Genomic DNA, 56,873 nt, shown 5'->3' on the forward strand with positions numbered 1-56,873 from the left:
GTTGTAATCGGCAGGCGTGAAACCGTAGTTTTCCGGTTCCAGCTCGTTATAGTCGTTCGGCTTTTCGGAGAGGCCGAGCGGATCGAGATTGGCGTGCAGATGGCCGCGCATCCGATAGGCGCGGATCATCATGATGGCGCGAACGCTGTCGCGTGCAGCCTGCGTGATCTCTTCGCTGGTCAGGGCAGCACCGGTGGCGCCCTTGGCTTCGCCCTTCGCAGCCTTGCCCTTCAGCTTGTCGGTGACATGCTTTTCGACTTCAGCCCAGTTGCCGTCGAGCGCGGAAATGAGTTCGCCATTGGCGGCGATCGGCCAGTTCTTCCTGGTCCAGGACGCGCCTTCGGCGTTTTTCTTCACATCGTCGGCATTGTCGCCCAGCTTGGCGAAGAAATCGCGCCACTGCGGATCGACCGAATTCGGATCGTCCTCATATTTGGCGTACAGCTCCTCGATATAGTCGGCATTGCCGCCATAGAGGAATGAGGTAAGGGCGAAAACGTCGTTGGCTTGTTCTTGCCTTGCCATAGCCTATCCGGAGCAGCGCTCCGTCTCCTTGTCAGTGGCTCATCTTGCGCGGGCCGGAAGCTTTTGACCTTCATCCCTCACGCCGCCGGGGAGGAACCGCTACAGACCCCGGCATAACTAAACTCTACGCGTCGGAACGGTCATATCCGTTCCCTTGTCGCCGGAATGGCCCGGCTATCATGCCAAACCCGGCAGCGGCTTTCGCCGCAGCCGGGATATTCAGATCGATGACCGATCTCAGCCCTTGAGGACTTCGACCAGCGTCTTGCCAAGCTGCGCCGGCGACGGCGACACGCGAATGCCAGCCGATTCCATGGCCGCAATCTTGTCTTCCGCGCCGCCCTTGCCGCCGGAGATCACGGCGCCAGCATGGCCCATGGTGCGTCCGGCAGGAGCCGTGCGGCCAGCGATGAAGCCGACCATCGGCTTCTTGCGGCCACGCTTGGCTTCGTCCTTGAGGAACTGCGCCGCATCTTCTTCAGCCGAGCCGCCAATTTCGCCGATCATGACGATCGACTTGGTTTCGTCGTCGGCCAGGAACATTTCCAAAACGTCGATGAACTCGGTGCCCTTGACCGGATCGCCGCCGATACCGACAGCGGTGGTCTGGCCGAGGCCTTCGTTCGAGGTCTGGAACACAGCTTCATAGGTAAGCGTGCCGGAGCGCGATACAACGCCCACCGAACCCTTCTTGAAGATATTGCCCGGCATGATGCCGATCTTGCATTCTTCAGGGGTCAGGATGCCGGGGCAGTTCGGTCCGAGCAGGCGCGACTTCGAGCGTTCCAGACGCTCCTTGACGCGAACCATGTCCATGACCGGAATGCCTTCGGTGATGCAGACGATGAACGGAATCTCAGCTTCGATGGCTTCGATGATCGCATCGGCTGCGCCTGCTGGCGGAACATAGATCACGGATGCGTCGGCGCCCGTGCGTTCCTTGGCTTCGGCAACGGTTGAGAAGATCGGGAGCTTTTCGCCCTTCGAGCCTTCCCAGGTTTCGCCGCCCTTCTTCGGGTGGATACCGCCGACCATCTGCGTGCCGTAATAGGCAAGCGCCTGTTCGGTGTGAAAGGTGCCGGTCTTGCCGGTCAGGCCCTGTACGAGAACCTTGGTGTCCTTGTTGACGAGAATGGACATGCCTTAATTCCCCTTCACTGCAGCGACGATCTTCTGCGCCGCATCGTCGAGATCGTCGGCCGAAATGACGTTCAGGCCGCTCTCGTTGATGATCTTCTTGCCGAGTTCGACATTGGTGCCTTCGAGACGGACAACCAGCGGAACCTTGAGGCCGACTTCCTTGACCGCGGCGATCACGCCTTCGGCGATGACGTCGCACTTCATGATGCCGCCGAAGATGTTGACCAGAATGCCCTGGACAGCCGGATCGGCGGTGATGATCTTGAACGCCGCCGTCACCTTCTCCTTGGAAGCGCCGCCGCCAACGTCGAGGAAGTTGGCAGGTTCTGCGCCGTAGAGCTTGATGATGTCCATCGTTGCCATGGCAAGGCCTGCGCCGTTGACCATGCAGCCGATATTGCCGTCGAGGGCGACATAAGCGAGGTCGTACTTGGACGCTTCGATCTCTTTTTCGTCTTCTTCCGACAGATCGCGCAGTTCCTGAATGTCAGGATGACGGAACAGCGCATTGCCGTCGAACGACACCTTGGCGTCGAGAACGCGCACGCGGCCATCGGTCATGACGATCAGCGGGTTGATCTCCAGAAGGCTCATGTCCTTCTCGGTGAATGCCTTGTAGAGGATCGGGAACAGCTTGAGGCCGTCTTCGCGCGCCTGACCTTCAAGCTTCAGCGCGTCGGCGAGCTTGTTGGCGTCTTCATCCGTCACGCCCTTGGCAGGGTCGATGGCGACGGTGACGATCTTTTCAGGGGTTTCTTCGGCAACGGCTTCGATGTCCATGCCGCCTTCGGTCGAAACGACGAAAGCCGGACGGCCAACAGTACGGTCGATCAGGATCGAGAGATAAAGCTCGCGATCAATGTCGGCGCCGTCTTCGATGTAGAGACGGTTAACCTGCTTGCCGGCAGGGCCGGTCTGCTTGGTGACCAGCGTGTTGCCCAGCATTTCCTTCGCATTGGCAACCACTTCCTCGACAGACTTGGCGAGGCGCACGCCGCCCTTTGCATCGGCTGGCAGTTCCTTGAACTTGCCCTTGCCGCGTCCGCCAGCATGGATCTGGCTCTTGACAACATAAAGCGGTCCGGGAAGCGTCTTTGCCCATTCTTCCGCCTGTTCGACGGAATAGACAGCCACACCATTGGCGATCGGCGCGCCGTAGGTGTGAAGCAGGCGCTTGGCCTGGTATTCGTGAATATTCATCTGGTTGTCCTCTGCGGATTCCCGGTCCGTTGCTTATTGGAATTGAACGGAACCGGTACGGATTGACAGCCGGAAAAGGCCGGAGCCGCAAGGAAGCGACAATCCGGCCTTGTCTGGAATTTTACTTCAGCGACGGAGCGATGGCGATGCAGGCTTCGCAAAGACCGGCGACGGAGGCCACCGACTTGTCGAACTGCGCCTTCTCGTCCTTGTCGAGATCGATTTCGATGATGCGCTCGACGCCATTGGCGCCGATCACGGTCGGCACGCCGACATACATATCCTTGACGCCGTACTGGCCCGAAAGCTGGGCAGCGACCGGCAGGACGCGCTTCTTGTCCTTGAGGTAGGATTCAGCCATCTGGATGGCCGACGAGGCCGGAGCGTAGAAAGCCGAACCGGTCTTGAGCAGGCCGACGATTTCCGCGCCGCCGTCACGGGTGCGCTGGATGATCTTGTCGAGCTTGTCCTGGCTGGTCCAGCCCATCTTGACGAGGTCCGGCAGCGGAATGCCCGCAACGGTCGAGTAGCGAGCCAACGGAACCATGCTGTCGCCGTGGCCGCCCAGCACGAATGCCGTGACGTCTTCAACCGAGACGTTGAATTCTTCCGAGAGGAAATAACGGAAGCGGGCGCTGTCGAGAACGCCAGCCATGCCGACAACCTTGTGCGCCGGAAGACCGGAGAACTTCTGCAGCGCCCACACCATGGCGTCGAGCGGGTTGGTAATGCAGATGACGAAAGCTTCAGGGGCATATTTCTTGATGCCCGCGCCAACTTGTTCCATCACCTTGAGGTTGATGCCCAGAAGGTCGTCGCGGCTCATGCCCGGCTTGCGCGGCACGCCTGCGGTCACGATGACAACGTCTGCGCTTTCGATTGCAGCGTAGTCGTTGGCGCCGGTGTACTTCGCATCAAAACCGTCAACGGGCGAAGATTCGGCAATGTCCAGTCCCTTACCCTGCGGGATGCCTTCCGCAATGTCGAAAAGGACGACGTCGCCGAGTTCCTTCAGACCGGCCAGATGAGCGAGCGTGCCGCCGATCATGCCGGAGCCGATGAGGGCAATCTTGTTGCGTGCCATGATTGTTTCTTTCCTCACTTTTGATCCAGAAACGCATCAAGCCCATCCGGAATCCTCCCCGGAAACGCTCAAGCGTTGGAACTGCGAGATAGGACTCTTTGACGAGAAACTCAACTCATTATTTTGCGACTAATGTTTTCAATCGGTTAGATTTATCGGTTCTTACGTAAACGTAAGATAATCTGTCCTTTTCAAGGCAAAAGCGGCCTTCCCGCCGTCGCAGACCATCCCCAGCGAAGCGGCAATGGAGCAACCGGCAAGCTGCCAATTCCAATAGCCTTGCGCACCCGCCCAAAACCGGTTCTGGAGTCAAACCGGGTGCCGCCTCGGAAATGCCGCGCAAACGCGCCCCGCCTTCCGCATGAATTGCATGAGCAACATAGCCCACCGGGCTTATAAGTCCAGTCTGTGGCAGTCTGATGATGGGACCGAGATGACCGTTATCCAGCCTTGCCGGGCGGCTCGGTCAGATATTCCGCGCTCTGCATTTCGAAGAGGCGGGAAGCGGTGCGGTCGAACTCGAAGGCTTCCGTGCCCTTGTTGGCAAGGTACAGCTTTTCTGGTTGCGCTTCGGCGGAAATGAACACACGCGCATGGTGATCGTAAAGCACGTCGACCAGCAGAATGAAGCGCTTGGCCTCGTTGCGTCGCGAATAATCCAGCACCGGCACGTCGTCAATGAACAGCGTGGGATAGCGGTTCACGATGGCAATATAGTCCGCAGCACCAAGCGGCTTCGAGCACAATGCATCGAAGGTGAAGCGTGCCGCGCCCGGAATGGCGCGCGGCACGTCGATATCGCGCCCCTTGATGCGGATGACGTCCGGCTTTTCCTGCGCGCCATCCTTTTGCGCTGCCCAGGCCGCATCCATGCGCTTGGTGGTTTCGGCACCGAGCGGCGACAGATAGACCGGCTGGCGATCGAGCTTTTCCAGGCGATAGTCGGTGCGCGAATCCAGATTGATCACATCGACATGGCTCTTGAGAATATCGACAAAGGGCAGGAAGAGCTGCCGGTTCAGACCATCGCGATAGAGATTGTCCGGCGCGACGTTGGATGTCGCCACCAGCACCACCCCACGGGTGAACAGTGCACTGAACAGGCGCGACAGGATCATCGCATCGGCAATGTCGGTCACGGTAAATTCGTCGAAGCACAACACCCAGGCCTGCTGGGCCAACGCTTCGGCCACCGGCGGGATCGGATCGTCCTGCTTGGTCTCGCCGCGCTTCAGCGCCTGGCGATGCGCGTAGATGCGCTCATGCACATCGGCCATGAAATCATTGAAATGCGCGCGGCGCTTGCGTTCGACCGGCAGAAGCGAAAAGAACATATCCATCAGCATGGTCTTGCCGCGCCCGACCTCGCCGTGCACGTAAAGCCCCTTGATGACGCTCGTTCCCTCCTTGCGCTTGCCGAACAGCCAGCCGAGCGCGCTCGACTTGCGTGACAGGCGCTTGGTGCAGATTTCCTCGATCAGCCGATCATAACGGCTCGTCAGTTCGAGTTGAGCGGGATCGGCTTCCACATCGCCCGCCGTGACCATTGCATCGTAATGTTCGCGGAGGGAGGGAAACGCCTTGAGATTACCGTCGAAAGACATGACAGGTTCCGGTGAAACCTTTATCCAACAATTGGCGGAGCCGCCCGAAGACGCTCCGCCTCATAGAATGCTGCCGCCGAGGGCGGAGCGTGAAAACAATCAGCGCGAAAGCGATACCGCCTGCCCGCCCGAGGTTTGCCCGTCGAAGCGGCTCTGTCCCGAAGAATAGAGCGAAGCGACAGTGCCGCCATTCGCATCATAGAGAACGAGCTGCTTGCCATTGACGGCCCAGGAAGCAAGATTGCCGAGTTCGCCGGGGCAACGCAGCGGACCAGCGCGGTAGCCCTGACCATATTTGGTCTGCGGCGTTGCGATCTTGCAGCTCTGGCCGCCGAGCGACGCGTTCCAGACACCGGCGACGGAGCCGGGTGTCAGATCGGGCGCGGAAGCCGGCGGCAGGCTTGCAACCTGCGTGCCGGGCTGCGCATTCGGGTTCGTGGTCGGGGCCGTCGGGAACTGCGAAGCATTGGGAGAAGAAAGATTGCCCTTTTGCACCGTGCCTGCCGGGGCGGCGGCAACTGGTGGAGGCGGGGGCGGGGGCGAAACCGTATCGAGATTGCCGAACCGGGAGCTCTGGCACCCGGCCAGGACAATGCCAGCCGCCGCGAGGCTGAGCAGACTTGCTTTCGAAATTCCCATCTGGTTCTCCATTTCCGCATTTCTCATCAGGGGTGGGGATGCCCCGGACTTCCCAGCGAAGCCCTGCAATGTGACAATATTGGACCGATAAAATGGCTATATGGTTAAAAAAGCAACACCAGCACCTGTCATTTTTTCCCTCCAAACCCTTCAACATCGCTTGAAAGGACCCAATAATCCTGAAACTGGGACAGGAAGGCCACAGTTTCTCCGATATTGAAAGCTGTTCTGGCGAAACGTACGGGCCGCAACTTTTCGCAATCGCATCCGGGTACTGGCAATTTGCGGGCTTTTCCGCCATATAGACCCTAATTGTCCCATAGGCTTCATGAGCATAAGCCGCAGGAAAACGGAACCACGATAGTTATGGCCACCAGGGCAGCCTTCGCCAAGATGAACGGGCTCGGCAATCAGATCATCGTTGCCGACATGCGCGGTCGCGCAGACCGGATCACGCCGGAAGCCGCGATCCGTCTTGCGGGCGACAGCGAAACCGCCTTCGATCAGATCATGGCGATCCACGATCCGCGCGTCGCGGGAACCGACAACTATATAGCGATCATCAATTGCGACGGCACGGAAGCACAGGCTTGCGGCAACGGCACGCGCTGCGTCGTGCAGGCGCTGGCCGCCGAAACCGGCAGGCAGCATTTCACCTTTGAGACCCGCGCCGGAATCCTGACCGCAACCGAACATGAAGACGGCCTGATTTCGGTCGACATGGGCAAGCCGAGCTTCGATTGGCAGGACATTCCGCTTGCCGAAGAATTTCGCGATACGCGCATGATCGAATTGCAGGTCGGTCCCATTGACGCGCCGGTGCTGCATTCGCCGTCGGTCGCCTCCATGGGCAACCCGCATGCCGTCTTCTGGGTCGACCGCGATATCTGGTCCTATGAGCTGGAAAAATTCGGGCCTCTTCTGGAACATCATCCGATATTCCCCGAACGCGCCAATATCTCCATTGCCCATGTCACCTCGCCAGAGACGATTGACCTGCGCACCTGGGAACGCGGTGCGGGCCTGACCCGCGCCTGCGGCTCCGCCGCCTGCGTCGCCGCCGTTTCGGCAGCGCGCACGCGCCGCACCGGGCGCACGGTCACCGTCAATGTTCCGGGCGGCCCTCTCCTGATCAAATGGCGCGACGACGATCATGTCATGATGACCGGCCCCGCCGAATGGGAATTTTCCGGCACGTTCGATCCCGCAACCGGCGAATGGAGCCGTGACGCCCAGACGGACAAGCCAATTGACAGGCCAACTGACAAGGGTGCAGCCTGATGTCGGTGGAAGTCGTAACTTTCGGATGCCGTCTCAACACCTATGAATCCGAGGTGATGAAGCGCGAGGCCGATGCCGCTGGACTGGGCGAATTGAAGGATGGCGCAATCATCTTTAATACCTGTGCCGTGACGGCGGAAGCCGTGCGCCAGGCACGTCAGGCGATCCGCAAGGCCCGCCGCGAAAATCCGGAAGCGCGCATCATCGTCACCGGCTGCGCCGCGCAGACCGAAGCCGACAATTTTGCCGCCATGGACGAAGTGGACCTCATTCTCGGCAATGAGGAAAAGCTGAAATCCAATTCCTACCGGATGCTGCCAGATTTCGGCGTCAACCAGTTCGAAAAGGTGCGCGTCAACGACATCATGGAAGTGCGCGAAACCGCGAGCCATATGGTCGACGCCATCGAGGGCCGCGCACGCGCTTTCGTGCAGGTGCAAAATGGCTGCGATCATCGCTGCACCTTCTGCATCATTCCCTATGGCCGCGGCAATTCGCGTTCCGTGCCGATGGGCGCGGTGGTGGATCAGGTCAAGCGTCTCGTCGGCAACGGCTATGCTGAAGTGGTGCTGACCGGCGTGGACATGACTTCCTACGGTCCCGACCTTCCCGGCAATCTTCGCCTCGGCAAGCTGGTGAAAACCGTGCTGGCACAAGTGCCGGATTTGCAGCGCCTGCGCCTGTCATCCATCGATTCCATCGAGGCCGATGACGATCTGATGGAGGCCATCGCCACTGAAAAGCGGCTGATGCCGCATCTGCACCTGTCGCTACAGGCGGGCGACGACATGATCCTGAAGCGCATGAAGCGCCGCCATCTGCGCGATGATTCGATCCGCTTCTGCGAAACGGTGCGTGGGCTTCGTCCCGATATCGTCTTCGGCGCGGATATCATCGCCGGTTTCCCGACCGAAACCGAGGAAATGTTCCAGAACTCGTTGAAGATCGTTGAGGAATGCGGGCTGTCCCACTTGCACGTCTTCCCCTACAGCGCACGCGAAGGCACGCCTGCCGCCCGCATGCCACAGGTGCGGCGCGAGATCGTCAAGGAACGCGCTGCCCGCCTGCGCGCTGAAGGCGACCGTGCTTATGAAAAGCACCTCGCTTCTCTCAATGGCACAGTTCAGCGCCTGCTGGTCGAGAAGGAAGGCATTGCACGCACGGAAGGCTTTACGCTGGCATCGGTGGACGGTGGCGCACCGGGCGAGATCATCGAACGTATCGTGACAGGGCATGACGGTGAGAAGCTTCTCACCCGCAAGGTCGAGCCACAGGCAGCATAAGAGAATCAGAAGCGACACAATGGCAATCGGTTTCATCAAGAAAATGTTCTCCTTCGGCAAGAAGGAGGTTGAGGAAAAGCCGGTCGAGCAACCAGCGACCGATGCCGTGGAAACGGCTTTGGAAACAAAGCTTCCTGAAGCTGCCGAAGCGCCCAAGGAAACCGAAAATTCTGTCGTTGAAGCGGTCGTTTCCGAACCGGAAGCGCCCGTGATCGCCAGTGAGCCTGAGCCGATTGAAGAGCCTGCCTCTGAAACGGTTGCGGAAGAAAAGGCAGAGCCGGAGCATCCGGTAGCCGAGATTGAAATCCCGATTGAACAGCCTCCAGTGATGGAGCCAATCGTGGTCGAGGCCCCTGCGCCAGAATCTATTGTCGAGCCTGTTGTCGGGCCCGAGCCGGAACCAGTTGCCGAGCCTGAACCGCCCGAAGTCGCAAAAGCTGCTGATGCACCCATTGTGGAGGAAGCGGTCGAACCCGCACGTCAGCCAGAGCCCGTGAAGCCGAAAAAGGTAAAAGTTACCAAGGCGGTCGAGGAAACGGCGGAGGAAGCGCCTGTCGAGATCGCACCGGAGCCAAAGCTTTCCTGGTTCGAGCGCCTGCGTCGCGGGCTTGCCCGCTCATCCAGTTCGCTCAGCGAATCCATCGGCGGCATTTTCACCAAGCGCAAGCTTGATGACGACACGTTGCAGGATCTCGAAGACGTGCTGATTCAGGCCGATCTCGGGCTTGAAACCGCCATGCGCGTTACCGACGCGCTTGCCTCGGGCCGCTACGGCAAGGACGTGACGGGTGAGGAAGTGCGCGCCATCATGGGCGCGGAAATCGAGAAAGTTCTGGGTCCGGTGGCCAAGCCGCTGGAGCTTGACCTGTCGCACAAGCCGCATGTGATCCTCGTCGTCGGCGTCAACGGCACCGGCAAGACCACGACAATCGGCAAGCTTGCCGCAAAGCTCACCGCGGGCGGCCTCAAGGTCATGCTGGCGGCTGGCGATACGTTCCGCGCTGCAGCCATCGAGCAGTTGCATATCTGGGGCGAGCGCACCGGCTCCCCGGTTGTCTCCTCCAAACTCGGCGCCGACGCGGCTGGCCTTGCCTATGATGCGTGGGAAAAGGCCAAGGAAGCGGGCAGCGACGTTCTCATCATCGATACGGCCGGACGCTTGCAGAACAAGGCCGAGCTGATGGACGAGCTCGCCAAGATCGTGCGCGTGCTGGGCAAGCACGACCCGGAAGCGCCGCATACGGTGCTGCAGACGCTTGACGCCACCACTGGCCAGAACGCGCTCAATCAGGTCGAGATTTTCAAGAATATCGCGGGCGTCAACGGCCTCGTCATGACCAAGCTTGACGGAACCGCGCGCGGCGGCATTCTGGTCGCGATTTCGGCCAAGCATAAATTGCCGATCTATTTCATCGGCGTCGGCGAAGGCGTCGACGATCTGGAACCCTTTGCGGCCAAGGATTTTGCCCGCGCCATCGCAGGAGTTGCCTGATGGAGCATCCCGTTTTCGAACGCGACCCGTCGCAGAAAAGCGAAGCCGAGCGCCGGGAAGTGCCGCCGCTCCTGAAGCTGGCGCTAGAGCTGGGACCGCTTCTGGTCTTCTTCTTCGCCAATGCGCGTGGAGAAAGCCTGATCGAGCACTTTCCGGTGCTGGCCTCCATCGGTGCGCCGATCTTTCTCGCCACCGCCCTGTTCATGGCCGCGACGGTGATTGCGCTTGCCATTTCATGGTCGATGACGCGCACACTGCCCATCATGCCGCTCGTTTCCGGCATCGTCGTGCTGGTGTTCGGCGCGCTGACGCTCTGGCTGCGCAACGACACTTTCATCAAGATGAAGCCCACCATCGTCAACACGCTGTTTGGCGTAATCCTGCTCGGCGGCCTCTTCTTCGGCAAATCCCTGCTCGGCTATGTGTTCGATTCGGCCTTCCGCCTCGATGCCGAGGGCTGGCGAAAGCTGACGCTGCGCTGGGGCCTGTTCTTCATCTTCCTCGCCGTGGTCAATGAAGTGGTCTGGCGAAATTTCTCGACCGATGCCTGGGTATCGTTCAAGGTCTGGGGCATTATGCCCATCACCATTGTCTTCACGCTTTTACAAATGCCGCTTATCCAGAAGCATTCACTGACGGAAGACAACAAGACTGCATAGCAACGGGAGGACAGGCACCATGAACGGGATCGCACCACGGCTTGAAATTGAACAGTTCATCTGCCGCAGCGATAATTACGGCGTCCTGATTCACGATCCCCAAAGTGCGCTGACCGCCACCATCGATGCGCCCGACGCGGCAGCAATCGAGGCCGCGCTGCAGCGGCGCGGCTGGACGCTCGATTTCGTCTTCACCACCCATCACCATCTCGACCATGTCGAGGGCAATGAAACGCTGAAGGCGAAATACGGTGTCAGCATCATCGGCCCAAAAGCCGAAGAAACGAAGATTCCCGGCATCGACCGGACCGTGCAGGACGGCGACGAGTTCACATTCGGCCTTTTCCGCGTGAAGGCCATTGCGACACCGGGCCATACCGCAGGCGAGGTTTCCTATTATCTGCCGGAAGCAAAGGCCGTCTTCACCGGCGACACGCTGTTCGCGCTTGGCTGCGGACGGCTGTTCGAGGGAACGCCGCTCACCATGTTCCAGTCGCTGCAGAAGCTAATTGCGCTTCCCGGCGACACGGCGGTCTATTGCGGCCATGAATATACCGAAAGCAATGCGCGTTTTGCGCTCACCATCGACCCGGCCAATTCCGCTCTCAAAGAGCGCGCCGCCGAGATTGCAAGGCTGCGTGCTGCCGATCGCATGACATTGCCGTCAAGCATCGCGCTGGAAATGGCGACTAACCCCTTCCTACGCTGGCATGATGCCGGCATTCGCAGCCGCCTCGGCTTGCAGGATGCGCCCGACGAGGCCGTTTTCGCCGAAATCCGCAAGCGCAAGGATATGTTCTGACATATGTTATTGCTATTTGAGAGCGCGAATCGTTCCATAGTTCGAGGATAGAAAAATGACGGTGTTTTCCCGTTTCAAGATTGCAGGCAGCGCCGTTTTCCTCGGCCTTTCACTTATCGCCCTGCCCGTTTCAACCGGCGTCGCGTTTGCCGACGACCTACTGCTCGACGTCGCACCGAAGCAGACGCCTGCCGAAATCAACAATTTCAAGCTCAGTGAAGATTTCCTGTCGCGCATGGAAAAGGTGCAGGAACAACTCGGCGGCATGGAACTCTCGGCGACGGAAGAGGAAGGACAGGATGCCACGCCGTCCTTCGACAAGATGGTGAAAAGCATCGAAACCCGCCCCCAGGTCGTGGAAGTGCTGAGAGCCCAGAACATCACGCCGTCCGACTATATTCTGGGTTATTTCGCCCTTATGAGCAGTCTTGCCGCGGCTGACGCCGAGAGCGAGCCGCAGCTGGTGGACGAATTAAAGGACATCAATCCCGAACATCTTGCCTTCGGCAAGCAATATAGCGAGCGCATCCGCGTCCTGATTGGAGAATGACATCAAAGTTCGGCGATGCGGACATATGGATTTTTTTTAAGCATATCTTATCGAGCCTCGCTTCACATCGGTCAGATCACAAACTCTTGCATATATTGACACAATATATTTTAGTTTATTACTATACTATTACAATTTTTGAAATGTATTTACCAATTTTTATTTGGAAATATCATAATTTCATTAATATAACGGATAAACTATCATAAAATAGACAAATTCTAAGCGATAATGCAAATTGCATTATTTATAAAAACTCTTAGTTTATAAATAATATATTAGTATACATTTACAAGGAAAATGCTATGTATTTTATTGATTATAATACGTATAGATCGATAAATAGTTTTAATTCCCGCGTTCGATTTCTTGTATTGCACTACACCGCTCAGAATTTTAAAGTTTCTATTGAGGAGTTAACAGGACAAGATGTTAGTTCTCACTATCTTGTTCCAGATCCAAAAGATCAAACATACATTGATGCAGGGTTTAAAGATATTAAAATATTCAATCTTGTCGATGAGGCACAGCGAGCGTGGCATGCCGGGTTAAGCGCTTGGAGCAATCGTGAAAATATCAATGACACTTCAATTGGTATTGAAATCGTCAACCTTGCCTCAGAAGAACATGGAAAGTTTACTTTCCCACCCTATGATTCGTCACAGATTAAAGCCGTGATACAGTTATGTGCTATTATCATACAGCGTTATCCAGAGATCACTCCAACGCATATTGTTGGACATTCTGATATTGCGATCGGACGGAAGAGCGATCCAGGTGCAGCTTTCCCTTGGGAAGACCTCTATAAAGCAGGCATCGGAGCATGGTATGACAATAGTATAAAGAAAAAATATATTGATAAATTTTCCAAACAAGGTCTTCCAAACCAGTCAGACATAGTTTCTAAATTGAAAACATACGGCTATAATGTCAAGGATGCATCAAGCCCGGATGGATATCAAAAGCTAATACGCGCTTTTCAACTTCATTTTCGTCAAAAAGACTATAGTGGAAAAGCTGACATTGAAACAGTAGCTATTCTTTATGCTTTGGTTGAGAAATATTTTGAAAAACAGAGCGCTATTGCATGATAATAGAGCATAAGCTTTGATAATACCAAAGCTCGATGCATTGCCCGCGTCGAGCTTTGGTACAAGTTACCTTCCGCAAGGCAGATTACTGTTTCAACAATCGCAATGCATTGATCGTCACGAGCACGGTTGCGCCTGTATCGGCCAGAATTGCAGGCCAGAGGCCGGTGATGCCCAGAACGGTGGTCACCAGAAAGACAGCCTTCAATCCAAGCGCAATGGCAATGTTCTGATGGATATTGCGCATGGTTCGCTTGGAAAGATCCACCATTTCCGCCACGTCGCCAACCCGTCCGTGCAGGACTGCTGCGTCAGCCGTCTCCAGCGCCACGTCGGTACCGCCGCCCATGGCGATGCCGATATCGGCGGCAGCCAGCGCTGGCGCATCGTTGATGCCATCGCCAATCTTGGCGACGATCAGCCCTTCCTTGCGCAATTCGCCGACGATACGCTGCTTGTCTTCCGGCAGAAGCTCGGCCCGCACCTCGATCCCGAGATCGCGTCCGACAGCTTCTGCGGTGCGGCGATTATCACCGGTCAGCATGACCGTGCGAATATTGGCGCTTTTCAGCTCCTGCAAACCGACAATGGCATCGGCGCGGGGTTCGTCACGCATGGCGATTGCACCGGCGATCTTGCCGTTGGCCACCAACACGGAAACCGTCTTCCCCTCGTCATTGCAGGCGGCAATGCGACCGGCCAATACATCGGGAATGGCGGCAATATCATTGGCCGCACGGCGCGACCCCAAAAAGAGGTCCTTCTCGCCGACCATACCCGATACACCCTTACCGCCATGGGCCTTGCCCTTGGTAACGGGGGAAGGTTTCAGGCCGCGCTGTTCGGCAGCACTGACGATCGCCAATGCCAGCGGATGGCTCGAGCCTGCATCCAGGGACGCGGCAAGGCGCAGCACCTCGTCCTCGGACAGATCGCCCGCAAGCACATCCGTCACCTTCGGCTTGCCTTCGGTCAGCGTCCCGGTCTTGTCGAAGCAGGCTGCTGTAATCTTGCCGATGGTTTCCAGCACCGCGCCGCCCTTCATGAGAAGGCCGCGCCGCGCACCCGACGAAAGAGCCGCTGCGATGGCGGCAGGCGTTGAGATGACCAGCGCGCAAGGGCAGCCGATCAGAAGGATCGCGAGACCCTTGTAGATCCATTCATTCCAGTCGGCACCCGCAACGAGCGGCGGCAGGATGGCGACGAGCGCCGCCACGACGACCACGCCCGGCGTGTAATAGGTGGAAAAACGATTGATAAAACGCTCGGTCGGGGCCTTGGCCTCTTGCGCTTCTTCCACCAGCCGCACGACCCGGGCGATGGTGTTGTCCTGCGCGGCGGCTGTGACCCGCACCCGCAGCACACCGTCGCCATTGATCGTGCCTGCAAAAACCATGTCGCCTTCAGCCTTGCCGACCGGCGCGCTTTCGCCGGTGACAGGCGCTTCATCGACAGCGCTTTCGCCCGTCAGGATTTCGCCATCGGCAGGCATACGGTCGCCCGGGCGGACTGAAATTACGTCGCCGACAGCCAGACTGTTGGCGGCAACTTCCGAAGTCGTCCCGTTTTTCTCAAGGAATGCGGTCTTCGGCACCAGTGCGGTGAGGGATTGAATGCTGGCGCGCGCCTTACCGGCGGCAACGCCTTCCAGAAGCTCACCGACGAGGAACAGGAACACAACGGCGGCGGCTTCCTCGGTCGCGCCGATGAACATCGCGCCGATGGCGGCAATCGTCATCAGCATCTCGATGGAAAACGGCGTGCCGTTGATGGCAGCCATATAGGCGCGCTTGGCAATCGGCAGGAGGCCGATCAGCATTGCCGCCGTAAACGCCCATAACTCAATCGCCGGATAGAGATGCCCGGCAATATAGGCCGCGACCAGCCCGCCGCCACAGGCCAGCATCATCTGGCCCTTTTTCGAGCGCCACCACGGCACAGGCTTTCTCGGCGCGCTCGCCTTCGGGGCGGAACCGGCGGCGGCGGCTTTTCCGGCAAGCGTGGTCTTGTAGCCGAGCGCCGTCACCTTGGCCGCGATTTCATCGCTCTTCGCTGTTCCGTCGTGATTGACGTTCATCGCACCGTTGGTCACCGAGACAGACACGTCCGTCACGCCCGGCAAGCGGCGCACGGCGGTATCGATCTTGGCCGCGCAGGAGGCGCAATCCATGCCGTCGACCTGAAAGCGGAAACTGTTGGCCGTCACGGCAATCTCTTTGCCGTGGGCTTCATGATCGTGATCACGGTGACCGTGGTCGCCGCCGTACGCACTATGGTCGTGGTCGTGGTCGTGGTCGTGGTCGTGGTGAGAATGATCGTGCGAATGCTCATGCTTCGTCAGTTTTTTTTCCTTTGCGGCCTTGTCCGGGGCGATGAGCTCCGCGCCATATCCGAGGCTGCGGACCTTGCCTGCGATCTTGTCGGGATCGCTTGTTCCATCGTGGCTGACGGTCATCATGCCTGTCGTAACCGACACCGACACATCCTCAATGCCGCCTACCCGCCGCACAGCCGTATCGATCTTGGCTGCGCAGGAGGCGCAATCCATGCCGTCGATGCGAAAGCGAATCTGGTTCTGTGTTTCACTCATGATCTGCTCTTTTCAGCACTGCTCTTGAATTATGTTGAGCAAGGTCTACATCCGCTAGTGACTAGAGGAGCAAGCGCAAAATGATCACAAATGTAGCAATCGGCGAAGCATCGAAGGCTAGCGGCGTGAAGGTGCCGACAATCCGCTATTATGAGCAGATCGGCCTTCTGCCGGTGCCGCCGCGCACGGAAGGCAATCGCCGCCTTTATGACCGCAACGATGTGCAGCGGCTCGTTTTCATCCGTCACGCCCGCGATCTCGGTTTCGAAGTGGATGCCATCCGCACGCTTCTCGATCTTCAGGACAATCCCGACCAGTCATGCGCGGCAGCCGATGCCATCGCACGCGCGCGCCTGAGCGATGTGGAGCACCGCATCGCAAAACTGCTCTCGCTCAAGACGGAATTGCAGCGCATGCTGGAATGCACGGCCCATGGCCGCATCGACCAGTGCCGCGTGATCGAAATCCTCGGCAACCACGAGGAATGCGCGCATCACACGCACTGAGCTGTGAACGGAGCCCAGACCGTCAGTTCACCTTGGAAAAGCGGGTAGCCTGGATCTTGAGCGTGCCGATCTGCGTGCCGATCCGCGCCACCACGGGCGCATAGATGCCGGAATTACCAAGCGAGGCGAAGGAAATCGTCATCCGGCTGCGATTGCTGAGGTAATCGATGGCCTTCTTGCCCTTCTGATAACCGGAAATCGGGATGAATTTCGCCGAGCAGATGACCGATTCGCCGGTAAAGCCATCGGTCGTGAACGATTCGGTACCGTTGAAGGAAAGCCTGATCTCCGCACGGGTCTGGCCGTCGAAGACGCTCAGCGAACGATCGCAGACTGCGCGGCCATTCTTTGCCGGTATCATGAGCGCGCTCAGCGGATCGCTGACATTCTGCAGGTCCTGCGGCGAGGTTTCCACCCAGGGGTCGCGCTTTTTCACTGGAGGCTGGTTTTCAGCCGAGACCACATTGCCATTGGCGAAGCGAATGGTAGTGCTCTTGTTCTTGCGGCCATGCTTATAGGCCAGATCGAAGCTCTTCGGCACGACCTTGCCGCTGACGGCGCTGCCGGTAACGTGAACGGTGCCGTCCGTATCATCGAACACCCGCGCCAGACCGGAAGTCAGAAACCGGCCATTGAGATTGTAATTCGCGCCATTGACCGTAGTTTCTATAGCGGATCGTGCAATGGAAAGCCCGAAAATGGAAATATCGTACTCGGTCCGGTAGAGATCGTCGGCTCTGGCTGGTCCACTCGCAATCGCCGACCCGGCAATCACGAGTCCCGCAAGGGTCGGGACGATGCAACGCGCCAGACGGTTTCGAGCAGTTTTCAACGCATGCGACGTTTCGATCATGTTCGACATTCCTTCCGCCAGCTTTTCCAATATCGGTTTTCAACCACATTGGAACGCCGAAAAGTTGCGTGGGATTCTTCGATACAGTATCTGTGCAACAGGCAAAACCGGCGAAGTTATGATTGCAAGCTTTCGTGAAGACCATGCGAAAGCCGGAAAACCGCGTCTTTGCGCGATGGATACGGAATCTCACTTGACTGCAACGGCTGCTGTCACTATAGAAACGCGACTTTCCCAATAGGCCGCCTGTCCGAGATCGCGCGCCAGCAGCATCAAACTGCGTTGATTGCTTGAATTCGGACATTCGGGTCGGGGCCTGAAAAGAACGTAATTGAAGGTGAGACCAAAATGTCCCGCGCTTGTGAATTGACCGGCAAGTCGGTCCAGTACGGCAACAATGTCAGCCACGCGAACAACAAGACGCGTCGCCGCTTTCTGCCGAACCTCTGCAATGTTACGCTGATCTCCGAAACGCTCGGCCAGAGCTATCGTCTGCGCGTCTCCGCCAACGCCCTGCGTTCGGTTGAGCATCGCGGCGGTCTCGATGCGTTCCTCGTCAAGTCTGACGACAAGGAACTCTCGCAGCGCGCTCGCCTGCTGAAGCGCCAGATCGCCAAGAAGCAGGCTGAAGCAGCTGCTGCCTAAGCTTTCGGCCAAATGATTTGACAAAAAAGGCCGGCTTCTGTCGGCCTTTTTTGCTGGTTCCATCACCCAGGATAAAAAAATGTCAATCGAGACACGTTCTTATTCCCGGCTTATGCCTGCGATACTGGCCATGTGCGTGGCGGTTGCCGCGTCGAACATACTTGTCCAATATCCGTTCCAGCATTTCGGCCTCGGGGAAGTGCTGACCTACGGTGCCTTCACCTATCCTGTCGCCTTTCTGGTCAATGACCTGACGAATCGCCGCTTCGGCCCTGCCGCGGCGCGTAAAGTGGTCTATGCCGGTTTCGTACTGGGCGTCGTGATGTCGATCTGGCTGGCAACCCCGCGCATCGCGATTGCCTCGGGCTCCGCTTTCCTCTTCGCACAGCTGATGGACATTACTGTCTTCGACCGCCTGCGCCGCAAGACCTGGTGGAAGGCTCCCTTTGCCGCCGCCATGTTCGGCTCGGTGCTCGATACGATTCTGTTCTTCTCGATTGCCTTCGCAGCCGGATTTGCGTGGATCGACACGCTCACGGGAATGCCCGATTCGTCGCTTGTCGAACCGGCGTCCTTCCTCGGCCTCGGCGTGCCGCTCTGGGCTTCGCTCGCCTTCGGCGACTTTTTCGTGAAGGTCATCATGGGAACGCTGATGCTCATTCCCTATGGAGCAATCCTCGCCGTCTTCGCCCCGGCGCTTTACGCCCCAAATCGGATTACAGCGGAGAAGCCATAAGAAATGGGCCCGCTGGCCCCTTCAGGCTGCTGACAAACCTCCCGGCAGGGTCAAAATGACCTCAGATTCACGGAACGTCACAGATTCAAAACGTGAACAAATTGGAATCAAGCCCCTCATTTTTGACTGCCGCCAAAATCGAGGGGTTTGTAATCAATCTGAAGGGGTCCGGCGGCCCCTTTTATTTTATCGCCGACCAGCGCGCCGTCTGCCCTCGCCCGAAGCCGCAGCACCCTGCTCCTCGAACAGCGAGGCAAGCTGCTCGGTCATGGCGCCCGCCAGTTCCTCCGCATCGACGATGGTGACGGCGCGCTGATAATAACGCGTGACGTCATGGCCGATGCCGATGGCGATCAGTTCCACCGGCGAACGCGTCTCGATTTCCTCGATCACAGCGCGCAGGTGCCGCTCCAGATAGTTGCCGGGATTAACGGAGAGCGTCGAGTCGTCGACCGGCGCACCATCCGAAATCATCATCAGAATTTTGCGCTGCTCAGGCCGGCCCAGCAACCGCTGATGCGCCCAGATCAGCGCCTCGCCATCGATGTTTTCCTTCAACAGCCCTTCGCGCATCATCAGGCCGAGATTGCGCCGCGAACGCCGCCACGGCGCATCGGCGCTCTTGTAGACGATATGGCGCAGATCGTTAAGGCGGCCCGGATTGGCGGGCTTGCCGCGTCCAAGCCACGCTTCGCGCGACTGGCCACCCTTCCATGCCTTGGTGGTGAAGCCCAGAATTTCTACCTTCACGCCGCAGCGTTCTAGCGTACGGGCGAGAATATCGGCACAGGTCGCGGCAACCGTGATCGGGCGGCCGCGCATGGAGCCGGAATTGTCCAGCACCAGCGTCACGACCGTATCGCGGAAATCCGTATCGCGCTCCTGCTTGTAGGAAAGGGGCTGCGTCGGATCAATGACAATGCGCACTAGACGCGCCGAATCGAGATAGCCCTCTTCCAGATCGAAATCCCACGAGCGGTTCTGCTGCGCCATCAGGCGGCGCTGCAAGCGGTTGGCGAGACGCCCCACCACGCCCTGCAGATTGGCCAGTTGCTTGTCGAGGAAGCCGCGCAGACGATCGAGTTCCGCCTCATCGCAAAGATCGGTGGCTTCGACCTCTTCATCGAACTCGCGCGTGAAGACCTTGTAGTCGACATGCTCGGCAAAATTGGCGAAAGGCTGGTTCGGACGGCGCGTATCGCCCGGCGTTTCCGCGTCAATATCCTCGCTGTCGTCCATGTCGTCAGCGGAAGCATCGGCGGCATCCATTTCGCCCTGCTCGCCTTCGTCGCTCGAATCGTCGGATTCCTCGCTTTCAGCAGAATCGGAACCTTCCTGGCTCTCGTCGCCGCCTTCCTCGTTCTCGTCGGAATCCGGCGTCTGCTCGTCGTTCTGTTCTTCCTCGTCGCTCGGTTCTTCCTGCGACAGCTCTTCCGCCATATCCATGGAGGCCAGCATGTCACGAACCGTGCGCGCAAAAGCCTGCTGATCTTCGAGATTATCGCCAAGCCGTGCAATGTCGGCGGCGGCCTTCTGCTCAATCCAGTCGCGCCACAGTTCCAGCACTTGGCCTGCTTCCGCAGGAGCGGCCCGACCGGTCAGCTTTTCCCGCAGCAGAAGCGACACGGCCTCCTCAAGCGGCGCGTCCTCCTTGGCGGTGACGGCAGAGAAATTGGCTTTCGAATATTTGTCGGCCAGCATGGTGGAGAGGTTATCCGCCATGCCTGCCATGGCGCGCGCGCCGATGGCTTCGACACGCGCCTGCTCAACCGCGTCGTAGATCGCACGCGCCTGCTTGCCTTCCGGGGCAAGGCTGGCGTGAATGCGCGGATTGTGGCGCGCCTGGCGCAGCGCCATGGAATCGCCAAGACCGCGCGTGACGGCGATATCATGCGCGGTCGGACGCTTCGGCAGGTCGGGAAGGCGGGCGCGATTGGCGCTCAAGGCCGGGCGATCATTGGTGAACGCCACTTCCAGCTCATGCTCGCCGGAAATGGCGCGGACGCAAGCCGTTAGAGCGCGCTTGAACGGTTCGGAATCCACCGGTCCCGGTTTCCGCTCGCGCGAATTATCGCCTATTGCTGATTTCTGGCCCGACATATGCCCATCCTGACTTCGCTTTCAGGCAAGGGCGAAACCTATCGCCCCCGCATCAGACAGTGCGCTGCCGCCGGACCTGATCAGGCGGCAGGCTTCTTCCGCATCAAGCGAGAACGATATTGGCTGCCGATTCCGGCAGTTCCACGCCGAAAGCGCGCTGATAGAATTCAGCCACCGTCGCGCGTTCCAGTTCGTCGCACTTGTTGAGGAAGGTCAGGCGGAAGGCAAAGCCGATATCATTGCCGAAAATGGCAGCATTTTCAGCCCAGGTAATGACGGTACGCGGGCTCATGACGGTCGAAAGATCGCCGTTGATGAAAGCCTGGCGGGTCATGTCGGCAACGCGCACCATCTTGTTCACGGTCTCGCGGCCTTCGGCATTCTGATAATGCTTGGCCTTGGCCAGAACGATGGCCACCTCGTTATCGTGCGGCAGATAGTTCAGCGTCGTCACGATGGACCAGCGGTCCATCTGGGCCTGGTTGATCTGCTGAGTGCCGTGATAGAGGCCGGTCGTATCGCCCAGACCGACGGTGTTGGCGGTCGCGAACAGGCGGAAGGCCGGATGCGGGCGGATAACACGGCTCTGGTCGAGGAGCGTCAGGCGGCCCGAGGATTCCAGAACGCGCTGAATGACGAACATCACGTCCGGGCGGCCGGCGTCGTATTCGTCGAACACCAGCGCCACATTGTGCTGATAGGCCCAGGGCAGGATGCCGTCCTTGAACTCGGTAACCTGCACGCCTTCCTTGACCACGATGGCGTCCTTGCCGACGAGATCGATACGGCTGACATGGCTGTCGAGGTTGACGCGCACGCAAGGCCAGTTGAGGCGGGCCGCGACCTGCTCGATATGGGTCGATTTGCCGGTGCCGTGATAGCCCGAAACCATCACGCGGCGGTTGTAGGCAAAGCCTGCGAGAATCGCGAGCGTCGTCTGACGGTCGAAAAGATAATCCGGATCAAGCTCCGGCACATAGGAATCGCCCGCCGCATAGGCCGGCACCGTCATGTCGGAGTCGATCCCGAACACTTCGCGTACCGAAACCGTCGTATCCGGCAAATTGGCTATATCCCGCTCAACCTTGTTCATCATGCCTCCAGAGCGGCAGGCAGCGACCGGCCGCGTATTGATACCGGCAAGCTGCCGACCGGCAACTTTCATCCGCGGGCATGTTTTTCCGGCGAGCCGGACGGTATGCCCCTTCCGTAATTCGTTGCGGGCATCCGTGCTTGCATCCACGCATCGGCGCGGCAGAAGAATGTCCGTCGGAGCCGTCGGCGACAACTCCATAGCCAGCCTTTCAGTCCCAAACAGGCTTTAGCAAAAACCTGCCTGCTTGAGCAATTGATAAGCCTGAATAACATCGCGAAATCTCTCTTCCGATCCGCGATCACCACCGTTCGCATCCGGGTGGTGCTGTTTTACCAGTTCTTTATAGCGCGCCTTGATCTTATCGCCAGTCGAATTTGGTTCAAGACCGAGTGTGGCGAGCGCCTTGATCTCCAGCGTGCGCGGTTTGCGCTGCGCCTTCTGGCCCGGCGCATGACCCTTGGCTTCCTTGAAAAGGTTGAAGGGGTCGCGAATGCGGTTGTGATAGGAGGCCGAACCGGAACGCATCTTCGCCATGTCGGGCGAGGTGCGTGCATTGGCCGTCGAATTTGCCGCCGTCGACCAGGTCGGGCGATGACCGGTTATCGCATCCTTCTGGAATTTCGCGATATCGCCATCGGAAAGTCCGGAGAAATAATTGAAATTCTTATTATATTCCCGCACATGGTCGATGCAGAAGCGGAAATATTCGCCTTCACGCATCCGCCCCACCGGCGCGCGATGCGTGCCCGGTTTGTCGCAACCGTCCCATTGGCAGCAGGGTGCCGAAGACTTCGCTTCAGCGGTCTTCTTGGGCTTGATGCGGATACTGTCGAAAAATTTTGAGTTCGTTGTCATCGAATCGAATTATGCGGATTATCAGTTGCTGAACAAGAATTGACATTTCGTCCGGTCGGGCTTTTGGCCATTTCAACTGGGCGAAATTTTGAAGCAGAGCGCTTTCCTGTGCGGATTTGCCCCACCTTTTGCCACCGAAGCAACGTTATATGAGGCACAGCGTCTATATGGGGAGAAGTGGCTCAAATGTCCATTCACAATAGCAAACAAAGCGCGATGGAAGCGAAACTGACCAAGGCTTTTGCTCCCGAACGGCTTGAAGTCATCAATGAAAGCCATCTCCACGCCGGGCATCACCATGAAGATCGCGGTCATCACGAAGTCTATGACGGCACCGGCGAAACGCATTTCCGCATCCGCATCGTTGCCGAGGCTTTTGCCGGAATGAGCCGCATCGAGCGTCACCGCTCCATCAATGCACTGCTGAAGGAAGAGCTGGAGAGCGGTGTCCACGCGCTGGCGATTGAGCCTTCGGCTCCCGGCGAAGCCACGCGTCGCTGAATTATCCTGTCAGCGGGGCAGCGCCGCAACAATCGGGGCCGGTTTCCCGTCGGCGTCGAGCGGCACGATGCGCAAGCGCGTCAGGCGGTTCTTTTCCTTCTTGAGCACGGAAAACCGTTTCCCGTAAAAGGTGAAAGCCTGCTTTACTTCTGGGATCGTCTGGGTCTCATGAATGACCAGACCGGCAATAGTGGTCGCTTCTTCATCCGGCAAATGCCAGTCGAGCGCGCGATTGATATCGCGAATCGGCAATGAACCGTCGACAATCACCGAGCCGTCCGGCTGCAGGCGAACGCCCTGCATGTCGATATCGTGCTCGTCGGCAATATCGCCGACGATCTCTTCGAGAATGTCCTCCAGCGTCACCAGTCCCTGCACGTCGCCATATTCATCGACGACGATGGCGATATGTGCCTTGCGACGGAGGAAGGCGTCGAGCTGATCCTGCAACGTCGTCGTGTCGGGCACGAACCACGGCTTGCGCGCGACCTTCATGATGTCGATGCGGGTGAAATCATTGTCGACATCGTAGAGCGCGCGCAGCAGGTCCTTGGTGTGGATGATCCCGACAATATTGTCGATATCGTCGCGCCAGAGCGGCATGCGCGTGTGCGGGCTCGCCAGGATATCGCGCACGATCTCTTCCGCCGCGGCATCGGCATTGACAGTGCCCATCGAGGTCCGGTGCACCATCACGTCGCTGACTTCCAGTTCCTTGAGGTCAAGGAGGCCGCCCAGCTGGTCGCGGTCTTCCTTGATGAGCGACTTGTCGCGATGCAGCACCTCCACCGCGCCGCGCAGTTCCTCCTGCGGGCTCAGCATGGAACGGCCTGCCGCCAGATTGACGCCGCAGAGCTTGAGAATCGCGCGCACGATCCAGTTCACGGCACTGGAAATCGGACCGAGGATCAGGACGACAAGCGATACGCCGCGCGCAACCGCCAGCGAAAAACGGTCGGGACCGGAAATCGCCCAGGATTTCGGCAGCACTTCAGCGAAGATGACCAGAATGATCGTCATCGCCAGTGTGGCATAGGCGACGCCCGCATCGCCGAATAGGTTCAAAAAGATGCTGGTGGCAATCGAGGAAGCCAGAATATTGGCGAGGTTGTTGCCGATCAGAAGCGCGCCGATCAGCCGGTCGCGGCGGCTGATAAGGCGTTGGACCAGCCCGGCCCGCTCGTCGCCATTATGTTCGAGCGTAAGCATGCGGGCCCGTGACGCGGCGGTCAGCGCCGTTTCGGAGCCTGAGAAAAACGCCGAGAGAATGACGCAGAGCAGGATGATGCCGCACATGACCCAGAGCCCAAAAGCCATTCGCCTTGTCCTCTTATTTGGTATCTAGTGGATTTTTCGAATTTGACATTTGAAACAGCATCTAATTCAGTCGGAATTCAAACGTCAATTCAATCCACTAGACGGTCTTTCAGAAATTCCAGCACGGCCGTCGGCGGTACGTCCTTTGCAATGAAGGACTGGCCAATGCCGCGCGTCAGGATGAAGGTCAGCGCGCCGCGCGCCACTTTCTTGTCCTGCGCAATATAATCCATCAGTTTTTCTGCCGGTGGCAATCCGCCCGGCACATCCGACAGCCGATGGGGCAGGCCGACAGCCTTCAGATGCGCTTCGACGCGCTCCGCCTCCTCGATGCCGCAGAGGTTCATCTTGACCGAGAAGCGATGCGCCAGCGCCATGCCGATGGCGACGCCCTCGCCATGCACGAGGCGGGTCGAATCGTAACCGGTTGCCGTTTCCAGCGCATGGCCGAACGTATGGCCGAGATTGAGAAGCGCACGGTCGCCGGTTTCGCGCTCGTCACGGGCCACGACCGCCGCCTTGCAACGGCAGGATTCAGCGATAGCTTCTATCCGCGCCGCGCCGCCTGAAAAAACTTCCTGCCAGTTCCTTTCCAGCCATCCGAAGAAGTCCGGGCGGTCGATCAGGCCATATTTCGCAACTTCGGCATAACCGGCGCGAAACTCACGTGGGCTCAGCGTATCGAGCACATCCGTATCGGCCAGCACAAGTTGCGGCTGATAGAAAACGCCGACGAGGTTCTTGCCGTGGGCGGTGTTGATGCCGGTCTTGCCCCCGACGGAGGAATCCACCTGCGACAGCAGCGAGGTCGGCATCTGTACGAAATTCATGCCGCGCCGCACGATCCCGGCAACGAAGCCGGAAAGATCGCCGACCACGCCGCCGCCAAATGCCACCACCGCATCGCCGCGTTCCAGTCGCGCCGCCAGGACGGCATTGGTTACGGTTTCCAGCGTGGAAAAGGATTTTGATTTCTCTCCCGCCGCAACGATCACCGGCGTCACATCGATACCGGCCCTGACGAAGCTTTCGGTCAGGCGCTCAAGATGGGCCTTGGCGACATTTTCGTCTGTCACCACAGCCACGCGCACGCCTCTGAGGCGCTTCGCTATTTCCTCGCCCGCACGGTCAACCAGTCCCTTGCCGATGAGGATATCATAGGAGCGGTCGCCAAGCGACACGGGAACGGTGGTGACACCGGCGATGGAAGGCGCGTTCATGCGTAGTCTCCAATACATGCGAGGACATTACCGGTTCTGTCGGTTTGACAGCCCTTAAGCCTCTGATCTTTCGAGATGTCCGGCCAGAACATCGAGCAGTTCGGCGGCGATCACTTCCTTCTTGTCGTCACGCGTCATTAGCTGGAGATCGGCCAGCGCATAGACGGGATAACGCTCATTCATCAGTCGCAGCATGACGCCGCGCGGATCGCTGTTTTTCAAAAGCGGGCGGTTCTGGCGGCGCGAGACCCGCTCCATCAGAATATCGATTTCCGCATTGAGCCAGATAGAAACGCCGGCACGCGCAATTGCGGCGCGCGTTTCGGCGTTCATATAGGCTCCGCCGCCGGTTGCCAGAACCATCGGCCCGTCTTCAAGCAGTCGCATGATGACGCGGCGTTCAAGATCACGGAACTCGACCTCGCCATAGGCTTCGAACAGTTCGGGAATGGTCATGCGCGAAACCGCTTCGATCTCCGTATCGGCATCGCGAAACGGCAATCCGAGAAGGCTTGCCGCCTTGCGCCCGACGGTGGATTTTCCCGCGCCCATCAGCCCCACAAGCACCACGACTTTTGAACCGAGCAGATCGCGGATCAGCGCCGCTTTCTCATGTAGATTGTTTTGTTTTGCCGTACTGCCCATTGTCCTCGTCCATTTGCTCTGGTTCCACATGAAAAACGGGACGACGTCAATTGCTTTGATCGTTTTGAAGGCGTGCAGAACCGGAAGTGCGGCTTTTTTTGCGGGATTGGACAGTTGTTCCCTCTTTCGTCGGCCTCCTTGCTTTCGTCCAAATGCCACAGCATAAGGGATGAATGCCAACGCTGACGCGCCTCGTCACCTTTCTCGCCCTTGCCATCGCCATCGTCTATGGCGCGATGTATGCGCTTGCCAATTTCGTGGAGCCCGCCACGCGCGAGATCACCGTCGAAATACCGGCTTCGAAGCTGAAACCGGTCACGATTGCGCCTCCATCAGCCCCCGCAGCCGAGCCTGCCGCGGCAGAAACCGCCGGTACGGACACTCAATCGTCACAGACATCACAGGAGTGACGATGCGCGCATCGCTGGCGATCGAGAATTTTCTGGAAATGATGAGCGCCGAACGCGGAGCGGCGGAAAACACGCTTGAATCCTACCGGCGCGATCTTGAAGCGGTGGCGGATGTGCTGGCAGCCCGCGGCGTCAATCTCACGGAGGCCGGGCCGGACCATATCCGCAGCGCCATCGATGCCATGGCGACGGAAGGCTTTGCCGCCACCTCGCAGGCCCGGCGCCTGTCGGCGCTGCGCCAGTTCTTCCGCTTTCTCTATTCGGAAGGCTATCGACAGGACGACCCCACCGGCACCGTCGACGCGCCCAAAAAGCAAAAGCCGCTGCCCAAGATCATGAGCGTCGAAAACGTTACCCGGCTCCTCGACCGGGCGGTGCTTGAAGCCGATAAGCCCGGCGAACCGGCTGATCGCATCAAGGCGCTGCGCCTTCATGCGCTTCTCGAAACACTTTATGCCACTGGGCTTCGCGTCTCGGAACTTGTGGGCCTGCCCGTCACCGTCGCGCGCACTGACCATCGTTTTCTGCTGGTGCGCGGCAAGGGTTCCAAGGAACGCATGGTTCCGCTTTCGCCCAAGGCGCGCGAAGCGCTGCAGCGCTTTCTGACTTTGCGGGATTCCTTGCCCGGCAGCGACGATAATCCATGGCTGTTTCCGGCTTTTTCGGAAAGCGGCCATCTGGCGCGCCAGGTTTTCGCCCGCGAGTTGAAAGGGCTTGCTGCGCGAGCAGGCTTGTCGGCAGCCGCCATCTCGCCGCACGTACTTCGTCATGCCTTTGCCAGCCACCTGCTGCAGAACGGCGCCGATCTGCGCACCGTGCAGCAATTGCTCGGCCATGCCGACATTTCCACCACCCAGATTTATACGCATGTGCTTGAGGAAAGACTGCATAAGCTTGTCAGCGAGCATCATCCGCTTGCCGATTAGCCATTGTGCGGCTATGAGAAAATCGAAAATTTGCAAGATGAGCCCGCAGTGAATATGTAAGGCGCCGTAAATCAGCCTTTTTGAGGCTGCCTTTAAAGCGGCACATCCCTTTGTAAAACGCACGAACAGTCAGGCCCGATGTACAACTATCTCGACTTTGAAAAACCCGTCGCCGACCTTGAAGGCCAGATTCTTGAGCTGAAAAAGCTCGCGCAGGAACAGGGCAGCGTCGAGATGAGCGACGAGATTCGTCGCCTCGAGAAGCGTTCAGCCGACGCGCTGAAGGACATCTACCGCAAGCTGACCCCATGGCAGAAGGCGCTGATCGCCCGCCATCCAGACCGTCCGCACTGCCTGGAATATATCGACCGGCTATTCACCGAATTCACCCCGCTTGCCGGTGACCGCAAATTCGCCAATGATGAAGCCATTCAGGCCGGTTTCGGCCGTTTCAACGGTCAGGCAGTCGCGATCATCGGACAGGAAAAGGGTTCCGATACCAAGACGCGCCTCAAGCACAATTTCGGCTCGGCCCGTCCGGAAGGCTACCGCAAGGCCGTCCGCATCATGGAAATGGCCGACCGCTTCCAACTGCCGCTCATCACCTTTGTCGATACGGCAGGCGCCTATCCGGGCGTCAGCGCCGAGGAACGCGGCCAGGCAGAAGCCATCGCCCGCTCGACGGCAGAGTGCCTCAAGCTGCGCGTCCCGGTCATCTCGATCATCATCGGTGAAGGCGGCTCTGGCGGTGCGATTGCAATCGCCGTTGCAAACCGCGTCTACATGCTTGAGCATTCGATCTATTCGGTGATCTCGCCTGAGGGCGCTGCCTCCATCCTCTGGCATGATTCGACCCGCGCCAAGGATGCTGCCTCCAACATGCGCATCACCGCGCAGGACCTCTTCGATCTCAAGATCATCGACGGCATCATTCCCGAACCGATGGGCGGCGCGCATCGCGGCAAGGAAGCCGTGATCGACGCCACCGGCGACATCATCGCCGCATCACTGCGTTCAATGAAGGATATTGACGGCGAAACGCTGAAGCAGGAACGCCGCCAGAAGTTCCTCGAGATCGGTCGCAACATCTGATTCTCACCGTCACTGATCGATAGTTCATCTGGAAAGTTCTGCGTTTTCCGGATTTGCATCATGCTGGAAATTCGGCCATATTGCCGACGCGCCGGGTTTTAGCTATCTGAGCAAGGTTTTATAAACGATACCGTAAGGTTTCGTTTATAGGATCGGACCTTCAGGAAATCGACTTTTGCTCATAAAGTCTCTGGCGTAGCTCTAACAGACTTGATGCGACATGAAGATCAGAACCGCAATTCTAGGCTCCTTACTGGCAACCGCGCTCCTCGCCGGCTGCCAGGGTTCGTCCGTATCCGACCTGAGCCTCAGGGCTGAAAAGCCGCTTCCGGAAAAGATCGTAGCCAAGATGAAGGCGAAGGGCATGACCCGCACCTCGCCGATCATGGTACGCATCTTTAAAGAGGAAGGCATTCTCGAAGTCTGGAAGCAGAAGAACAACGGCAAATACGACCAGATCGCTTCCTATGAAATCTGCAAATGGTCGGGCAAGCTCGGTCCCAAATATATCGAGGGCGACCGCCAGGCGCCGGAAGGTTTCTACACCGTCCGTCCGTCCCAGATGAACCCCAACTCGAATTACTATCTTGCTTTCAACATCGGCTTTCCGAATGCTTATGACCGCGCCAATGGCCGCACGGGCCAGCACCTGATGGTGCATGGCGCATGTTCGTCATCGGGCTGTTATTCGATGACCGACGAACAGGTCGCCGAGATTTACGCCTTCGGACGCGACGCCTTCAAGGGCGGCCAGCGCGACTTCCAGATTCAGGCGTTCCCCTTCCGCATGACCGCCGCCAACATGGCGCGCTACAGGAACGATCCGAATTATTCGTTCTGGAAGATGCTGAAGCAGGGCTACGACGCGTTTGAGACCACCAAGGTTCCACCCAAGGTCGATGTCTGCGAGAAGCGTTACGTCTTCAACGTATCCACGCCCGACGGTCAGCCGCTTTCGCCGACTGATGCCTGCCCACCCTCTGTTGGCAGCGAGGCCATGTCCTATGCGTCTTACGAAAAGACCTATCAGTCCGCTTTCAGCGCTGCGCAGAAGGCACCGGCACCGTCCATTCAGGGCATTGCCGAAGCCGAGCTCGTCTCTGCCTGGTCTGCCGCCCGCGCGCGCGGCGAAAAGGTGACGCGCGAGCCGCCATCGCTTTCCCCGGCTTCCGCTGAAAAGGCGGGCGCGCCGGACATTCGCCCGGCAACGCCATCCGTACAGCCGACAGCCATTGCTGCAACGCCGCAGCCGTCTGCCGCTCCGGCTCAGCCGACGACGCAGACCGCACCCGTGCCCGCACCGCAGCCAAACCCGGCAGCGTCTGCACAAGCCGCCGCTCCGCAAGTCTCCCCAATGACGACCGCCAGTACAATGACGCAGAATGCCGAACAAACGGCACCTGTCGCGGCCGCGGAACCGAAAAAGCCGTGGTGGAAGATCATCGGGAATTGATAGCCCGGCAGGAGGACATTCCTGTCTACGACCTGAGGGGGCTTAAATGCCCCCTTCCGGTTTTGAAAACCCGCAATCGTCTGGAAAAAATGCCGAGCGGAGCGCTTCTCTGGGTGGAAGCGACCGATCCGCTGTCAGGCATAGACGTGCCGCATTTCTGCACGCAGGAAGGCCACGCCCTCATCGCGCAGCAGCGAGAAGGCACGCTGCAACGCTTTCTCATTCGCAAGAAGTAAGTATCAATTCCGGGGCGAAAAACCGGGAATAGCCAGCGGATTTTCGGTCAGCGCGGCACGGTCCGGCCTGTCCAGCGCCGGGCGTCCCAAAAACGCGTCGAAAAGTTCACGCACATAGGTTTCCGGCAGATCCTTTACGATCATTACCAGAAGCGTCTCATGCTTGTCCTGCGGCCACTGTGGCAGGCGTGCGGGCGGGTGGAAAATCTTCTGCACCCCGTGGATGACCACCGGACGGTCCGGGTCTTCCTCAATCTGCACAATGCCCTTCACCCGCAAAAGCTTCTCGCCATGCGTCGAACGCAGAAGATCGAGGAACATCTCGAAGGTTGACAGCGGGATCGGCGCGTCGTGACGCAGCGAGAAGGAGCGGATCGCATCGTCATGGTGATGATGATGCGCGTGGCCCTGATTGTGACGGTGATCATGTTGATGATGGTCGTGATCGCAATCCGGCCCGCACACATGGTCATGACCATGATGCTCATCCTCATAGGCTTCCGCCCTCAGCCAGCGCTGAACATCCGCCGATTTTGTTTCCGGGTTATAAAGCCCGCATTCGAAAAGCGCGGCGTAGCCTGTGCGCTGCTCAGACGCCTCCAGAATATCCGCGCCAGGATTGAGCGCATGGAGACGCGCCTTCAACGCCGCCAATCCTGCCTGCGCTTCCGGCAGATCGGTTTTGGTCAGCACGATGCGGTCGGCCATTGCCACCTGCTTGACGGCTTCCTCGTGGTTGTCGAGCGTCGCCATGCCGTTGACGGCGTCCACCGTGGCCAGAACCCCATCAAGCCTGAAAGCCTGCATGAGCACTGGATGTCCCATGATCGAATGCAGCAGCGGCGCCGGGTCAGCAAGACCGGTGGTTTCGATGATGACGCGCTTCAGCGCCTTGATGCGTCCGGTCTGGAGGCGGTCAATAAGGTCAGCGAGCGTATCGACCAGCTCGCCGCGCACCGTGCAGCACAAGCAGCCGTCGGCAAGCTCGATCACGCCCTCGCTCGCCTGCTCGACCAGCAGATGATCGATGCTGACCTCGCCGAATTCATTGATGATGACCGCCGTATCGCATAGCGCCGGGTCTTTCAGAAGCCGGTTGAGAAGCGTGGTCTTGCCTGAACCGAGAAAGCCGGTCAGCACGGAAACGGGAATGGGATTTCGCATGTCAGTTGACGGCCGTTGTCACACCCGCTGCCCGCTGCGGACGCGGCATCGGCACGGGAATCTGCGAAATATCGAGCTGGCTCGCCCGGGTGATCGGCCCCGGCTCCGACACCAGACCGACGCGAACCGGAACCGGATCACGATCCATCGCATGGATATAGGGCGAATTGATTTTCAGCTTGCCCTCGACATCGCGGCCATCCCAACGGTCGGCCATCGCTTCCTGGCTGCAGATCGCCTTGCGCATATCGGTGGCCTGGTTGAGATTGGCGCCCGCCGTCGGACGCAGCGTCGCCAGCGTCACGCCGCCGCCCGCACTAGCGCGGAAAGCATCGCTCATCAGTTGCGCGGCCTGAACCGCACGCGCTTCCTGCCGGTCGGCGCCAAGCACGATTGCCAGCACGGTCCTGCCGTTTCGGGTGGCCGAGCTTGCAAGATTGAAGCCGGATGCGCAGACGAAGCCGGTCTTCATGCCGTCCGCACCGTCATAGCGGCCAAGCAGGATGTTATAATTGGCCTGCACCTTCTTGCCTGCGCCCGGATCGATCGCTTCGGTCGCGAAATAATGTGCATATTGCGGAAATTCGCGGCGAAGCTGCACGGCGAGAACCGCCAGATCGCGTGCTGTCGTGTAATTGTTCGGATCGTGCAGACCGTTCGGATTGGCGAAATGCGAGCCGACCATTCCGATACGCTGGGCTTCCGCATTCATGCGCTGCACGAAGGCCGATTCCGTTCCGCCCACGGCTTCGGCAACCGCAACCGCAACGTCATTTGCCGACTTCACCAGCATGATCTTCAGTGCCGTATCGAGCGTCATGACAGATCCGGGCTTGTAGCCCATCTTGCTCGGCGGCTCCTTAGCGGCGTTGACCGTCATGCGCACCGGCGATTCCAGCGTCATCTGACCCGACTGAAGTGCACGGAATGCCACATAGGCCGTCATCATCTTGGTCAGCGAAGCTGGATACCAGCGCTGGAATGCCTCCTGCTGCGCATAGACCTTACCGGTCGCCACATCCACTGCAATCGATGGATTGGCCTCAGCGGATGCCAGTGCGGCAGCGGACAGGCCAGCAACTGCAAACCAGATTTTCAATGATTTCGACATCATTCCGTAGTTCCAATCGAAATAGCCTGCAACTTTTGCGGGTCCGAAGCGCGACATAATGGGGAGATTAACGTTTTCTTTATCTATGCCATGTGGCGATGAAAAGGCAAACAGGGATTGCCCGCTTTCACCGAAACGTCATATCCTGCCCCCTTCAAATCATGCCCAATCCGGGGAGCCATCAGAAAATGCCAGTGTTGAATCGTGCCGTTGAAATGCAAGCGGAAATCGCCGCATGGCGGCGAAAACTGCACCAGAATCCTGAACTGCTCTATGACGTGCACGAAACTGCAAAATTTGTCGAAGACAAGCTGAAATCCTTCGGTTGCGATCTTGTGGAAACCGGTGTCGGTCGCACCGGCGTGGTCGGCATCATCAAGGGCCGCCACGGCGACGGCCCGGCCATCGGCTTGCGCGCCGACATGGATGCACTGCCCATTACAGAGACGAGCGGCGTCGAATGGACCTCGCAAAATCCCGGCAAGGCGCATTCCTGCGGCCATGACGGGCACACATCCATGCTGCTGGGCGCGGCGCAATATCTCGCAGAAACCCGCAATTTCCGCGGCTCGGTCGCGCTCCTGTTCCAGCCAGCCGAAGAAGGCGGCGCTGGCGGCCTCGCCATGGTCGAGGACGGCGTGATGGACCGCCATAACATTACGGAAGTCTACGGAGTCCACAATATGCCGGGCCTGTCGGTCGGCCAGTTCGCGATGCGAAAAGGCCCGATCATGGCTGCGACCGACGAATTCGACCTTTTCATTTCCGGGCGCGGCGGCCACGCCGCACAGCCGCATCGCACCATCGATCCGATCCTTGCAGGTTCCCAATTGATGATCGCCTTGCAAGGCATTGTCTCGCGCAACACCGATCCGCTCGATTCGCTCGTCATCTCGGTGACAAAGTTCATGGCGGGCGAGGCCTATAATGTGATCCCGGAAAGGGCGACCTTGTCCGGAACTGTCCGTACGCTCAAAAAGGAAACCCGCGCTTTTGCCGAACGCCGCATCCGCGAAGCGGCGAGCGGTATCGCTGCCGCTACCGGCGCGGAAATCAGCGTGCGCTACAAGAACAATTATCCGGTCACCTTCAACCACGATACGCAGACGGAATTTGTCGCCCGTATCGCAAGCTCGGTTGCCGGTGAAGGCAAGGTGGACGAGAATGTCGAGCCGATGATGGCGGCGGAAGATTTTTCCTACATGCTGGAAGCACGTCCCGGCGCCTACATCTTCCTCGGCAATGGTGACACGCCCGGTCTTCACCACCCGGCCTATGACTTCAATGACGATGCCATTCCTTATGGCGTGAGCTATTTCGTGGCTCTGGCGGAAACGGCGCTTGCCGCCTGAAACGGAATAAATCCGCCCGCCCCGCTTTTGCGGGGTTGGCGACCGGCATGAAAAACAGTATGTGTCTGAAAGCCTTCGCGATGCCGGAATCACCGGCAAATGCGCATCGGTTGGTCCCGTAGCTCAGTAGGATAGAGCGACAGATTCCTAATCTGTAGGTCACAGGTTCGATTCCTGTCGGGATCACCACCCAACCATTATCCCTCATACGGCCAGTTGGCCTGAGAAAAGACACCGCCATCGACCCAGATCGTCTGGCCAGTCACGAACCGCGCTGCGTCGGAAGCAAGAAACAGGACCGGACCCGAAATGTCCTCTGCCGTTCCGACCCGCCGTAGCGGCGTGATGCGCGCCCAGGTGCCCGCATAATCGGGCTGCTCTTCCGCCGTCCGCTCATTGAGGATCGCACCGGGCGCAACACAGTTCACCCGAATGCCGTGCGGCCCGAGCTCCACGGCCGAAGTCTTGGTGAACTGCTCTATGCCACCCTTCGATGCCGTGTAAGAGACGAGCTTTGGAAAGGCGAGCTTGTTGCAGCCGGAGCCGATATTGACAATGGCGCCGCCCTTGTCGGCCTCCACCATGCGTTTGGCTGCAGCCTGGGTGTTGAGGAAACAGCCTTTCAGATTGGTGCGGATGACATCGTCCCAGCCCTCTTCGGAAAGCTCCAGCAAGGGAGCCCAGGTTTGGATACCCGCATTGTTAACCAGCACATCCGGCGCATCGCCGAACCAGTCGCAAACCTCATCGAAAAAGGCTTCAACCTCGGCGTGCCGCCCGACATCGCAGCCAAGCCCCAGCGCCTGACCGCCAGCCTCCTCGATGGCTTCCACGAGCGATTGCGCAGCTTCGTCATCGTGCCTGTAGCTGAACGCCACCGTGTAGCCCGCTTCCGCAAAGGCGGAGACAAGATGCCGCCCGATGCCGGTGCTACCTCCCGTCACGACTGCGAACTCACCCATAACTGCTCCCTCCCGGATATAATTCCGGCAACGAATTTAATCGGTTTTCGGCGGTGGTAAACCGGCAAAAAAGAAAATAGCTTTCGTGCAAATGCGAGGAGAGAAAATGAATCCCGATATCAAGGAAGCCAATGGGGCATGTCACTGCGGAACCGTGCGTTTCCGCGTAAAACTTTCCGATGGACTGCACAGCGCGCGACGCTGTACCTGCTCCTATTGCCGGATGCGCGGCGCTGTGGCCGTTTCAGCCGATCTGGACGGGCTGGAAATCCTTGAGGGCGAGGACGCACTGACCCTCTACCGGTTCAATACCGCCGTGGCGAAGCATTATTTCTGCTCGAAATGCGGGATCTACACATTCCACCAGCGTCGCTCCAATCCGCGCCAGTACGGCATCAACGCTGCCTGCCTCGAAGGCGTTTCGCCTTTCGATTTCAGAGCCGTTCCGGTCAGCGACGGCGTGAACCACCCGTCCGACAATCCGCACCGAAAGGGGTCGGGTGTGGTAGGGTATCTGCGTTTTGAGCCCATCGAAAGGGAATAGGTATTACCGGACTTTACTGGTGCAATCTTCTCTCACGTTTGGAGGGATTGACCGTGGGACAAATCCTACATGGCTGCGTCGCGTCACGAAGGCAAACCGTCGAGCAATACAAAATAGTAAAGAGAGCCTGAGGCTCTCTCGAAGCTCTAGGAGATCAATCCAAAGACGGTGATCAAGCAGAAGAAGCGGACTTCGGTGCCCGATCTACCGACCGGTCGGGGGAGCCACACTCCGTGCGTTCCGTTCCTATGCAAAGACCACCGACGGATGGATCGAGGCCGCGAATATCCGGACCCTCTTCGCTCTTCAGAATGGTCGGCGCATGGTTTTTGAAGCGCTACGCATTATGCAATATTACAAGCCGGGCGTCGTGTTCCTCGCCTGGTTCAACAGCCTCCAGACCGATTTCACCATGCCAGGCGGAATATGCTCGACCAGTCTGAGCTGGCCATCCGCCGCACGAGAATGCTTCTGGCCGTTCACGGCATATCGTGAAAACAGGCGGGGTTCGCCGCCTGTTTCCAACTCGTCACCGCCAGCCGAGACCCGGCGCGACATGCTTGAGGATCGACTCGATCACATGCGCGTTGTACTCGACGCCAAGCTGGTTCGGCACGGTGAGAAGCAGCGTATCGGCTTCGGCAATCGCCTCGTCCTTGGCCAGCTCCTCGATCAGCTGGTCAGGCTCGGCAGCATAGGACCGCCCGAAGACGGCCCGCAGGTCTTCCTCGATATAACCGATGGAATCCTGTTCCTTGCCGCCATTGCCGAAATAGGCCCGGTCGCGATCATCGACCAGCGCGAAGATGCTGCGGCTCACCGAGACACGCGGCGTGCGCGTATGTCCGGCTTCCTTCCAGGCTTCACGATAGGCGCGAATCTGCTTGGCCTGCTGGATATGCAGCGGCTCGCCAGACTCGTCCTTCTTCAAGGTCGAGCTTTGCAGGTTCATGCCAAGCTTTGCCGCCCACACAGCCGTAGCATCCGATGCAGCACCCCACCAGATCCGGTCGCGAAGGCCTTCCGAGTGCGGCTCGAGGCGCAGCAGACCGGGAGGGTTCGGAAACATCGGGCGCGGATTGGGCTGGGCAAAGCCCTGCCCCTTCAGCGCCTCGAAAAACACCTCACCATGCTGGCGGCCCATATCGGCATCGGTCTTGCCTTCTTCCGGCGCATAGCCGAAATAACGCCAGCCATCGATCACTTGTTCCGGCGAGCCGCGGCTGATGCCAAGCTGCAAGCGGCCCTTGGAGATCAGGTCGGCAGCGCCCGCGTCCTCGACCATATAAAGCGGATTTTCATACCGCATGTCGATGACGGCGGTGCCGATCTCGATCTTGCTGGTTTTGGCACCAATGGCTGCAAGCAACGGAAAGGGCGAAGCGAGCTGCCGCGCAAAATGGTGCACGCGGAAATAGGCGCCATCGGCCCCCAATTCCTCGGCGGCGACGGCCAGATCGATCGACTGCAGAAGTGTATCGCTTGCCGAACGGGTTCCCGATTGCGGCGACGGCGACCAGTGGCCGAAGGAAAGAAAGCCGATTTTCTTCATGATGATGTTCCCTGATTGCGGGCAAAAATTTGGTTCCTGTCCAATATGGCGGCGCAGGGCACGATTGGAAGGGTGCCAAACACGGACACAGTGTTCAGTATTCGCAACCTGCAGCTTTCACGCGGGAAGCAACCGCACCTTCTTCGGATACGTTGACAGTCTATCCGGAGCCGATTAAGCCTCAAATCTGGCGGATAAACCTTCAATCTGAGGTTATTGGAGAAAAGGTGTTTGCCGATAAGCAACGCACCAAAACAGGGGAGATTTTCATGCGTTCTATGCTTCTGGCCTTGCTGGCCGCAACGGCCATTGCCACTTCGGCACAGGCAAAAGACGCCACCGTCGCCGTAACCGCCATCGTTGAACATCCGGCCCTCGACGCCGCCCGCGACGGCGTGAAGGACGCGCTGGCCGAAGCAGGCTTCAAGGAAGGCGAAAATCTGAAATTCGTCTACCAGTCCGCACAGGGCAACCCGGCCACCGCAGCGCAGATCGCCCGCCAGTTCGTCGGCGAAGCGCCGGACGTGATCGTCCCGATCTCCACGCCGTCGGCACAGGCCGTCGTTTCGGCCACCCGCGATATTCCGGTGGTCTTCACCGCCGTATCCGATCCGGTCGGCGCGCAGCTCGTCAAGGACATGGCAAAGCCCGGCGGCAATGTCACCGGCCTTTCCGACATGTCGCCTGTGGCGGAGCATATCAAGCTCATCAAGGAAGTGATGCCGAACATCAAGAAGCTCGGCTATCTCTACAATTCCGGCGAAACCAATTCCGTGTCGCTTCTGGCGGCGCTGAAGGAAGCTGCTTCCGCCGAAGGCATCGAAATCGTTGAATCGGCCGCCACCAAGTCGGCTGAAGTCCAGGGCGCTGCCCGTGCGCTCGTTGGCCGTGCGGATGCGATGTATGTCCCGACCGACAACACCATCGTCTCGGCTCTCGAAAGCGCCGTCGGCGTTGCCGAGGAAAGCAAGCTGCCGCTCTTCACCGCCGATACGGATTCCGTGAAGCGCGGCGCAGTGGCTGCGCTTGGCTTCAACTATTACGATGTCGGCAAGCAGACCGGCGCCGTCGTAGTCAAGATTCTGAATGGCGAAAAGCCGGGCGACATTTCGGTCGACATCGCCAAGGGTACCGATCTCGTCATCAATCTTGGTGCAGCCAAGAAGATGGGCGTCGAGTTCCCGCAGGCCGTCATCGACCGCGCCACCAGCAAGATCGACTGATCCAGCGAGCCGTCTCCGACATTTGCGTCGCCGGTCGATGCAAATGTCGGAACAAACTTCTACCGGCTTTAAGAGCATTTCCAGCAAAAGTGCGAAGCGGTTTTGCGTCGGATAATGCGTAGAGACAGAGCATTTCCAGCAAAAGTGTGAGACGGTTTTGCGTTCGGAAATGCCGAGAAAACAAATAGAGGACTTCCAATTTTAGAGCATAATCCGACCGGAGTGAAACGAGGATCGATAAGATTATGCTTGAAATAGAAGAAGTTGGAGCGCCGGTCTGGTCCAATCGGATCGAAACGCGCTCCATGCCGGGCCACATCCATCATGTGCGAGGCCATGCGCCAAAACCGGGATCAGGCCGCTTCTTTCAAGATAGGGCGGATGGGCAGCGGTGCCGTGCCCAGATATCCCGCGACCATCCGGGTAATATGTTCCACAATCTCGTCCTCATCGGACAGGGAATGCCCGCAATCGTTGAGAACTATAGCATGGGTCAGCGTCTCCACGGTGGTTACGCAAATGAACGCAGCCGTATCAAGGTCCTTGAGCTGAACGTCGTCCCTGCATTCTTCGAGATAATGCCGAACCAGATGTAGCGTATCCTTGCGGATCGCTTCCACCTCGGCCAGTTTTCCGATTCTGGGGACTTCTTCCTTCAGGATGCGGTGGAGCTCGGGATCAACCCGATGCGCGGCGATCATGGCGCGAATGAGTTCCCGCATAGCGCTGTTCAGGTCGTCCGAGGCGCATTCCCGCATGGCATTTTCAAGCAAGGCCAGAATTTCGCGATTGTGCCGTGCAACAAGCGCCGCCACCAGCGACTCCTTGTTTGGAAAATACTGATAGAGCGACCCGATGCTCACACCGGCGACCGCGGCGACGCGGTTTGTGCTAGTCCGGGCATAACCTTCACGCACCAAAACACGAGCAGTGGCATCCAGTATCGCTTCGACGGTCATTCTTGACCTCTCCTGCGAGGCGGATTTTCTGGGATTTGTGGCGCGCAGTTTGGCCATGTCGCGATTTTTCCGAATGCGAGTAGACAATGTGAGTAAACACTCACATAATTTGTATAAATCGTCAACCACAATGAATGATAAGTAATTTTCAGTGAAAAGCTACTGAAATTTTCTCGTACCATTCTGCTTTAAACATGGGTTCTGTAGAAAAATGAAGTTCATCAATGCTGCGTTGCTTGTTGCCATAATGGTAACAGGAGCGGGATGCGTGAGTGCTGCGCAAAACGATGTTCGCGCTAGCCAGGCGGACTGTGCGAATACACACCATAGTCGGACATTCAATGAATATTGCGACGCGCCCAAGCTGGGGTGGAAGGGCGCGAATGGAAGTGATTTCCTCATCAGCCGCTGATTGACCGGCAGAGCGCTTCACGCAGGGAAATCAGTCCGCCGGACTGATTTCTGCTCCTGCTCGATCAGATAGGACGCGCTCCAACCTTTTGTTTTTACCGCATATCCGACGCAAAACCGCTTCGCACTTTTGCTGGAAATGCTTTGTCCGCGCATCACTGATCACCGCTTCGATTCTTGACCAATCATTCTGCGAAACGTGTCGTCCCCCAACACGAAGTGGTGAAGCATAGCCATCACTACATGCCCTGCTATCACCACTAACAAAACCCAGCCCAGCAAGCTGTGGGCTGCGTTGCCGGGAGCCGTCAGCGCCGTATTTTCCACAACAGCAGGCGTAAATATTTCTACGCCGAGGAACGAAAAACCGTATTGATCTCCTGCCGCCCGCATCAGCGCCAGCAAAGGCACCAGGAGCATGAGAGCGTAAATAACCAAATGCCCGGCGGCGGCCAGTTTTCCCGACAGTCCTGGCGTGTGGTGCCGGCGACCGATATTCAGAATTCCCCATATTCCACGCAGAAAGGCCAACAAAAACAAAGTGAACCCGACTTGTTGGTGCAGCGGCCAAAGCGCATCGCTTAAAGCACCCTCTCCCGACAGATAAAGCGTAATTGCGATACCGAACTGCAAGATAAATAAAACAGCCATTGACCAGTGAAATATGCGGCTTATCAATCCATAGCGATTAACAGAGTCCAACAATGAAGAATTATTTCTCATTAATATTCCTCTATAAATTTATATTACTTTATTTGTTCATTATAATGGACGATATTTAAAAGTATAATTCGTTCTATATTCTATTTTTCATAACAATGCAATCGCCGCAAGGGATAACCCGGCGCCATAAACCGCAATTATACGGGATTCACAACATGGCTTTGAAATTCAACGAACGTTGTAACGCTCCCACACAATAGCGCTTTTTGGCGCAGTTGCAGCGATAATGCTTGCGTGCTGCGGCGTTTTGCGTTGTATCGCCAAAGCGATATAGCAAGGAACCGCAAGCAATGCGGCAAAGGGAATTTGCAGTACCCGCGTCCGGCTGGACGCGGGAGGCTTTGCAAGCATAAACCGGGGAAATGTTTCGGGTGACAGGCTCACCGGAAGCGAACTCAGAACAAACCGGTCGTGACTGAATCTGGCCGAGCGGACCATCCGGGAATTCCCGGTTTTCGCAACGCCGACGATGAAAGCCGCCCTGTAGCGGAAGTCGTTCGTTTTGGTCGCGGCGAGAAACAAGGAATGACATTGTGAGTCAGATCGCCTTCTGGGGTGCGGTCGAATTGGGCCTCGTCTTTGCATTTGTAGCCATCGGCGTCTATCTGGCGTTCCGTGTCCTCGATTTCCCCGATCTGACGGTTGACGGTTCGTTCCCGCTGGGCGCAGCCGTCACCGGCGTGCTGATCCTCGGAGGCATGAATCCCTGGCTCGCCGCAGCCATCGCCATGATTGCCGGTGCCGCTGCCGGGCTTGTGACCGCAACGCTGAACGTGCGTTTCAAGATTCTCAATCTTCTCGCCTCCATCCTGACCATGATCGCGCTGTTCTCGGTCAATCTGCGCGTCATGGGGGCGCCTAATATCTCGCTCATCAGCCAGGACACCATGCTGACGCCGTTCTTCGGCCATGGTATTCCCGAATATTATGTGCGCCCGCTGTTTCTCTTCGTGCTGGTTGCCATCGCGGTCTTCCTCGTCTGGCGCTTTCTGGAAAGCGACATGGGGCTTGCCATGCGCGCGACCGGCGCCAATCCGAGAATGGCGCGCGCCCAGGGCGTTCGCACCGACCGGCAGATCTATCTCGGCATGGCGCTCTCCAACGCACTGGTGGCGCTCGGAGGCGCGCTCTTCGCGCAGACAAACGGCTTTGCCGATGTGACTTCTGGCGCGGGCACCATCGTGGTTGGCCTTGCCGCGGTCATCATCGGTGAAACGCTGCTACGCAGCCGCTTCATACTGGTCATCCTGCTTGGCTGTGTGCTTGGTTCGATCATCTACCGCATCGCCATCCAGTTTGCGCTGTCCAAAGGATCGGCATTCGGCCTGCAGGCATCCGATCTCAACATCGCGACCGCCCTTCTCGTCACTTTCGCCCTGATATTGCCGCGCCTGCGTCGCGGAGGAGCATCCGCATGATCGAACTTTCCAATCTCGATGTCGTCTTCGGTCGCGGCACTCCGCTTGAAAAACAGGTTCTGAACAAGATCAACCTGACCATGGATCAGGGCTCCTTCGTCACGGTCATCGGCTCGAACGGCGCCGGCAAATCGACAATGCTGGGCGTTCTCGCAGGCGATGTCATCCCCACCGCCGGAAATGTCGTCATCAGTGGCAAGGATGTGACCCGCAAATCCACCGCCGACCGCGCCGGTCTGGTCGCCCGCGTGTTCCAGGACCCGCTGGCCGGAAGCTGCGGCACGCTGACCATCGAGGAAAACCTCGCCTTGGCTGCCTCACGCGGCAAGGCGCGCGGCCTCACCCACGCACTCAATTCGAACCGTCGCGCCTGGTTCCGCGAGCGCGTGGCAAGCCTCAATCTGGGGCTGGAAAACCGCATGCACGACCGCATGGAACTGCTCTCCGGTGGCCAGCGGCAGACGCTCTCGCTCATCATGGCGACGCTTTCCGGTTCGGAAGTCCTGCTGCTCGACGAACACACGGCAGCGCTTGATCCCGGCATGGCCGAATTCGTCATGGAACTGACGCGCACACTCATAGCGGAAAACAAGCTGACCGCGCTGATGGTCACCCACTCCATGCGGCAGGCGCTGGATTATGGCGACCGCACGATCATGCTGCACGGCGGCAAGATCCTGCTCGACGTGACCGGCGACAAGCGCAAGACGCTCGGCGTTGAAGACCTCATCGAAATGTTCCGCAAGGTGCGCGGCCAGACGCTCGATGACGATGCGCTTCTGATTGAATAGCTATCGCAAATAGCTATGTTTCACAGCCGCCGTCGACCCGACCGGCGGCTGTTTTGTTTCTGCTCGAAATGTTCTAAGAACCGGATATGGCGCAGAAAAAAGCAAATGAAGTCGACAGTTTTCTAGCAAGGCCGACGAGCTCGTTCCCGGTCGTGCTGCTTTATGGACCCGACAAGGGGCTGGTGAGCGAACGCGCACGCCGTTTTGCCGAAGCCAGCAAGCTGCCGCTGGACGATCCATTTGCCGTCATTCGCATGGAAGCCGACGAGATCGAGGCCGACCCGGCGAAGCTCGCCGACGAAGCCCGCACGATCTCCATGTTCGGCGGCCAGCGCCTGATCTGGATCAAGAACGCCGCTGGCCAGAAGAAGCTGGTCGAAGCGATCAAGCTGCTTGCGACCGAGCCGCCGCAGGAAACTTTCGTGCTTGTCGAGGCGGGCGATCTCAAGAAGGGTGCGGGTTTGCGCAGCGCTGTGGAGAACGCGTCTGCGGGCATGGCCCTGCCTTGTTATTCCGACGACAGCCGTGGGATCGACGGCGTCATTGACGACGTTCTGGCCGAATGGAAGATGCAGATCACGCTTGACGGTCGCCAGCTCCTGCGCGCCAGCCTTGGCGGTGATCGTCTCGCCACGCGCGGCGAGCTTGAAAAGCTCTGCCTTTATGCCCGCGGCAAGGAACGGATCGATATAGACGATGTGCGTGAAGCGGTGGGCGATGTCGCCGGGCTTTCCACCGATGAGGTGATCGACGCTGTTCTGGCGGGCGATCTCGCACGCTTCGAAGTTTCCTTTGACCGCGTGGTGAAATCCGGGACCGCGCCCTTTCTCGTACTCAACACGGCGATGCGCCAGTTCCAGCAGGTGCAAACCTTGCGCCATATCGCCGATACGGAGCGCAAAAGCGCCTCCGTGGTTGTGGCGGCGGCACGCCCGCCGATCTTCTTCAACCGCAAGAAGCTGATTGAGAATGCGGTCAGTCGCTGGAGCGGCGAAAGCCTTGCACGCGTGATGGAGCGCCTGCAACGCGCCGTTCTCGAAAGCCGCCAGAATGCGGGCCTTGCCATTCCGATCATCCGGCAGTGCTTGCTAGCAATCGGGGTAGAATCGCTTCGAAATGCCCGGCGATAGCAAAGCATTTCCAGCGTAGCGGTTTTGCGTTGGGTAATGCGAAAAGAAAATAGATAGAGTACTTCGACTTGAGATGCAGGGAATAATCTATCAGTCACCTCTGGTATTTTTTCGATACAAACGAAAAAGCTCGCCGCAAATATAAGCAGCGAGCTTTCAGTTTATATATTTCTTCGAAGTTCAGCTCTGGAGACGACGGCAAATCTCATCGAGTTGCTCGAGAGAACTATAGCGTATCTTGACCTCACCGCCCCGATCGCGATGATTGATTTCGACCTTCATGCCGGTAACATCAGAAAGCAGCTTTTCGAGCGCCTTGGTGTCGGCATCCTTCTCGACCGGACCTGCCTTGCCTGGCTTGGCTTCGGCGCCACCCCGTGCTTCCGCCTGCGCAAGCGCCTCGACCTGACGAACCGACAGGCCTTCCTTGACGATCCGCTCCGCCAGTGCGGTTGGGTTTTCCATCGTGATGAGGCTGCGGGCATGACCTGCCGAAAGCGCGCCATCGACAATGAAGTCCTGCACAGGCTGCGGCAGTTTCAGCAGGCGCAGCGTGTTGGCGACATGGCTGCGGCTTTTGCCGATGACCTGTGCCAGATCGTTCTGCGTATAATCGTGATTGTCGATAAGCTGTTGATATCCAAGCGCTTCTTCAACCGCATTCAGGTCGGCGCGCTGCACGTTTTCGATGATCGCGATTTCAAGTGCCACACGGTCATCGACATCACGAACAATGACCGGGATCGTATCGACACCGGCGCGCTGTGACGCGCGCCAGCGGCGTTCACCGGCTATCAGCTCGAAGCGGTCGGGCTGGCCCGGTGCGGGGCGCACGACGATCGGCTGCACAACGCCATGTTCCTTGATCGACTGCGCCAGATCTTCCAGTTCGCCTTCCGAAAACATGCGGCGCGGATTGCGCGGATTGCGCGTCACGAACTCAATCGGAACATTCCGCTCGATGGGAACCGGTGCCTTCCGCTCTTCAGCAGGGCGGTCGATCTCACCGATCAGCGCCGCTAATCCGCGGCCAAGGCGCTTCTTTGAAGGATCGTCATTCATCGTTCGGCTTATTCCTGAATTGTTTCGCCATCGAATCGATCAGCTCATGCGGCCTGCAATTGCCGCTCACGCTGGATAACTTCCGATGCCAGTTGCAAATAGGCCTGACTGCCAGCGCATTTCAAATCATAAAGAATGGCTGGCTTGCCATGTGACGGCGCTTCCGACACACGCACATTGCGTGGAATGACGGTGCGATAGACCTTTTCGCCCATGAAAGAGCGAACATCATCCACCACTTGCGCGGCAAGATTGTTACGGCTGTCGAACATGGTCAGCACAATCCCCTGGATCGATAGCTCGGGATTGATCGACGACCGCACCTGATCGACGGTCTGCAAAAGCTGGCTCAAGCCTTCCAACGCAAAAAACTCGCATTGCAGCGGCACCAGAACGGAATCGGCTGCCGCCATTGCGTTCAGCGTCAGAAGATTAAGCGATGGCGGACAATCGACCAGCACATAGGAAAAGCGCTCGGACACGCCGGAATCAAACCGCAAGGCGTCGCGCAGGCGCCGCGTGCGGTCGGCTGACTGCGCAATTTCCATTTCGATGCCGAGAAGGTCAAGCGTCGATGGCACGATATGGAGGTTCGGCACATCGGTCGGCATTGCGGCGTCCGGAACGGACGATTCCTGCGTCAGCACGTCATAGGATGACAATGGCCGATTGCGGCGATCGATGCCAAGGCCGGTGCTGGCATTGCCTTGCGGGTCAAGATCGACGATCAATACCGTTTCGCCAATAGCGGCCAAGGCCGTGGCCAGATTGATGGCGGTGGTCGTCTTGCCCACGCCGCCCTTCTGGTTTGCAATGGTTATGATCCTGGACATTCTGTTCATCACCGTCGCCTTGCTGCTGCCCGCCCGTTCGAAATTTTCAGCCATCAATCGGTCTTGCGCCGAAGATTGCTGATTTCGAGAATAACCGAAGCCTGATCGATAGCACTTTGATGTTGTACCAGATCGAAACTCCAACCGACACGGCTTTCATCGATCTCGCGCTGATAATCCCGACCTTTTTGGAAGAGAGCCTTGGCACCATTGGTCAGCCACGGCTCGGCCAGACCAAAGAGATCGCTCAGCGATGCCAATGCGCGCGCCGTAACCACCTGCGGGGTCTCGATCTTCTGCCACATCGCTTCTATGCGCGCTGAGTGAATGCGTGACGGGATGTTCAGATGGCCGGCTACGGTGCGCAGAAACGCCGCCTTCTTCCCCGCACTCTCGATAAGATCGATAGCGCTACCGGGTTGATCTGCGAGGAAACAGGCCGTGACAATGCCCGGAAACCCGCCGCCGGAGCCGATATCCAGCCATTTCTTGGCGTCACTCGCCAGCGGAAAGAGCTGGGCGCTATCCAGAATATGCCGCGTCCACAACTCATTCAGGGTCGAGGGCGATGCGAGATTGATCGCCTTCGACCATTTGCGAAATAGTTCTTCAAAGGCAATCAAACGATCCACTGTTTCACGTGAAACAGCGGGAACAATTGCTTTCAGGCTCTCAAAACGGGTATCGGCGCTCATGCAGCGCCCTGCCCTTCGATGAAGCCCGCAGCCGCCTTATGGCGATAACCGAACTTCTTGATCTGTGCGATGAGCAGCGCCAGTGCCGCTGGGGTCATTCCATCGACACGCTGCGCTTCGGCGATTGTTTCCGGCTTGCGCTGCTTGAGCTTGTGCTTCAACTCATTGGAAAGACCGGATATTCCATCAATATCCAATCCCGCCGGGATAAGCAGTTGCTCCTCGCGCTCCATCACCGCGATGTCGCTTTTCTGGCGGTCCATATAGACAGCATATTGCGCCTCGATTTCCAGCGCTTCCCGCGTTGTCGGATCGATGGCTTCCAGTTCAGGCCAGATGGACTTCAGCCGGTTGAGATCGATTTCCGGATAGGACAGGAGATCATAGGCCGACCGGCGGACACCATCCTGATTGAGCCGCAAATCGTAGCGATTGGCGAGATTGGGCGTGATCGTCAACGATTGGGTTAGCGACCGCGCCGCGCCCAACGCCGCCTCGCGTGCTTCAAAGCGCTCTTTGCGGGCCTGCCCCAATATGCCAAGCCTATCTGCCAGCGGCGTAAGACGCTGATCGGCATTGTCCGCACGCAACGACAGACGGAACTCGGCCCGCGAGGTAAACATGCGATAAGGCTCGCTGACACCGCGCGATGTCAGGTCATCGACCATGACGCCGATATAGGCCTCGGTGCGCTGGATAATGACGGGTTCGCCGCCCGACGCCCGGCGCGCGGCGTTGATGCCGGCGAGAAGACCTTGCGCGCCAGCTTCTTCATAGCCGGTCGTGCCATTGATCTGTCCGGCCAGAAACAAGCCGGTGACTTTCCGGGTTTCAAGACTGCGCTTCAACTCGCGCGGATCGATGAAATCATATTCAATCGCATATCCGGGTTGCAGCATACTGGCCTTTTCAAGCCCTGGTATCGTCTTCAATATATCAAGCTGCACGTCCTCGGGCAGCGACGTCGATATGCCGTTTGGATAAACGGTATCGTCATCCAGACCTTCCGGTTCAAGAAATATCTGGTGGCCATCGCGATCACCAAACTTGACGATCTTGTCTTCCACGGACGGGCAATAACGAGGACCAATCCCCTCAATCGAGCCTGAATACATCGCCGAACGATGCAAATTGGCGCGAATGATAGCGTGGGTTTCCGGGGTTGTGCGGGTGATGCCACAATCGATCTGCGGCGTAGTGATCCGATCCGTCATCAGCGAAAACGGCACAGGATCTTCGTCGGCAGACTGCATGTCCAGGCTTTGCCAGTCAATGGTGCGGCCATCCAGTCGCGGCGGGGTGCCCGTCTTGAGACGTCCGAGCGCAAAGCCGAACGATGTCAGGCGTTCGGACAGGCCGAGCGCTGGCTTTTCACCCATGCGGCCAGCCGGAATTTTCTTCTCGCCAATATGGATCAAGCCGTTCAGGAATGTGCCTGTCGTCAAGACAACGGCACCGCATGTCAGGGTCCGTCCATCGGACAGAACAACACCGGCAATGCGCTCATCCTGTTCCAGCAGGTCTTGTGCACCGCCCTCCACGACAGTCAGATTGTCCTGCGCGGCAATCATCTTCTGCATAGCGAGCCGATAAAGCTTGCGGTCGGCCTGGGTTCGAGGGCCACGGACGGCAGGCCCCTTGCGGCGGTTCAACAAGCGAAACTGGATGCCAGCTTCATCGGCGACGCGACCCATCAGGCCGTCAAGCGCATCGATCTCGCGCACAAGATGCCCCTTGCCCAATCCGCCGATAGCTGGATTGCAGGACATGACGCCAATCGTATCAAAGCGATGCGTCACCAGCGCCGTCTTGGCGCCTGCGCGCGCAGCAGCAGAAGCGGCCTCGCATCCCGCGTGGCCGCCGCCGATCACAATGACATCAAAGGCTGTAGCTTCGGTCGAACTCATTTGGTTCATCCTGACGCAACTCGAATCCGTTTCTGAAAGATGTCTCTTTGCCACGAATGGGTTTGAAACGAAAGATCAAAGTGAGCCCCGGGGCGATCAAATATCCGGGTTCGACTCATGAATGCGTGAGGGAGTCAATCGGAACGGCGATATTCCACAGATGTTTCACGTGAAACAATCTTGGCAACGATTGCGCGCCGTGTTTCACGTGAATCATTTACCGATGCAGAATTGCGAGAAAATGACGTCCAGAATTTCCTCTACATCGACGTCGCCGGTAATCCGTCCGAGGTACTGGGAAGCCAAACGCATATTCTCGGCGCGAAGTTCCAGTGGCAGATGTGTGCCCGCCAGGGCTCTGTCGATCTCCGTCACCGTTGAGCGCAACAGATTGATGTGGCGCTGGCGCGTAGGAACCGCATCTTCGATTTGCCCGATCTGGGCTTCCGCAAATGCTTGCAGATCGGAGAGCAGTCGGTCCAACCCCTCCCCGGATTTCGTCGAGATTCGATAGGTCCAGTCGCTAGATGATGTGTCGTTCAAGTCGGCTTTTGTGCCCACCGTCCACAAAGCTGCGGAGGTTTCCTCAGTTGCGATCGGGATGGGATCATTCATATCTTCCAGCACCAACACCAGATCGGCGTTGGCCATGCGAGCGCGGGCGCGCTCAATACCGATCTTTTCAATCACGCTTTCCGTCTCACGCAGGCCTGCCGTGTCGGTCACGTAAACCGGAATGCCGCCAAGATCGAGTTTGACTTCCAGAAGATCACGGGTGGTTCCCGCTTCCTCCGATATGATCGCCACTTCGCGACCGGCAAGAAAGTTCAAGAGGCTGGATTTACCGGCATTTGGTGCGCCGACAATAACGACGTGCAATCCATCGCGCAGCATGGAAGCACGTTTGCCGCTTGCAATATGGTTTTCGATCTCGCTCTTTAGTAGCGCCAGCGATTGCCAGACCTGCTCCGACACCGAACCCGGCACATCGCTTTCATCGGCAAAGTCCAGCTCCGCCTCGATGAAGGCGCGCGCACGCAACAACCGTTGACGCCATTCGGTATAAAGTTCGTGCTGCGTGCCAGAAGCCACCTGCAAGGCAAGACGCCTTTGTCCTTCGGTTTCCGCCGCGATCAGATCGGCTAGACCTTCGGCAATGGTCAAATCCATCTTACCATTGGAGAAGGCCCGGCGCGTAAACTCGCCGGCTTCAGCTATGCGGCACCCTGCCAGCTCGCTCAGTTCGGTCAGCAGCTTTTCGACAACCGCTTTGCCGCCGTGCAAATGAAATTCGGCGCAATCCTCTCCGGTAAAACTGTTCGGACCGGGAAAAAACAGCACCAGTCCCCGATCGATTGGATCGCCATTACGGGAGCGAAATAGCTTGTAAGCTGCGTTGCGCGGTGGCGGAACGGCACCGACTATCGTTTCGAGCACGAATCGAACGCGCGGGCCAGAGATGCGCACAACAGCCACGCCGGACGGCAAACGCCCGCTCGATAAAGTAAGAATCGTGTCTTGGAGGGAAGCGACCTCGCTCATTCCATTTCCTGACCTATAATTATAAGCATGAAGCAGCCACTATTGCTGAAAGAATGGCATATTCATTCGCGCAGTGAAAGAAAAGCCCTATGACAGAACCAGACCGCAATCGCCTCGCTGGCAGCAATCGCCTCGCCGATGAAACGAGCGCCTATCTGCGCCAGCATGCCGACAATCCTGTTCACTGGCAGCCGTGGGAGAGGCAGGCGCTGGATGCGGCGAAGGAGCTCGACCGGCCCATTCTGCTTTCCATTGGTTACGCGGCCTGTCACTGGTGTCACGTCATGGCGCATGAGTCATTCGAGGATCCTGACGTCGCGGCGGTGATGAACGCGCTTTTCGTCAATGTGAAGGTGGACCGCGAGGAGCGGCCCGATATCGACCAGATTTATATGGCAGCACTGGGAGCAATGGGACAGCAGGGCGGATGGCCGCTCACCATGTTTCTGCGCCCCGATGGCAAGCCGTTCTGGGGCGGCACCTATTTCCCGCGGCACAAGCGTCACAACATGCCCGGCTTTGTCGACGTGCTGCACGCGGTCAATAACCTCTGGCACAAGGATAAAGAGAAAATTAACCATAACGCGCAAGCCGTTTTCGACCATCTGGAAGGTCGTCTGGCCGCGCAGATCGCCCCGGTAACGAATGAAGTGGAGCGATTTGACGAGATCGCCACCCGCATCGGCAGCCTGATTGATCCGGTCCGTGGCGGCTTGGAGGGAGCGCCAAAGTTCCCCAACGCGCCTTTCATGGACAATCTGTGGCTGTCATGGCTCTATAGCCGCAACGAGACACATCGGGACAATTTCCTCCTCTCGCTCAAGGTGATGCTGCAGGGGGGGATTTACGATCATCTGGGTGGCGGACTTTGCCGCTACTCCACCGATGCCGAATGGCTGGTCCCGCATTTCGAAAAAATGCTCTACGACAATGCCCAGCTCATCCGCCACGCGACCTATGCTTTTGCCGAAACCGGGAATGATTTGTTTCGTCTGCGAATCGAAGAGACAATCAACTGGCTGATCCGGGAAATGCGCCTGTCCGATGGAAGCTTTGCATCCAGTCTGGATGCAGACAGCGAAGGCGAGGAAGGACGGTTTTACGTCTGGAGCGAGCAGGAAATCGACGAGGTCCTCGGCGACGACAGCAAAATCTTCAAGGATTACTATGATGTCACGGCGGGCGGAAACTGGGAAGGCCACAACATTCTGAACCGCCTTCATGCGGTCAATGACAGCGCGATCCTGCCGCCATCAATAGCAGCATCGCAGCAAAAACTGCTTGCGCGCCGGCAATTGCGAATACGTCCCGGACGGGACGAGAAAGCGCTGACCGACTGGAACGGACTTGCCATCCGCGCGCTGGCCGAAGCGGGCCGCAGTTTTGGCAGACAAGACTGGATCAATCTTGCGGTTGAGGCCTATCGTTCCATCACGAGCAGCTTTCGGGACGGCCGCATCGCGCACTGCTGCATGGAAAACTCGCTTCTCTACCCTGCCCTTTCGACCGATTATGCATCGGTGATCAATGGGGCTATCGCTCTTTATGAAGCAACGAGCGAGCAGGCTTATATTGATGACGCATTGAAGTTCAAGAAGGCGCTTGACGATGCGCACCTTGATGGGGCCGGTAATTATCGACTATCCGCGCTGGACGCCGATGACGTCATTCTGCACGCCTATGGCGATTACGATGAAGCCATTCCGAGCGCCACCAGCCAGATCATCGAAGCGCTGACAAGACTGTTTCTGGCAACGGGCAATATCGAACTTTATCAGAGCAACGAGACCTTGATCGAACAGGCGCTTGGGCGGGCCTTCGCACAGCAATATGGGCAGATCGGAATATTGAACGTGGCGCGTTTTGCGGCCGAACCACTTTCGCTCGTCGTCGCCGCCGAGGATGACGGAGAACTTGTTTCGACAGCGAATCGAAATCCCGATCCCCGGCGCGTGGATAAATTCGTGCGCTTCGAACCCGGCAAGACGATAGACCTCCCGACAGGAGGAACCGCAGACGTGGAGCATCCGTCGGCCTGGTTCTGCAAGGGACATGTCTGCCTGCCGCCTGTCGAAACCGCCGAAGCGCTGCGACTGCTGCTTGGCAAAACATCGTGAAACAAAAACGCCGCAACGGTTTCCCGTGCGGCGTTTCAAATGGCGCTATGGAGCCGATTACGTATTCATCGAATCGAAGAATTCGCCATTGCTCTTGGTCTGCTTGAGCTTGTCGATAAGGAATTCGATCGCGTCGGTCGTGCCCATTGGCGCGAGAATACGGCGCAGAACGAAAATCTTCTGCAGATCGGCGCGCGGAACCAGCAGGTCTTCCTTGCGGGTGCCGGACTTGAGAATGTCCATGGCCGGGAAGATACGCTTGTCGGCCACCTTGCGGTCGAGCACGATTTCCGAGTTGCCAGTGCCCTTGAATTCTTCAAAGATCACTTCGTCCATGCGGCTGCCCGTATCGATCAGCGCGGTGGCGATGATGGTGAGCGAGCCACCCTCTTCGATGTTGCGTGCAGCACCGAAGAAGCGCTTCGGACGCTGAAGCGCGTTGGCGTCGACACCGCCGGTCAGAACCTTGCCGGAAGACGGAACAACCGTGTTGTAGGCGCGACCGAGGCGGGTGATCGAGTCGAGCAGAATCACAACGTCGCGGCCATGTTCGACAAGACGCTTGGCCTTTTCGATGACCATTTCGGCAACCTGAACGTGACGCGCCGCCGGTTCATCGAAAGTCGACGAAATCACTTCGCCCTTCACCGAACGCTGCATGTCGGTCACTTCTTCCGGACGTTCATCGATCAGAAGAACGATGAGATAGCATTCGGGATGGTTTGCGGTGATCGAATGGGCAATGTTCTGCAGAAGAACGGTCTTACCGGTACGCGGCGGCGCGACGATCAGGCCGCGCTGGCCCTTGCCGAGCGGTGCCACCAGATCGATGACGCGCGGCGACAGATCCTTGGAGGTCGGAACTTCCAGTTCCATCTTGAAGCGCTCATTCGGGTAGAGCGGCGTCAGATTGTCGAAGTGAACCTTGTGACGGATTTTTTCCGGATCTTCGAAATTGATCGTATTGACCTTGAGCAGCGCGAAATAACGCTCGCCTTCCTTGGGGCCGCGGATCGGTCCTTCGACCGTATCGCCGGTCTTGAGCGAGAAACGACGCAGCTGCGAGGGAGAAATATAAATATCGTCAGGACCCGGCAGATAGTTAGCGTCGGCGGAACGCAGGAAGCCAAATCCATCCTGCAGCACCTCGACGACGCCTTCGCCGATAATTTCGACGTCCTGGGCTGCCAGTTTCTTGAGGATCGCGAACATCAGTTCCTGCTTGCGCATGGCGCTCGCGTTTTCGACCTCAAGCGTTTCGGCAAAAGCCAGCAGCTCCACCGGTGTCTTGTTTTTCAGTTCTTGTAGTTTCATTTCCTGCATGGATGAGGAACTCTTTTTAAAATGTAAGGAGAAAATGCAGTTGTTCGGAAAGGTGGCCACTTGGATCGTGACCGGCATCGAAGGCCTGCTGTCTTGAAGGGAAGAGGCTTCCTACATACTGATTTGCAGCGTGTAGAGCAAGCCTCATGTAGGGATAGCAGGAAATTTCTGCAACAGAAAAATGGCAGAAACCCGGCGAGCGGGTTTCTTTTTAAAGTCGTTTTCAGATCAGAACGGCTTCACGATCACCAGTATGACGATCAGGATCATAAGAACCGTCGGCACTTCATTGATGATTCGCCAGTGCTTTGCCGAGCGCATGTTGCGGTCTTCCGCAAAAAGCCGCGCGGATTTCGACAGATAGCCATGCAGGCCGGACATCAGCACGACGAGCAGCAGCTTGACATGCAGCCAGCCGCCCTGAAATCCGAAGATTTCCCAGGCCATCCACAGGCCGGCGATCCAGGTCACGGCCATGGCGGGATTGATGATGAAGCGCAGCAGGCGGCGCTCCATCACCTTGAATGTTTCTGACGTTTCGGAACCGGGTTTTGCGGCAGTGTGATAGACGAAAAGGCGTGGCAGATAGAGCATCCCCGCCATCCATGCGATGACGGCAATCACGTGCAGCGATTTGACCCAGAGATAGGCGTCGGCTGGATTCACGTGAAACAATGCCCAGACGCCGAGCGCGACCACGACCAGCGAAACGACTATGCGAATGGCAACCGCCGATCCGCGATTTTCCGGAGCTGTCTGGCTCATGATTTTCCTCCGCGAATACGGTCGACCATGCGCTGCACATTTTCGATTGGCGCTTGTGGCGTGATTCCGTGTCCAAGATTGAAGATCAGCGGGCCCTGGCCCAGCCGTTCGAGAACGGCATCGATGCCTTCATCCAGAGCGCTGCCGCCAGCCACCACGCGCAGCGGATCGAGATTGCCCTGCACCGCGCCCTCTTCCTGCAAGGCGGCCGCAAAGGACAGGGGAACCGACCAGTCGAGGCCAAGCGCGTCCACACCGGTCTTCTGGCGATAGCTCGCATAAAGCATCCCGGCTCCTTTCGGGAAGCCGATGATGCGGGCCTCCGGATAAACCGCCCTCACCTTCTGGACGATCCGGGCAACGGGCTGGATGCAGAAACGCTCAAAGCAGTCCTCGTCCAGAACGCCAGACCAGGAATCGAAAATCTGAACCGCGTCTGCGCCCGCATCGAGCTGTTCGATGAGATATTCGGCGGAAACATCGGCAAGATCGTTCAGGAGCTTTTCAAAGGCTTCCGGGAAGCGATAGGCGAAAAGACGGGCGGGCGCCTGATCCGGCGTGCCGTGACCGGCAATCATGTAGGTCGCAACGGTCCAGGGAGCGCCGCAGAAGCCGAGCAGCGTGGTTTCGTTGGGCAACTGCTCGCGCAGCAGCCGAACCGTCTCGTAGACCGGCTCAAGCCTTTTGGCGACGCCTTCCGTCTCAAGCCAGAAAATCTCGTCGGCATCGATCGGCGTCATCAAAGGTCCTTTGCCTTCTTCAAAGCGAAGGTCACGTCCAAGGGCGTGAGGGATGACAAGAATGTCCGAAAAGAGAATGGCTGCATCAAAGCCAAAGCGGCGGATCGGCTGAAGGGTCACCTCGACGGCCAGATCGGGCGAGTAGCACAGATCGAGAAAGCTTCCAGCCTTTTTGCGGGTCTCGCGATATTCGGGAAGATAGCGTCCGGCCTGTCGCATCATCCAGATTGGAGGCGGAAACACCGTTTCGCCGTCGATCACTCTCAAGACCTTGCGCTTCATCTGATTTTTATCCGCTTTGTTGGTTACCTGATCCGGCGTTGGTCAAAAGTTATCCAGTCCGGTTCTCATAAAGAAGGGATGATTCAGGAATCTTTTGATTCTTAGAGTCTGTTGGAATCGGGGATTAAGCTCTGTCCCGGTTTTCCCCACAGTTCCGAAATTGCCGTCTCATCCTGTGCAATTATTCACCGACAGTCTGACCAAATAAAAAGAAAACTCAATTCCCTCTTTTAATATAAAGGGTTACCAATTGACGCAGTGCATGCCGATTTGTGGAAAAGCTGGGAATTACCGCGGGATTTCGCGGATTCGTGAGTCTTGTCCACATTTGTTGATAATCGCTCACCACATGTTCGCCCGCTGTGGATGACTTGCCAAGTTTCCCACCGCCTGCCATGGCTTGTGAAAGACGTTCGTCCGTTACGCACAGCCGTCAACAGGAGGGCAAAAAAACTGTGGTGAGACCGCTTTCCTACTTTCATCTTCATCTGATTTCTGATGCGACCGGAGAGACTCTCCTCGCGGCGGGCCGCGCGGCGGCGGCGCAATATGCCAATGCGCGTGCCATCGAGCATATCTATCCGCTGATCCGCACCGAAAAGCAGCTGCGCAAGGTTCTCGAAGGCATCGATGCGGAGCCTGGCATCGTGCTCTATACAATCGTGGACCAGAAACTGGCGGCGATCATTGACGAATCCTGCGCGGAAATGGGGGTCCCCAGCGTTTCCGTGCTGGAGCCGGTGCTCAACACGTTTCAATCCTATCTCGGTGCGCCCGCGCACCGCCGCGCCAGTGCGCAGCATGTCCTCAATGCCGATTATTTCCGGCGGATTGACGCGCTCAATTTCACGATGGAGCATGATGACGGGCAATTACCCTATGATATAGAGGAAGCTGACGTCATTCTGGTCGGCATTTCACGCACATCCAAGACGCCGACGAGCATTTATCTCGCCAATCGCGGCATCAAGACCACCAATGTTCCCATCGTGCTTGGCATTCCACTGCCGGAAGTCCTGTTCACAACCAAAAGGCCGCTGGTCGTCGGGCTGGTCGCCACCGCCGAACGGATTTCGCAAATCCGCCAGAACCGGCCGCTCGGCAATGTGCCGTCGCTGGATACCGGGCTTTATACGGACCGCGTTTCCATCTCGGAAGAACTGGCTTATGCGCGTAATATATGCAATCGGCACGGCTGGCCGATCATAGACGTGTCGCGCCGGTCGATCGAGGAAACCGCGGCGGCTATCCTCGCTTTGCTGCGCGAAAAGACTAACAGAAGGGATTTCGACCATGACTGAACTTATCCTTGCCTCCAAAAGCCCTTTCCGTTCGGCCTTGCTGAAAAATGCCGGCATCGCTTTTTCAACGGCAAGCGCGGAGGTCGACGAGCGCGCTGTCGAAGCCCCGCTTTACGAAACGGGCGCCACGCCGGAAGAGGTCGCGCAGGTTCTGGCCGAGGCGAAGGCGCTCGATGTGAGCGAGAAGAACCCCGGCGCGGTGGTGATCGGCTGCGACCAGACCCTGTCGCTCGGCGACAAGATTTTCCACAAGCCCGCCGATATGGAGGCGGCGCGCCGCCAGCTCCTGAAATTTTCCGGCATGACCCACCAATTGAACAGCGCTGTCGTGCTGGCGAAGGATGGCAAAACCCTGTGGCGTCACGTTTCGATCGCTCGCATGACGATGCGCGATCTCGATCCCGGTTTTGTCGGGCGTTATCTCGGCCGCGTCGG

General features: G+C 58.0%; 53 protein-coding genes, 1 tRNA gene and 1 pseudogene (2 of these 55 only partly in view). 27 read left to right on the top strand and 28 right to left on the bottom strand.

Features of this window, described 5'->3' with window-relative positions; all coding sequences use genetic code 11:
• From F9K78_RS13085 to F9K78_RS13115, 6 genes are all read right to left on the bottom strand, one after another.
• Window positions 1-525, bottom strand: the 5' portion of a protein-coding gene (locus tag F9K78_RS13085; protein WP_121982386.1) for a 2-oxoglutarate dehydrogenase E1 component. 2,481 nt of this gene lie to the left of the window's left edge; 525 of the gene's 3,006 nt are visible here — the first part of the coding sequence; its start codon is at window positions 523-525; the stop codon falls past the left edge of the window.
• A 237-nt stretch (window positions 526-762) separates the two neighbouring features.
• Window positions 763-1,665 (bottom strand): succinate--CoA ligase subunit alpha, encoded by a 903-nt coding sequence (sucD, locus tag F9K78_RS13095; protein ID WP_121982388.1) that lies wholly within the window; start codon window positions 1,663-1,665, stop codon window positions 763-765.
• Window positions 1,666-1,668: 3 nt separating this feature from the next.
• Window positions 1,669-2,865, bottom strand: coding sequence for an ADP-forming succinate--CoA ligase subunit beta (gene sucC / locus F9K78_RS13100; RefSeq protein WP_112586961.1), 1,197 nt, complete (start codon window positions 2,863-2,865; stop codon window positions 1,669-1,671).
• Window positions 2,866-2,986: 121 nt separating this feature from the next.
• A complete protein-coding gene (gene mdh, locus F9K78_RS13105) occupies window positions 2,987-3,949 on the bottom strand; it encodes a malate dehydrogenase (protein ID WP_121984951.1) in 963 nt (320 codons plus the stop codon).
• Window positions 3,950-4,389: 440 nt separating this feature from the next.
• Entirely contained in the window at window positions 4,390-5,553 is a 1,164-nt protein-coding gene (gene zapE, locus F9K78_RS13110) for a cell division protein ZapE (protein ID WP_121984952.1), read from the bottom strand.
• A gap of 99 nt (window positions 5,554-5,652) precedes the next feature.
• Window positions 5,653-6,192 carry a protease inhibitor Inh/omp19 family protein gene (locus tag F9K78_RS13115; protein WP_121984953.1) on the bottom strand — a complete coding sequence of 180 codons (540 nt, stop codon included), beginning with the start codon at window positions 6,190-6,192 and terminating at the stop codon, window positions 5,653-5,655.
• Between the two features lie 366 nt (window positions 6,193-6,558).
• Here F9K78_RS13115 and dapF point away from each other — a divergent pair, with 366 nt between their 5' ends.
• The 7 genes from dapF to F9K78_RS13150 all read left to right on the top strand — a co-directional run bounded on the left by dapF (window position 6,559) and on the right by F9K78_RS13150 (window position 13,350).
• Entirely contained in the window at window positions 6,559-7,473 is a 915-nt protein-coding gene (gene dapF, locus F9K78_RS13120) for a diaminopimelate epimerase (protein WP_121984954.1), read from the top strand.
• On the top strand, window positions 7,473-8,756 hold the full coding sequence (mtaB, locus tag F9K78_RS13125; protein ID WP_121984955.1) for a tRNA (N(6)-L-threonylcarbamoyladenosine(37)-C(2))-methylthiotransferase MtaB: 1,284 nt from the start codon (window positions 7,473-7,475) through the stop codon (window positions 8,754-8,756). The genes dapF and mtaB overlap by 1 nt, the downstream gene beginning before the upstream one ends.
• 19 nt (window positions 8,757-8,775) lie before the next feature.
• Window positions 8,776-10,248 (top strand): signal recognition particle-docking protein FtsY, encoded by a 1,473-nt coding sequence (ftsY, locus tag F9K78_RS13130; protein ID WP_121984956.1) that lies wholly within the window; start codon window positions 8,776-8,778, stop codon window positions 10,246-10,248.
• Complete coding sequence (locus tag F9K78_RS13135) at window positions 10,248-10,907, top strand: septation protein A (RefSeq protein ID WP_121984957.1); 660 nt, start codon at window positions 10,248-10,250, stop codon at window positions 10,905-10,907. The genes ftsY and F9K78_RS13135 overlap by 1 nt, the downstream gene beginning before the upstream one ends.
• Before the next feature lie 19 nt (window positions 10,908-10,926).
• Window positions 10,927-11,709 (top strand): hydroxyacylglutathione hydrolase, encoded by a 783-nt coding sequence (gene gloB / locus F9K78_RS13140; protein ID WP_121984958.1) that lies wholly within the window; start codon window positions 10,927-10,929, stop codon window positions 11,707-11,709.
• A 55-nt stretch (window positions 11,710-11,764) separates the two neighbouring features.
• A complete protein-coding gene (locus F9K78_RS13145) occupies window positions 11,765-12,259 on the top strand; it encodes a hypothetical protein (RefSeq protein WP_121984959.1) in 495 nt (164 codons plus the stop codon).
• A gap of 305 nt (window positions 12,260-12,564) precedes the next feature.
• On the top strand, window positions 12,565-13,350 hold the full coding sequence (locus tag F9K78_RS13150) for an N-acetylmuramoyl-L-alanine amidase (RefSeq protein ID WP_121984960.1): 786 nt from the start codon (window positions 12,565-12,567) through the stop codon (window positions 13,348-13,350).
• An 85-nt stretch (window positions 13,351-13,435) separates the two neighbouring features.
• Here F9K78_RS13150 and F9K78_RS13155 read toward each other — a convergent pair whose 3' ends face one another.
• Window positions 13,436-15,940, bottom strand: a complete 2,505-nt coding sequence (locus F9K78_RS13155; RefSeq protein WP_151682231.1) for a heavy metal translocating P-type ATPase — start codon at window positions 15,938-15,940, stop codon at window positions 13,436-13,438.
• An 80-nt stretch (window positions 15,941-16,020) separates the two neighbouring features.
• On the opposite strand from F9K78_RS13155, the gene F9K78_RS13160 reads away from it, so the two are divergent.
• Window positions 16,021-16,446, top strand: a complete 426-nt coding sequence (locus tag F9K78_RS13160; RefSeq protein WP_121981172.1) for a MerR family transcriptional regulator — start codon at window positions 16,021-16,023, stop codon at window positions 16,444-16,446.
• 22 nt (window positions 16,447-16,468) lie between these two features.
• Here the strand turns inward: F9K78_RS13160 and F9K78_RS13165 are convergent, their stop codons facing one another.
• Window positions 16,469-17,299, bottom strand: a complete 831-nt coding sequence (locus tag F9K78_RS13165; RefSeq protein WP_121985007.1) for a DUF3108 domain-containing protein — start codon at window positions 17,297-17,299, stop codon at window positions 16,469-16,471.
• Between the two features lie 348 nt (window positions 17,300-17,647).
• Here F9K78_RS13165 and rpmB point away from each other — a divergent pair, with 348 nt between their 5' ends.
• Window positions 17,648-17,944 carry a 50S ribosomal protein L28 gene (gene rpmB, locus F9K78_RS13170; RefSeq protein ID WP_112586719.1) on the top strand — a complete coding sequence of 99 codons (297 nt, stop codon included), beginning with the start codon at window positions 17,648-17,650 and terminating at the stop codon, window positions 17,942-17,944.
• Between the two features lie 79 nt (window positions 17,945-18,023).
• Window positions 18,024-18,680, top strand: a complete 657-nt coding sequence (locus F9K78_RS13175; RefSeq protein ID WP_121984962.1) for a queuosine precursor transporter — start codon at window positions 18,024-18,026, stop codon at window positions 18,678-18,680.
• Between the two features lie 186 nt (window positions 18,681-18,866).
• On the opposite strand, the gene cobT is transcribed toward F9K78_RS13175, so the two are convergent.
• From cobT to F9K78_RS13190, 3 genes are all read right to left on the bottom strand, one after another.
• The gene (gene cobT / locus F9K78_RS13180) at window positions 18,867-20,780 is read right to left on the bottom strand and encodes a cobaltochelatase subunit CobT (protein ID WP_121984963.1); all 1,914 of its coding nucleotides are present in this window, start codon (window positions 20,778-20,780) and stop codon (window positions 18,867-18,869) included.
• A gap of 103 nt (window positions 20,781-20,883) precedes the next feature.
• On the bottom strand, window positions 20,884-21,873 hold the full coding sequence (cobS, locus tag F9K78_RS13185) for a cobaltochelatase subunit CobS (RefSeq protein ID WP_121985008.1): 990 nt from the start codon (window positions 21,871-21,873) through the stop codon (window positions 20,884-20,886).
• Between the two features lie 228 nt (window positions 21,874-22,101).
• Window positions 22,102-22,731: a J domain-containing protein gene (locus F9K78_RS13190; protein ID WP_121984964.1), complete on the bottom strand. Its 630-nt coding sequence runs from the start codon at window positions 22,729-22,731 to the stop codon at window positions 22,102-22,104.
• 186 nt (window positions 22,732-22,917) lie between these two features.
• Between F9K78_RS13190 and F9K78_RS13200 the strand changes: the two genes are divergently transcribed.
• A complete protein-coding gene (locus F9K78_RS13200; RefSeq protein ID WP_121984965.1) occupies window positions 22,918-23,232 on the top strand; it encodes a BolA family protein in 315 nt (104 codons plus the stop codon).
• Window positions 23,233-23,241: 9 nt separating this feature from the next.
• Here the strand turns inward: F9K78_RS13200 and F9K78_RS13205 are convergent, their stop codons facing one another.
• The 3 genes from F9K78_RS13205 to F9K78_RS13215 all read right to left on the bottom strand — a co-directional run bounded on the left by F9K78_RS13205 (window position 23,242) and on the right by F9K78_RS13215 (window position 26,414).
• Window positions 23,242-24,549 (bottom strand): HlyC/CorC family transporter, encoded by a 1,308-nt coding sequence (locus F9K78_RS13205; protein WP_121984966.1) that lies wholly within the window; start codon window positions 24,547-24,549, stop codon window positions 23,242-23,244.
• A gap of 89 nt (window positions 24,550-24,638) precedes the next feature.
• Complete coding sequence (gene aroB, locus F9K78_RS13210; RefSeq protein WP_151682232.1) at window positions 24,639-25,769, bottom strand: 3-dehydroquinate synthase; 1,131 nt, start codon at window positions 25,767-25,769, stop codon at window positions 24,639-24,641.
• 54 nt (window positions 25,770-25,823) lie between these two features.
• Window positions 25,824-26,414: a shikimate kinase gene (locus F9K78_RS13215; protein WP_121981395.1), complete on the bottom strand. Its 591-nt coding sequence runs from the start codon at window positions 26,412-26,414 to the stop codon at window positions 25,824-25,826.
• A gap of 173 nt (window positions 26,415-26,587) precedes the next feature.
• Between F9K78_RS13215 and F9K78_RS13220 the strand changes: the two genes are divergently transcribed.
• The 5 genes from F9K78_RS13220 to F9K78_RS13240 all read left to right on the top strand — a co-directional run bounded on the left by F9K78_RS13220 (window position 26,588) and on the right by F9K78_RS13240 (window position 30,531).
• Window positions 26,588-26,824 (top strand): hypothetical protein, encoded by a 237-nt coding sequence (locus F9K78_RS13220; RefSeq protein ID WP_121984968.1) that lies wholly within the window; start codon window positions 26,588-26,590, stop codon window positions 26,822-26,824.
• A 2-nt stretch (window positions 26,825-26,826) separates the two neighbouring features.
• Entirely contained in the window at window positions 26,827-27,750 is a 924-nt protein-coding gene (xerD, locus tag F9K78_RS13225; protein ID WP_121984969.1) for a site-specific tyrosine recombinase XerD, read from the top strand.
• Window positions 27,751-27,888: 138 nt separating this feature from the next.
• Window positions 27,889-28,842 carry an acetyl-CoA carboxylase carboxyltransferase subunit alpha gene (locus tag F9K78_RS13230; protein ID WP_121981181.1) on the top strand — a complete coding sequence of 318 codons (954 nt, stop codon included), beginning with the start codon at window positions 27,889-27,891 and terminating at the stop codon, window positions 28,840-28,842.
• A gap of 220 nt (window positions 28,843-29,062) precedes the next feature.
• Entirely contained in the window at window positions 29,063-30,295 is a 1,233-nt protein-coding gene (locus F9K78_RS13235) for a L,D-transpeptidase family protein (protein WP_121984970.1), read from the top strand.
• On the top strand, window positions 30,274-30,531 hold the full coding sequence (locus F9K78_RS13240; RefSeq protein ID WP_235925423.1) for a sulfurtransferase TusA family protein: 258 nt from the start codon (window positions 30,274-30,276) through the stop codon (window positions 30,529-30,531). The genes F9K78_RS13235 and F9K78_RS13240 overlap by 22 nt, the downstream gene beginning before the upstream one ends.
• Window positions 30,532-30,534: 3 nt before the next feature.
• Here the strand turns inward: F9K78_RS13240 and F9K78_RS13245 are convergent, their stop codons facing one another.
• Window positions 30,535-31,695: a CobW family GTP-binding protein gene (locus tag F9K78_RS13245; protein WP_121984971.1), complete on the bottom strand. Its 1,161-nt coding sequence runs from the start codon at window positions 31,693-31,695 to the stop codon at window positions 30,535-30,537.
• Between the two features lies 1 nt (window position 31,696).
• Window positions 31,697-32,809 carry a D-alanyl-D-alanine carboxypeptidase family protein gene (locus F9K78_RS13250; RefSeq protein ID WP_121985010.1) on the bottom strand — a complete coding sequence of 371 codons (1,113 nt, stop codon included), beginning with the start codon at window positions 32,807-32,809 and terminating at the stop codon, window positions 31,697-31,699.
• Window positions 32,810-32,994: 185 nt separating this feature from the next.
• On the opposite strand from F9K78_RS13250, the gene F9K78_RS13255 reads away from it, so the two are divergent.
• The gene (locus tag F9K78_RS13255) at window positions 32,995-34,158 is read left to right on the top strand and encodes a M20 aminoacylase family protein (RefSeq protein WP_121984972.1); all 1,164 of its coding nucleotides are present in this window, start codon (window positions 32,995-32,997) and stop codon (window positions 34,156-34,158) included.
• A gap of 112 nt (window positions 34,159-34,270) precedes the next feature.
• A tRNA-Arg gene (locus tag F9K78_RS13260) sits at window positions 34,271-34,347 on the top strand.
• A gap of 8 nt (window positions 34,348-34,355) precedes the next feature.
• Here F9K78_RS13260 and F9K78_RS13265 read toward each other — a convergent pair.
• Window positions 34,356-35,120, bottom strand: a complete 765-nt coding sequence (locus tag F9K78_RS13265) for an SDR family NAD(P)-dependent oxidoreductase (protein WP_121986882.1) — start codon at window positions 35,118-35,120, stop codon at window positions 34,356-34,358.
• A gap of 106 nt (window positions 35,121-35,226) precedes the next feature.
• Here F9K78_RS13265 and F9K78_RS13270 point away from each other — a divergent pair, with 106 nt between their 5' ends.
• On the top strand, window positions 35,227-35,664 hold the full coding sequence (locus F9K78_RS13270) for a GFA family protein (protein ID WP_121986881.1): 438 nt from the start codon (window positions 35,227-35,229) through the stop codon (window positions 35,662-35,664).
• A gap of 319 nt (window positions 35,665-35,983) precedes the next feature.
• Window positions 35,984-36,100 (top strand): annotated as a pseudogene (locus F9K78_RS22355) (DUF993 family protein); the annotation flags it as partial.
• A gap of 93 nt (window positions 36,101-36,193) precedes the next feature.
• Here F9K78_RS22355 and F9K78_RS13280 read toward each other — a convergent pair.
• The gene (locus F9K78_RS13280; RefSeq protein ID WP_121986880.1) at window positions 36,194-37,216 is read right to left on the bottom strand and encodes an LLM class flavin-dependent oxidoreductase; all 1,023 of its coding nucleotides are present in this window, start codon (window positions 37,214-37,216) and stop codon (window positions 36,194-36,196) included.
• 269 nt (window positions 37,217-37,485) lie between these two features.
• On the opposite strand from F9K78_RS13280, the gene F9K78_RS13290 reads away from it, so the two are divergent.
• Window positions 37,486-38,439 carry an ABC transporter substrate-binding protein gene (locus F9K78_RS13290; protein ID WP_121986904.1) on the top strand — a complete coding sequence of 318 codons (954 nt, stop codon included), beginning with the start codon at window positions 37,486-37,488 and terminating at the stop codon, window positions 38,437-38,439.
• Window positions 38,440-38,792: 353 nt separating this feature from the next.
• On the opposite strand, the gene F9K78_RS13295 is transcribed toward F9K78_RS13290, so the two are convergent.
• Together F9K78_RS13295 and F9K78_RS13300 are read right to left on the bottom strand one after the other, a co-directional pair.
• Window positions 38,793-39,398 carry a TetR/AcrR family transcriptional regulator gene (locus tag F9K78_RS13295; RefSeq protein ID WP_121986879.1) on the bottom strand — a complete coding sequence of 202 codons (606 nt, stop codon included), beginning with the start codon at window positions 39,396-39,398 and terminating at the stop codon, window positions 38,793-38,795.
• Between the two features lie 573 nt (window positions 39,399-39,971).
• On the bottom strand, window positions 39,972-40,532 hold the full coding sequence (locus F9K78_RS13300) for a cytochrome b (protein ID WP_121986878.1): 561 nt from the start codon (window positions 40,530-40,532) through the stop codon (window positions 39,972-39,974).
• Window positions 40,533-41,065: 533 nt separating this feature from the next.
• Here F9K78_RS13300 and F9K78_RS13305 point away from each other — a divergent pair.
• From F9K78_RS13305 to holA, 3 genes are all read left to right on the top strand, one after another.
• Window positions 41,066-41,950: an ABC transporter permease gene (locus F9K78_RS13305; protein ID WP_121986877.1), complete on the top strand. Its 885-nt coding sequence runs from the start codon at window positions 41,066-41,068 to the stop codon at window positions 41,948-41,950.
• Window positions 41,947-42,741: an ABC transporter ATP-binding protein gene (locus tag F9K78_RS13310; protein WP_121986876.1), complete on the top strand. Its 795-nt coding sequence runs from the start codon at window positions 41,947-41,949 to the stop codon at window positions 42,739-42,741. Before F9K78_RS13305 ends, F9K78_RS13310 begins: the two co-directional genes overlap by 4 nt.
• 86 nt (window positions 42,742-42,827) lie before the next feature.
• The gene (holA, locus tag F9K78_RS13315) at window positions 42,828-43,871 is read left to right on the top strand and encodes a DNA polymerase III subunit delta (RefSeq protein WP_121986875.1); all 1,044 of its coding nucleotides are present in this window, start codon (window positions 42,828-42,830) and stop codon (window positions 43,869-43,871) included.
• A gap of 180 nt (window positions 43,872-44,051) precedes the next feature.
• On the opposite strand, the gene F9K78_RS13320 is transcribed toward holA, so the two are convergent.
• The 5 genes from F9K78_RS13320 to mnmE form a co-directional block, all read right to left on the bottom strand.
• Window positions 44,052-44,933: a ParB/RepB/Spo0J family partition protein gene (locus F9K78_RS13320; RefSeq protein ID WP_121986874.1), complete on the bottom strand. Its 882-nt coding sequence runs from the start codon at window positions 44,931-44,933 to the stop codon at window positions 44,052-44,054.
• A gap of 44 nt (window positions 44,934-44,977) precedes the next feature.
• A complete protein-coding gene (locus F9K78_RS13325) occupies window positions 44,978-45,775 on the bottom strand; it encodes a ParA family protein (RefSeq protein ID WP_121986903.1) in 798 nt (265 codons plus the stop codon).
• 44 nt (window positions 45,776-45,819) lie between these two features.
• Window positions 45,820-46,461: a 16S rRNA (guanine(527)-N(7))-methyltransferase RsmG gene (gene rsmG, locus F9K78_RS13330; protein WP_121986873.1), complete on the bottom strand. Its 642-nt coding sequence runs from the start codon at window positions 46,459-46,461 to the stop codon at window positions 45,820-45,822.
• Complete coding sequence (mnmG, locus tag F9K78_RS13335; protein WP_151682233.1) at window positions 46,458-48,368, bottom strand: tRNA uridine-5-carboxymethylaminomethyl(34) synthesis enzyme MnmG; 1,911 nt, start codon at window positions 48,366-48,368, stop codon at window positions 46,458-46,460. The genes rsmG and mnmG overlap by 4 nt, the downstream gene beginning before the upstream one ends.
• 213 nt (window positions 48,369-48,581) lie before the next feature.
• Complete coding sequence (mnmE, locus tag F9K78_RS13345; protein WP_122066717.1) at window positions 48,582-49,910, bottom strand: tRNA uridine-5-carboxymethylaminomethyl(34) synthesis GTPase MnmE; 1,329 nt, start codon at window positions 49,908-49,910, stop codon at window positions 48,582-48,584.
• A gap of 89 nt (window positions 49,911-49,999) precedes the next feature.
• On the opposite strand from mnmE, the gene F9K78_RS13350 reads away from it, so the two are divergent.
• Entirely contained in the window at window positions 50,000-52,027 is a 2,028-nt protein-coding gene (locus F9K78_RS13350) for a thioredoxin domain-containing protein (protein WP_151682234.1), read from the top strand.
• 57 nt (window positions 52,028-52,084) lie between these two features.
• Here the strand turns inward: F9K78_RS13350 and rho are convergent, their stop codons facing one another.
• The 3 genes from rho to hemE all read right to left on the bottom strand — a co-directional run bounded on the left by rho (window position 52,085) and on the right by hemE (window position 55,137).
• Window positions 52,085-53,350 carry a transcription termination factor Rho gene (rho, locus tag F9K78_RS13355; protein ID WP_105543315.1) on the bottom strand — a complete coding sequence of 422 codons (1,266 nt, stop codon included), beginning with the start codon at window positions 53,348-53,350 and terminating at the stop codon, window positions 52,085-52,087.
• Window positions 53,351-53,578: 228 nt separating this feature from the next.
• Complete coding sequence (hemJ, locus tag F9K78_RS13360; RefSeq protein WP_121986869.1) at window positions 53,579-54,115, bottom strand: protoporphyrinogen oxidase HemJ; 537 nt, start codon at window positions 54,113-54,115, stop codon at window positions 53,579-53,581.
• Entirely contained in the window at window positions 54,112-55,137 is a 1,026-nt protein-coding gene (gene hemE / locus F9K78_RS13365; protein ID WP_121986868.1) for a uroporphyrinogen decarboxylase, read from the bottom strand. Before hemE ends, hemJ begins: the two co-directional genes overlap by 4 nt.
• Window positions 55,138-55,592: 455 nt before the next feature.
• Between hemE and F9K78_RS13375 the strand changes: the two genes are divergently transcribed.
• Together F9K78_RS13375 and F9K78_RS13380 are read left to right on the top strand one after the other, a co-directional pair.
• Entirely contained in the window at window positions 55,593-56,438 is an 846-nt protein-coding gene (locus tag F9K78_RS13375) for a pyruvate, water dikinase regulatory protein (RefSeq protein WP_121986867.1), read from the top strand.
• On the top strand, window positions 56,431-56,873 hold the 5' portion of the coding sequence (locus tag F9K78_RS13380) for a Maf-like protein (protein WP_121986866.1). It continues 154 nt past the right edge of the window; 443 of the gene's 597 nt are visible here — the first part of the coding sequence; it begins with the start codon at window positions 56,431-56,433; its stop codon lies beyond the right edge, outside the window. The genes F9K78_RS13375 and F9K78_RS13380 overlap by 8 nt, the downstream gene beginning before the upstream one ends.

Source organism: Brucella pseudintermedia (assembly GCF_008932435.1).
GTDB classification, from domain to species: Bacteria; Pseudomonadota; Alphaproteobacteria; order Rhizobiales; family Rhizobiaceae; genus Brucella; species Brucella pseudintermedia.

Bases quoted from the DNA above. Each gene is read 5' to 3' on its own strand.
- F9K78_RS13150 (WP_121984960.1), top strand. From the start codon at position 12,565: ATGTATTTTATTGATTATAATACGTATAGATCGATAAATAGTTTTAAT.
- F9K78_RS13215 (WP_121981395.1), bottom strand. From the start codon at position 26,414: ATGGGCAGTACGGCAAAACAAAACAATCTACATGAGAAAGCGGCGCTG.
- aroB (WP_151682232.1), bottom strand. From the start codon at position 25,769: ATGAACGCGCCTTCCATCGCCGGTGTCACCACCGTTCCCGTGTCGCTT.
- mnmG (WP_151682233.1), bottom strand. From the start codon at position 48,368: ATGAGTTCGACCGAAGCTACAGCCTTTGATGTCATTGTGATCGGCGGC.
- F9K78_RS13135 (WP_121984957.1), top strand. From the start codon at position 10,248: ATGGAGCATCCCGTTTTCGAACGCGACCCGTCGCAGAAAAGCGAAGCC.
- cobT (WP_121984963.1), bottom strand. From the start codon at position 20,780: ATGTCGGGCCAGAAATCAGCAATAGGCGATAATTCGCGCGAGCGGAAA.
- F9K78_RS13220 (WP_121984968.1), top strand. From the start codon at position 26,588: ATGCCAACGCTGACGCGCCTCGTCACCTTTCTCGCCCTTGCCATCGCC.
- hemJ (WP_121986869.1), bottom strand. From the start codon at position 54,115: ATGAGCCAGACAGCTCCGGAAAATCGCGGATCGGCGGTTGCCATTCGC.
- F9K78_RS13270 (WP_121986881.1), top strand. From the start codon at position 35,227: ATGAATCCCGATATCAAGGAAGCCAATGGGGCATGTCACTGCGGAACC.
- F9K78_RS13255 (WP_121984972.1), top strand. From the start codon at position 32,995: ATGCCAGTGTTGAATCGTGCCGTTGAAATGCAAGCGGAAATCGCCGCA.
- cobS (WP_121985008.1), bottom strand. From the start codon at position 21,873: ATGAACAAGGTTGAGCGGGATATAGCCAATTTGCCGGATACGACGGTT.
- F9K78_RS13250 (WP_121985010.1), bottom strand. From the start codon at position 32,809: ATGATGTCGAAATCATTGAAAATCTGGTTTGCAGTTGCTGGCCTGTCC.
- F9K78_RS13310 (WP_121986876.1), top strand. From the start codon at position 41,947: ATGATCGAACTTTCCAATCTCGATGTCGTCTTCGGTCGCGGCACTCCG.
- F9K78_RS13165 (WP_121985007.1), bottom strand. From the start codon at position 17,299: ATGATCGAAACGTCGCATGCGTTGAAAACTGCTCGAAACCGTCTGGCG.
- zapE (WP_121984952.1), bottom strand. From the start codon at position 5,553: ATGTCTTTCGACGGTAATCTCAAGGCGTTTCCCTCCCTCCGCGAACAT.
- gloB (WP_121984958.1), top strand. From the start codon at position 10,927: ATGAACGGGATCGCACCACGGCTTGAAATTGAACAGTTCATCTGCCGC.
- rho (WP_105543315.1), bottom strand. From the start codon at position 53,350: ATGCAGGAAATGAAACTACAAGAACTGAAAAACAAGACACCGGTGGAG.
- F9K78_RS13200 (WP_121984965.1), top strand. From the start codon at position 22,918: ATGTCCATTCACAATAGCAAACAAAGCGCGATGGAAGCGAAACTGACC.
- sucC (WP_112586961.1), bottom strand. From the start codon at position 2,865: ATGAATATTCACGAATACCAGGCCAAGCGCCTGCTTCACACCTACGGC.
- F9K78_RS13290 (WP_121986904.1), top strand. From the start codon at position 37,486: ATGCGTTCTATGCTTCTGGCCTTGCTGGCCGCAACGGCCATTGCCACT.
- F9K78_RS13280 (WP_121986880.1), bottom strand. From the start codon at position 37,216: ATGAAGAAAATCGGCTTTCTTTCCTTCGGCCACTGGTCGCCGTCGCCG.
- F9K78_RS13295 (WP_121986879.1), bottom strand. From the start codon at position 39,398: ATGACCGTCGAAGCGATACTGGATGCCACTGCTCGTGTTTTGGTGCGT.
- F9K78_RS13205 (WP_121984966.1), bottom strand. From the start codon at position 24,549: ATGGCTTTTGGGCTCTGGGTCATGTGCGGCATCATCCTGCTCTGCGTC.
- rsmG (WP_121986873.1), bottom strand. From the start codon at position 46,461: ATGAGCGCCGATACCCGTTTTGAGAGCCTGAAAGCAATTGTTCCCGCT.
- F9K78_RS13145 (WP_121984959.1), top strand. From the start codon at position 11,765: ATGACGGTGTTTTCCCGTTTCAAGATTGCAGGCAGCGCCGTTTTCCTC.
- F9K78_RS13160 (WP_121981172.1), top strand. From the start codon at position 16,021: ATGATCACAAATGTAGCAATCGGCGAAGCATCGAAGGCTAGCGGCGTG.
- F9K78_RS13115 (WP_121984953.1), bottom strand. From the start codon at position 6,192: ATGGGAATTTCGAAAGCAAGTCTGCTCAGCCTCGCGGCGGCTGGCATT.
- F9K78_RS13235 (WP_121984970.1), top strand. From the start codon at position 29,063: ATGAAGATCAGAACCGCAATTCTAGGCTCCTTACTGGCAACCGCGCTC.
- dapF (WP_121984954.1), top strand. From the start codon at position 6,559: ATGGCCACCAGGGCAGCCTTCGCCAAGATGAACGGGCTCGGCAATCAG.
- hemE (WP_121986868.1), bottom strand. From the start codon at position 55,137: ATGAAGCGCAAGGTCTTGAGAGTGATCGACGGCGAAACGGTGTTTCCG.
- F9K78_RS13190 (WP_121984964.1), bottom strand. From the start codon at position 22,731: ATGACAACGAACTCAAAATTTTTCGACAGTATCCGCATCAAGCCCAAG.
- F9K78_RS13350 (WP_151682234.1), top strand. From the start codon at position 50,000: ATGACAGAACCAGACCGCAATCGCCTCGCTGGCAGCAATCGCCTCGCC.
- sucD (WP_121982388.1), bottom strand. From the start codon at position 1,665: ATGTCCATTCTCGTCAACAAGGACACCAAGGTTCTCGTACAGGGCCTG.
- F9K78_RS13155 (WP_151682231.1), bottom strand. From the start codon at position 15,940: ATGAGTGAAACACAGAACCAGATTCGCTTTCGCATCGACGGCATGGAT.
- xerD (WP_121984969.1), top strand. From the start codon at position 26,827: ATGCGCGCATCGCTGGCGATCGAGAATTTTCTGGAAATGATGAGCGCC.
- F9K78_RS13265 (WP_121986882.1), bottom strand. From the start codon at position 35,120: ATGGGTGAGTTCGCAGTCGTGACGGGAGGTAGCACCGGCATCGGGCGG.
- ftsY (WP_121984956.1), top strand. From the start codon at position 8,776: ATGGCAATCGGTTTCATCAAGAAAATGTTCTCCTTCGGCAAGAAGGAG.
- F9K78_RS13300 (WP_121986878.1), bottom strand. From the start codon at position 40,532: ATGAGAAATAATTCTTCATTGTTGGACTCTGTTAATCGCTATGGATTG.
- mnmE (WP_122066717.1), bottom strand. From the start codon at position 49,910: ATGAGCGAGGTCGCTTCCCTCCAAGACACGATTCTTACTTTATCGAGC.
- mtaB (WP_121984955.1), top strand. From the start codon at position 7,473: ATGTCGGTGGAAGTCGTAACTTTCGGATGCCGTCTCAACACCTATGAA.
- F9K78_RS13325 (WP_121986903.1), bottom strand. From the start codon at position 45,775: ATGAACAGAATGTCCAGGATCATAACCATTGCAAACCAGAAGGGCGGC.
- holA (WP_121986875.1), top strand. From the start codon at position 42,828: ATGGCGCAGAAAAAAGCAAATGAAGTCGACAGTTTTCTAGCAAGGCCG.
- F9K78_RS13320 (WP_121986874.1), bottom strand. From the start codon at position 44,933: ATGAATGACGATCCTTCAAAGAAGCGCCTTGGCCGCGGATTAGCGGCG.
- F9K78_RS13230 (WP_121981181.1), top strand. From the start codon at position 27,889: ATGTACAACTATCTCGACTTTGAAAAACCCGTCGCCGACCTTGAAGGC.
- F9K78_RS13245 (WP_121984971.1), bottom strand. From the start codon at position 31,695: ATGCGAAATCCCATTCCCGTTTCCGTGCTGACCGGCTTTCTCGGTTCA.
- mdh (WP_121984951.1), bottom strand. From the start codon at position 3,949: ATGGCACGCAACAAGATTGCCCTCATCGGCTCCGGCATGATCGGCGGC.
- rpmB (WP_112586719.1), top strand. From the start codon at position 17,648: ATGTCCCGCGCTTGTGAATTGACCGGCAAGTCGGTCCAGTACGGCAAC.
- F9K78_RS13175 (WP_121984962.1), top strand. From the start codon at position 18,024: ATGTCAATCGAGACACGTTCTTATTCCCGGCTTATGCCTGCGATACTG.